Origin of the sequence: Nostoc sp., from assembly GCF_036919495.1 — a bacterium.
In the GTDB taxonomy this organism is placed as follows: domain Bacteria; phylum Cyanobacteriota; class Cyanobacteriia; order Cyanobacteriales; family Nostocaceae; genus Nostoc.
This window is the reverse complement of record NZ_JBALBZ010000050.1, coordinates 57,672-112,464: the sequence shown is the minus strand read 5'-3', so window position 1 is coordinate 112,464 and position 54,793 is coordinate 57,672. Positions and strand designations below refer to the sequence as shown.

Here is a 54,793-nt window from a genome sequence, read left to right as displayed (position 1 = left end):
TTAATTTCAATCCTTCTTGAATTAGTCCCCAGGCTAATGTTGCTAGAAGTACATTGAAAATAAAAACACCAAGTTCATCAATCCGGCTGATAGTTTGATGCCAAAAAGGTACTACGGTAATAAAGGCAAGAAAGGTACTAATGACAGCAGTAGTGAAAATAACTTCGCGGCGCGGAGGGTTATTTCTTTGACGCAGTAGAAACAACCATTGCAATACTGCCAAGCCACTGAGAATCCCCAAATCGATAATCGGCAGAGACTCGAATAAGTTTGTCACATTTGTAGGCTGATTATAACTATAATTTGGAGATTCCCAGACCCAACGAAAAGACAAGATATAAAAGACAATGCCGAAGCTTACCAACGCTAAATTACGGGCCAGAGATTGAAACAACCTGTAATTTATGCTTGGAAACAGCAAGTCATCATAACTCCAGAATAATGCCGGTGGGAGGGCAAAAGCAAAAGATGCCACCCAAGGGGCTATATCAGCATAATTCAGCAGTGGTAGAGGATTAAGGCTGGCTTGTAAGGAACTAGCAAAGACAAAGGCTGCTAGACCAAAAATCCAACGCGAGCGACAGAAGTAGGCTAAGGGTACAAACACCAGCCATGCCAACAAAGGCATGTGCTGCACCACTAGGCGCGACCAAGTTGGATCGCCTGAAGCGTACCACAAGTCTTCTAATCCTGTCCAATAGCCAATTTCCACGAGGATAATTGACAGAATTCCTAAAGAATTTAAGAACAAGCTGAAGGCCATCACTACAACACCCAACCCCCAGGCGAGAAATAGTTGGGAAGCTGAACCAGCAATATTGAACATCTGGGCTATCAGCAGTAAATTTGCACCGAAGATGAAGGCGCTTAAAATTAGCAATCCCTCTCCCAGTAAGCGTTTGCTTTTTTGTGGCTTCTTTCCTTCAGGTGTTATCCAATTGTAAAAACCAGTGATTGCGATCGCAAAAAACAAACTTATCAGCAGAATAAACTTGACTTCTCGCGATCCTCCCTGCCAGTTTCCTGCTACAAAGGTAATTATGCCTAAGCATAAAAGTATGCCGCCTATAGCAATCGCGATCGCTTTATTGCGATCGCGTGTAGCAGCTTCCAGGTTCTTAAATTGATAACGTTCTGCTATTTGCTCATACAGCGAAGAACTAATTAATCCTTCATCCCTCCATAATTGTGCTTCTTTGCGTAATTTTTGCGGAAAACTATCTAAGAACATGACCTTCTCCGGTGCAGTGGGGTAGCTTGGCCATTGCGTTCCCAATGGCGGTCATTATATTTTGAGTATGAAGCCAAAAGCCTTAATTACATTGTTCTTGTGTAACAGTTTTATTTTGATTTTGATACAACGGACTAATTCCTAATTCGTAATTAATAATCTACATGGAAAAACCTTCTAATTTATTACTTAAAGTCTCGCGGCGTTTGTTCACTAATCTAGATGAGCAAGAAAAATTTATTCAGGCTTTAATGAATCCTCAGCCATTTTCATCTAGTATTCTTTGGTGTAAAGAAAAGCCAGAGATTTCGCCTTTTACAGTGGAAACACCAACCTATTGGCAACCACAATTTATAGACCGTTTATGCTGGGGAGAAAAACCCGGTCAGCATCCCTTGCATCAACAAGGATATTTCTATTGTTTAGACTTTTCTTCGGTGTTTGCAGCTACTACTTTGTTAGCTATTCCTGTGCCAGTAAGTTTAGTTTTTGATATGTGTGCCGCACCAGGAGGTAAAAGTATTTTCGCTTGGAAAGCTTTACAACCTGATTTACTTATCAGTAATGAAGTAATTGGCAAACGTCTGGGAATGCTAATTTCTAATTTGAAACGTTGCCAGATTAGCCCTAGTGCAGTAGTTAATAGAGATTCGAGTATATTTGCCGAAATGTTTCCCGACTCTAGCAATCTAGTAATAGTAGATGCTCCTTGTACTGGACAATCTTTACTTGCTAAAGGTGAAAAAGCTCCCGGATGTTTTCATCCAACTGCTATTAATAAGAGCGCAAATCGGCAAAAACGTATTATAGCTAACTCTGCTAAACTTGTTTCACCACAAGGCTATCTTGCTTATATGACCTGCACATATTCACCCGAAGAAAATGAGCAAGTTTGTGAATGGTTTTTGGAACGTTTTCCCCAGTTTCAGGCAATAGAAGTTAGTAATTTAGCCAAATATCAGTCGCATTTAACTACAATGCCTTGTTATCGGATGTTTCCTCAAGATATGTTAGGTGCTGGCGCATTTACAATACTGTTTAAAAATACTAACGAGCATGAAGATGAGGGTAAAGAAGTAGATTTAAATACAATCTCTTCGCTGTATATCTACCAAAATCTGAAAAAGTAAAGTTAGTTAAATTGATAGCAGATATTTTAGCATTAAGCCTTATAGAATATCTAATGTTTTGAATAGTGCTACATTTGTCAATCAGCCATCAGAAGTACACTTTTTACAGGAATTGATTTTATATTTATAAGGTTAGAAACCTAGTACAGCACGGCAGAAATAAGCATATCATTTCAAATGGCACAAAAGCTTGGAATTATGCGTGACTTTTGACTTTTGACTTTTGACTTGTGGTTGTGCGGTGCTACTTCAATAATCAATAACTTTCAATAATTAACTTTTATGGTTAAAGACTTTAACCTTTTCATAACCTAAGGTTAACTAAAATTTATCCGGTATCAGCTCTCGACTTTTTGAAAGAAACATTGTACAAAAAAGCTAGACCGTAAAGGATGCAAATGACATGAGTCGAAAAGTTAGCAAAGTGTTTAAACAGTCTGGGGTGATTCCTTATAGAATCAACAATGGCAAAATTGAAATCTTGCTAATCACAACCCGTAACTTTCAACACTGGGTAATTCCGAAAGGAGATATTCCTAATGGCATGAGTCCGCCTGCTTCAGCAGCCAAAGAGGCGTGGGAAGAAGCAGGGGTGATTGGGCAGGTAGATACTAATGAACTCGGTAGTTACAAATACCGCAAAGGAGGCAAAACTTACCGAGTAAAGATGTATTTGTTACCAGTTGAGATGCTAAGTGAAGATTATCCAGAAGCAAGTAAAAGAAAACGGCAGTGGGTAGAAGCGGCTACAGCTATTAGGTGGGTTAAGTTTAATTCACTTAAACGAATCCTTAAAAGTTTTTTCCAGGTCAAATCTCACTTTTGTGCATTTCGAGATGCTAATCTAGTATAGAAAAATACATGAATTATGTATCAGAATTAAACTTACAATAAAATCTTAGTTTGTACTGACCGATTCATCGCTTACAGTAAGGTTTCTCAGGACTAAAGTCTTTACTACAAATTTGAATTTATTTATGGCTAGCTACTTATTGAAAAACCCTGGAAGCAATTTGAGAGATTTTCAATAAATAGCTATAGTTAAAACAACTGCGTAGGCGTAGCCCGCCGTAGGCATCGCTAATTAAAAAAAGTCAACCTTAAATGTAAAGCATCATCTATGGTTACATTTTTTTAGTGGTGAGTATGGCGCTATTTATTGAGTGTACAATTCGTTCTAAATCCACAATAAAGCTACCCAAGTTTTTATACCGACAATTCCATCAGCTTGTAATCCTTTAGATGTTTGTAAACTAACAATTGCATCCTTAACTGACTGAGAAAAATGCCCATCAATGGCATCAGTATACAATCCAATATCTTTTAATTGCTGTTGTAATTGTTTTACTCTCAGACCAGAATCTTCTAGTTGTAAGGGATTAAATCTATTCAAATCGGCTTGACCACTAACACCAGCTACACCAGATACGTCACCTTCATATTGATGGATTAGGTATTGCCCCTGCCAAGCGCTAGGAATATGTGGAACCTTAACATTATAGTTGGCAATCCATAAGGGATAACTAGCAAAATCAGATGAATTGTTAAGTTCTTCTTCCCAGAAATTGGGGTAAGTATAAATAATTGGTTTGATTGGTTTGTGTGTTTGTTGTAGAAGGGCTTTTTCCACCTCTGCTAACCACTTTTTTGCTGCATTAATTACTTCTTGGCTATTTCCTCCTTTATCAATTACCTCTACATCCAAAACTGGTGGTAAGTCTCCTGGTTCTAATTTTCCCACGGTTTTTAAGAATTCCTTCGCTTGCTCAACCGGGTCTGATGTATGGGAATGAAGAAAATGATAAGCACCCCGAATAATACCAACAGTTTTCATAGTCTGCCAATGATGAGCAAAAGCAGAATCTTTAATGGTAACTCCTTCTGTGGCTTTGACAAAGGCAAAAGTTTTACCAGAGTTTTTTACTGCTGTCCAATCTACTCTGCCGTCTTTCTCGTAAACATCAATTCCTTCCATAGATTTTTTTAACCTTTTTGATTAGTACAATACTGAACTTATCAGAGGCTTTGATTAAATTTATGCTTTTCCTGGGTATTTGAGTAAATTACAGAAATTTACTAGGGTTGAGTGTTAACGGCTCGTACTGGAGTCACTCTAACTTTGCCTGTACAAGGATTGATTTGTTCTGTGAGGGTAAAGTGCTTGTAAGCATTAGGAGGTGTGATTTCAATCTTACTAGACATTGGGCATTGTTCCTCTGTGGAACGAATGTGGTTATATGCTATCTGAAATGAGGCTTGTTTTCCAGGAGTTAGAGTTACTTGTTGTCGAGGTTGCTTACTCGAAAAGTAAGTGGCCTCGGAGCGAAGAATTTTTACCCCCTTCAAAGGCTGATCTTTTTCATCCAGTAGTGCCAATCCTGGATAACCGTAGAGGGTGCAAGGGGATGAGGCGTTATTGGTGAAGGCGTAGGTAAGTGCAACATTGCCAACGCCAGCATCTTGGGAGACTCGGCGCACTGATAATTGGCTAGTTTCACAGCGCGTCGGATTCGTGGCAATAGTGGCTTGAGGCGTAGAATTGTCTGTAGTTTTTTCAGTCGGTGTAGGTGTTGAAGTCAACACAGTTGCCTTCGTTGCTTGCTCAGTGTTTGCCGGTAAGGCTTGCTGCTGTTTTGTAACAGAGGAATAACCGACACAGCCAGTTGTCATTGTAGTTAGGAGCAACAATATACTGCTTTCCACAATTGAAATTCGCATATTTTCTTTTTTTGTAGTGAACTACTTACACTGATGCTTTATATACAGTGTAAGTTTCCAAATTCACATCCCCTGCTTTGGTGAACTCTCCCGTCTCACAGGTTAAGTATTCAACTGAATTCGATATAGGAATCCGATTTGATGTTTGAAAAAATCTAATACTTATATCTTGCACTATTCCCAAAAACCGCCATAGATTAGAAACCTATGGCTAATAGCTAAAGTCCTCTCAAGAGGACTGTACGTTATGCAATGCTTTTGTATCCTACCTATAGTACTATGATTTGATTTCTGAAAAAATCTAAGTAGTAAGTAGGGTGTGTTATGGCGTAGCCTAACGCACCTAACCTTTGGGCGGTGCGTTAGCCTTTGGCGTAACGCACCCTACGTATATTTCAATAATCAAATATGAGTCCTATATATTTAAAAAAAATATAACTGGACACGATATTAGGTCTGTATTCTACTCAATTGAGAAGCGCTATATTATCTGTTGCCTCAATCAAAGCACTACGAATTCCTAGTTCACTCATCGAATGTCCGGCATCAGGAACCACTATAAATTCGGCTTCCGGCCAAGCGCGATGCAATTCCCAAGCTGATATCATTGGGCAGACTACATCATAGCGTCCCTGAACAATTACAGCCGGAATGTGGCGGATACGGTCTACATTTAAGAGTAATTGATCTTCTGTTTCCAAAAATCCCTTATTCATAAAGTAATGGCATTCAATACGTGCGAAAGCTGAAGCAAATTCACTCTCGCCAAATTTTTGCATGAGTTCTGGATCTAAGAACAGTCTACTTGTACTACCTTCCCAAATTGACCAAGCACGCGCTGCTGTTAATTGAATTTCTAAATCTGGATTGGTCAAGCGTTTATAATATGCTGCAATCAGATCATCACGTTCATCTACGGGAATTGGTTTAAGATATTCTTCCCAAGCATCAGGAAAAATATAGCTAGCACCCTCTTGATAGAACCAGCGCAACTCTTTTTGCCTCAGCATGAAGATACCACGCAGAATTAATCCCGCGCAGCGAGAGGGATGGGTTTGACTGTAGGCTAATGATAAAGTGCTACCCCAACTTCCACCGAAGACCACCCACTTTTCTATCCCTAAATATTGGCGCAGTTTTTCGATATCACTGACTAAATCCCAAGTGGTGTTTTCTCGTAATTCTGCATGGGGCGTACTTTGACCACAACCGCGCTGGTCAAACATGACTAACCGCCATTTTTCGGGGTGGAAATATTGCCGATAAAAAGCTGGACATGCACCACCAGGGCCGCCATGCAGCAAAACGATGGGTTGACCTTGGGGGTTCCCTGACTCTTCAAAATAAATGGTATGAAGGTCAGAAACCTGTAAACTACCTTCTAAATAAGGTTGGATCGCTGGGTAAAGTTCTCGCATTTTGGATATTTTATCAGTAATGTTGTCATTGCGATCGCTTGTCAAATCAAATAAACCCGATACCCATGATACAACCTTCTAATGGCCTTCCACCTAGAGTGCGATCGCCTCAGAAGAAGTGGGCAGAAAACTGCAAAAAATGGCAGGTACGCTGATTAACAAGTAAAAAATAAAAAATTCCCCTAATTTTAATTAGGGGATTAGGACTTACACAAAAACTTTTGGAAAACTAAATTACATTAAAAACGCACAACTATCATATATGTCAACTTAAGCTAGAAATAGCTTAAATCATTGAACAGTCAACAGTTATAACTGTTAACTGTTGGCTTCCTCACCCGCCTGGAACTTAAGTTACTTGCGGGACATGACTTTTACGTTTAGAAAGTGAAAGTTGTTCTCAACGTACCGATAATGGCATCATCGTTATTGCTATTTTGACCAGGCGAGGTCAACCAGATGACACCAGGGGTGATTGAAATGTTATCTGACACGCGATACTTATAAAAGCCTTCAAAGTGATAGGGTATATCATTACCAGTACCAGCAAAAACTCCTGGTCGGTTAAAGGAATAGGGTTCTGCACCAGCAAAAATACCTAAAACGTTACCCGGCTTACCGAAGTCAGGTAAGGCTACCCCAAGACCGTAGCTCCAAGCTTCATAATCATCATTTGCACCGAAGCCTCTGACATCATGGTAAGAAACGAAGCCACTAATTGAAAGTTTGTCGCTGGGTCTGAAGGCTGCTTCTATACCATAAGAATTACTGGAAGATGCGTTGACGAGGGTGTTAGCTTGATCAGTACCTACGACGCGGCTAGTGCTAGTCAAACCACCACCGGCATCAAATAAACCACCAGTTCCAGCACCATTATAGCCGTGAACGTAGGTAGCAGCGATCGCCAAGCGATCGCCAACACTAAAGTTCAACTGTCCCAGAGCTGCATAGTTACCTTCAAGCAAACCTTGATTTGCGCCAGGATTATTAGCATTTGACGCTAAGTAGCCTATAGTCAGTGAACTTGGTTTCAAAACATTGCCACCGCTACCAAAGGGTAAAGTCAATGCTGCACCTGCACCACCACCAATGCGATAGATGGGACTTTCAGAAGCAAAGGTAGATAAAGCCCCATTCCCACCATCGTAGTCCTCAAAGTAAGGGTTGTTAGTGGCTACATAATCGCTATGAATACCTCCGGCGGCCGCCAAGTAAACTTGGGCTGGGCCGATGGGTACGTAATACGCGAGCCAGTCTATATTGACATTGTTATTGGTGCTTCCACCGTTGAGTTGAAATGTTTGTGTACCTTCAGAAGTATTGAGAACCCCATTAGCGTTATCCCTTACTGAAAACGCTTGTGCATTACCGGCTGCAAGACGGGTGTGTAAAACGTCTTTACCAGTGAAGCTGGTTTGCAAGTCTAAACGTACCCTATCTTGGAAGACAGTATTGTTTGCATTGCCAGTATTACCGCCAAACACATCAGTAGCGACAAAAATAGCTTCACCCACCAATTTTGTAGTAGTGGAAAACTGATTTGCTTCCAGTTCAGCAGTCCGTGCTTCTACAGCATCTACTCGACCACGCAGAGTTGCTAGTTCTGTCGAGAATTCCTCTTGCAAACGTTGCAGGGTTGCTAAATCCTGTTTTGTCACCAAATCAGCCGTTGCTGTCGCAATCAGTTCATTAACCCGATCTAAACAAGCATTCAAACCTGCGGCAAATTCATAACGGGTTAGTGCCCGGTTGCCACGGTAAGTGCTATTGGGGTATCCAGCAATACAACCGTAGCGTTCAACTAGGGATTGTAAAGCTTGGAATGCCCAGTCAGTCGGCTGTACATCAGAAAACTGAGAAACTGATGTGACTTGAGACAGTGAATTCTGGTTCTTGCCTTCACTGCTGTAGCGGTTAACTTCTTCTAAAACCCTATTATCATCAGTCTTTGCCTGGGCAAACAATTGCTGATTTTTTGATTGCCCTGTTTGGATGAATATTGAAGCACTAGAAACTATTGGTGCTTCTGCCTGAGCAACTTTTGCCTTTATACCTTCAGAAGAGGCTGGTACTTTAGTAGCCATAGCCTTAGCGGAAACCAACACCGTCACTCCCAAAACTACTGGGCTTAGTACCAGAGTTTTCCACAATAGATGATGAGACATTTTTTTATTTTCCTTTCCCAAAAAAGGCCCGAAATGACTGGCTTCAAGAAAAAGAGAACAAGCAGTTATTCTACTTGTTGGAAATCTTATCAGATTGCAGTAAGTTTAAGACATACCTGACAAAATTATTACGCTTAAAAAATCTTAACTTATCCCACAGATTGAAGCAGTGGGGAAATCTAGTCAGCCCCAACTTTAGGAGACGCTGTGTTTCGACTCCGCTCAACATAAATTCGCGTTCGGGGAAGTCACGCATTCATGCATTCAAAAATTTACCAAGCCCATAAATAAATTTAGTTGCTCTGTACCTTTTTATTTCTAGTCAAGAAGTCATTAGTACGTTTTTCACGGTTTTTGTTCTTTTAGGTACTAATGACTGAGTTTATGCTTAAATTTGGTTCAAATTCGTGCCATTTCTGGATTTTAGCTTCTTGTTTTTGACTCTGATTTGTGGTAAATCTTTCTTATCTTTGTAAAAGTAACAGATTTCAACTAGAGTTGGCCATATTTCTAGAGAACCGTGAAATTGGCTAATCACATCATCGATAATTCTGGAAACGTTTTGCTGAAAAAAGTCGGGTTCAAACCCATAAAATACTCTTGATAAGTTCTCAGCAAACAATTGGAGTGACAGCTTGCGTTCTTCATTCTGGGTAGACATTGAGGCTTTGACTACCTGCCTGTGGATAGCAGAGATTTTTTCTAGGATTTCCTCAGAGTCTTGCAACGTGACTTCGCCAGAGTAATCAAACTTGATTCCCAAGTCATCAAGATGATAAACACTGCTTTTAATCTTCTTTTTCAGCAGGCTGCATATTTCCTCATTAAAGAGTTCACTGGCCAGAGGATTACGCATGTAGTTATTTCTAATATGATTCTGCACAGCATCAACGTGTGCAGCCACAATCCCCTCTTGCTGTATCCAAATTCTGTAGATATAATCTTCAAATCTCAGTCGAGTTGGAAAAAATGGTGGTAAACCTAGTTGATTATCATATCCAGCAACTCCACAATCCATTCTCCAGTTTTTGTTAGTAATAACAGGTCGAAAGTTGGTAAGAATATAAAAATCATTTAGGTCATTTGGACTTATTTGATTTTCATCATTGAGATACATGTGAATAAAATCAAGTGTATCGATATCATTAGTTCCGGTGCGAAAAGTCTGGGCAATCTTGACGATTGCATTATTCAATACTCTCCCCTGTTGTAATAAAAGGCTGTTTTCTCGAAAGTAACCCTTGGTTGTATTAGTTTCTAAATCCATTGCTGTATCAAGAACCAATTCTCCAGCCTCGAAGTTTTCTGGTACATGGCTGGCTTTTTGACCGAGAACATCACTAAAAGCGGTGAGTAAGTCAAAAGATTTATGGACGTAGCCGCCTTGTTGATTGGATTTGATCAGTTTACCTCGACATATTTCATCGCCTGATAAAGATTCTGGGCTAGTTTCTATTAATGCATCTGGTCGCATATCGTCATCTGCACTAACCATTAAATGTCCAAGAGTATACATCAGCGTGAAGTTGCGGTTTCCGCCATAACTAGGTCTAAATAAGTTTTTTACTAGTGATTCTAGCTTGCGATCGCGCAGTCTTTCGTTTAAAAATGTTATAAATTGCTCTTTCTGTTGTGGCCCGACATAATATACATCATTGACTGTCTTAGTCTGCTCTAAAAGTGGGTAATATTTCTCGTGGTTGGCAATGCTAGAATCATCAAATACGATAATTTTTAAAGCATGACCATTTGCCCAAAAATTCTCATCATACTTTTCGATGGTCTGTGCTACATCTCTCAATCGATGAGTCGGAATAACAAATATCGTCTCTTTTTGTTTCATAAAATTTATTTAGGTCTTTCAAATGAAGTTTAAAAAGTTCAAACTCAAAATCAATGCATCGATTTTGTTACTGTTTCATCATTCAAACAAATTACACCAATAGCTACTTCAGGGTATAAAAATCTATTTAGGCTTGTAGTCAGAGCAATTGAGTGCTTCTTTAGTTAGAGCAGCAGAAGGTTGTACTGCACACTTTAGATAATGGTTGTTGTTAAAAAATTGGCAATTTTTACAGGGATGTTGGTCTAGATGTTTTATGCTTACTATTTCGTCTTTATCTTGTGCCGCCTTTTGTACCGCTTTGGAGACGTATGAAACGAGAAAAACGAAAGTTCCCCAAACAATTATGAAAGAAATGTGAGCCAAAAAGACTGCTAGAAAAGATATATCCTCGTCGTGTGGTTTTATGTCACGATCTGTTGCATTCGGCAGTTTAGCTTCAATGAGAGTGGATTGATTAACACTCTTTTGGACGGATACATAAATTCGTAAAAGCTCCGAAGTATCCATATTGAACACCTTTTTTAGTAAAACTCAGATTCAGCAAATGTCATCTAAATTAAACATTTTTAGATGCTAGTCTTATGGATTGAAATACCAAATAGATTTGGTTTTAAAACTTTTTTGTTTTTTCATACACAACATTTTTTAACTCTAATGTTATTGTGCAATAAATTAAACAAAATATATATATATGAAAAATATATTTTTCATATATACAAATTGTTTAGGTAAAAAACATATAGTTATCTACTCGCTAAATTCCTATATATTTAGAGATATATATTTGATATATATAGTGGCTCCCTAACCTATACATTTTTATTTTTTTAGGCAAAATCTATGCAGTATTTTAACGGTTACTACTGGTCTGAGGTGCATTAAAATCCTTAATTGACAAGCTTATCAGCTTCATACATGTATCTCATTTGACAGAGAAATGCTATATATTCCACCCAATTGATAAGAAATTTTGTATCGCTCTACTTGATTATAATAATCATTATCATAACAAAACGTTATTAAAAATAATTCTGAAGACACATATTTAACCCGCAGCCTTAAGGTACATTTAATCTATTGTTAACCTTTAACTTGATGTAGCTATTGGCTAATTGGGTAAATGACTAAAAACATCAGTAATCGTGAAAAATTAAATATTTTTGCTAAAATATCTCCTAATTTAATCTCTACACCACAAAGCAACGAAGTTAATCAGAGTACAAGTAAAGCGATCGCACAGCCTTCAGGTGCCTTGCAAATAGTTCATGTAACTACCGGGCGCGTGCGACTCCGTACCACTGACAGTAGTCTTAACTCGATCCTAGACAATATAGCCCAAGATTTACGCTCTATAGAAGGAGTGAGGGAAGTTGCCGTGAATGAGCAAACTGGTAGTTTGGTAGTTAATTTTGATGAAGATAAGCTATCATTACCGCAAATTTTGGCGCTAAAATCCGATCTTAAGATTCAACAGCCGCAGGATTCGTCTGATTCACCAAGCAAGACAGATCCTTTTGCAGCTTGGAAATCGCCTTCATTTTGGAAAGAGCAAGGTATTTCCTTAATTCCGATGATGACAGGCTTGGCGGTAACAGGAGGGTTAGGAATTCATGGCTGGGTATCGATTCCAGTTTATATGATTGCGGCGGATGCAACCCGTGGTGTAATTGGTTATCTTGGCTCTCAAGTTCCGACATCAGAAAAAAACGAAGGTAATTACACAAATTCGGCGATAAAAAGCGACATATCCGAATCTACTATCCAACAAGAAAATAGCAAGGTGGTAGCACCTGGAAAGATTGACTACAGCGTAGTTCATGAAATTCCCGGACGTATTCGGTTGAATGTGCCAAAAATTACTGAAGATCGAGCTTATGGACGGCGGCTTGAAAGAATAGTGAAAACCGATGCTGAAGTTACCAGCGTGCGTGTAAATTTTGGTGCAGCATCCATCGCGATCGCTTATCAGTCTCGTGATATTCCATTATCTTATTGGGTGAGTCTGATGGAATTAGCGTTGGAGACAAACCCACCAACACTAGGGATCGCAACGGCTAACCAACCCCTAGAAGAAGTAAGTCAGACTCCTGAAATTACAGACGCAACAACGACAAATCATATTACTCAGGTTGCTCAGACGGCTGAAATTACAGACGCAACAACGGCAAATCATATTACTCCAGAGTTATCCAGTTTGTGGACTAACCTAAAATCGCCTGCGATGTCTGTCTCCTTAGGGTTTATGGCGAACTTACCTTTATAAACGTAATATTGCGCCTTATCACTCTAACTTTGAAAGTCGTTGGCTCACAAACTTAGCTTACCTACAGCGATAAGTTAGCCAACGAGTCCAGAAGATCGCAAATAACCAAACTTTTGATAGCTAATCAATCTCGCCGGATTGGTGGCTAATTTGCTCTCTTTACCCCAGCAAAAAGCCTGATTTTCATTGAAGTGTACCAATGTATTGGATTAAAGAAAAGTAATGGCAAAAGTAGCACTGGAACTACCATCACCCCCAAAATCTCAATTCACTGTGTTGGAAGGAAATGGAAAAGTTTCTTTAATTGACACTAACGATCACTCTCAAGGAGAGTTACCCAACGTTACCTACAGCGTTGTTCATACAACTCCGGGAAGAGTACGGTTTCGTTTACCTCGCTTACGGTGTGATGCAGATTATGCCAAGCGTCTGGAAGTGTTATTAACAGCAGATGTGCTGGTGAAGAATGTCCGTGTCAAGCCTGCGGCAATGTCAGTTGCAGTTACTTATAAATCTGATAAAGTTTCTGATGCGAAGATGCGATCGCACCTTCACGATTTGATTCAGGCTGCAAGTGAAGTAGTAGTTCTGAAAAACTCTACATCTTTATCGGAAACGGAAAAAGAGGCATCTTGGCCAGGTTTACAACTTTCTGCCGTTGCGACTACTTTAGCAGTCTTGGGGGGGCCGTTAGGATTACCGATCCCGCCTTTGATAGTGGTGCTTCCCATCGCCATTGCTACATTACCCGTCGTCCAACGAGCATGGGAAGGTATTAGGGTAGAGCGAAAATTGAATATTGACTTTTTGGATCTGATGGCGATCGCTATTACTACCTTCCAAGGGCAATTTCTCACACCATCGCTGATGCTCGGTTTAATTGAAGTGGGCGAAAATATCCGCGATCGCACGGCTCGTTCTTCTGCTCAACAAACTCTAGATTTACTTAGTTCTCTAGGACAATTTGTCTGGGTGGAACGCAATGGCGACAAGCAACAAATTCCCATTCAAGATGTGCAGCGTGGCGATACAGTGATTGTTTACCCTGGCGAACAAGTGCCGGTTGATGGTAGCATTTTGCGAGGTAAAGCCCTGCTAGATGAGCAGAAGTTAACTGGCGAGTCGATGCCGGTGTTGAAGAAAAAGGGACAGCCAGTTTTCGCTTCAACCCTGGTACGAGAAGGACGAATTTATATTCTTGCAGAATGGATAGGCAATGATACCCGCGCCGGACAAAGCATTAAGTTAATGCAAGAAGCACCTGTCCACGATACCCGGATGGAGAATTATGCCACGAAATTTGCTCAAAAAGCAGTTGTGCCAACTTTATTACTTGGTGGGGCAGTATTTGCCGCAACCCGCAACCCTTCACGGGCAGCCAGCGTTTTAACTCTAGACTTTGCTACAGGTATACGAGTATCAGTCCCCACAACAGTTTTAGCAGCCTTAACTTATGCTGCACGACGGGGTATTCTCATCCGTAGCGGACGGGCGTTAGAACAATTAGCAGAAGTTGATACCATAGTTTTTGATAAAACGGGGACACTGACTAAGGGAGAAGTCGATGTTGTCAGTGTGGAAAGTCTCAATCCAGCAACCTCAAGATTACGGGTGTTGGAATTGGCAGCCGCCGCCGAACAACGTTTAACTCATCCAGTAGCAGAAGCAATTGTTCGCTATGCCCAAGCAGAGCAAGTGGAAATTTTGCCGCGTAGTAAGTGGGATTATCAACTAGGTTTGGGCGTGCAAGCTCAGATTGATGGAGAGACAGTTTACGTTGGGAGCGATCGCTTTTTGCGTACCAGTGGCGTTGACATGGAAGCGTTAAATGGTCAGCAAAAATCTCCAAATTCAGCGATTTATGTAGCCAGCAACGGTCAACTTCAAGGTATTATTAAATATAGTGACCTTCTTCGTCCCGAAAGCCGGGAAGTCATCACAGCACTTTCGACAGTCGAAGGTGTAGAAATTCACATGTTAACCGGCGATAATCAGCGAACTGCTACTGCTGTTGCTGCGGAACTCGGTATTTTGCCAACGCATACTCACGCCGAAGCTTTTCCAGAAGAAAAGGCAACAGTTGTGCGCCAACTGCACGAACAAGGTAAAACAGTTGCATTTGTAGGCGATGGGATCAACGATTCGCCAGCTTTAGCCTACGCTGATGTTTCCGTATCCTTTGCCAACAGTTCTGAGATAGCCCGCGAGACAGCAGACTTAGTGTTGATGCAGAATGACTTGCATGGTTTATTAGAAGCGATCGCGATCGCTCGTCAAGCCAAGCAATTGATTCGGCAAAACACAGCACTTGTTGCCTTTCCTAATTTAGCAGCAATGGCGATCGCTGTTTTCTTTGGTCTTAACCCCTTAGCTGCAACAGTAGTCAACAATGGCTCAACCGTAGTTGCCGGAGTCAACGGTTTGCGTCCAATTCTGAAAAATCGTCAACATAAAGCTCTACCATCGGCAAGATGATCCAACTATGCCGCCAAGAGTATCTTAAAAAGCTTTCCGAGGTTTCTTAATTAATAGGAGAAAATTGAACATGGCACCTAAAATTAGTGATTTTGTTGAAGATGCAGGCGCTCCCGGTATTATAGCCGGAATTGGTGCAGTCCTCTTAGCACCTGTTTTATTGCCCATAGTCGCTGGAGTTGGTAAACCCTTAGTCAAATCAGTCATCAAAGGCGGAATTGGTCTTTATGAAAGAAGCAAAGGAACCATTGCAGAAATGGGAGAAACCTGGGAAGACATGGTAGCCGAAGCCAGAGCAGAACTTGCTGAAGAAAAAGAAACCCCCGTATTTGAAGCGTCTGCCACCAATGCGGATAATGTCGCCGATAATGGTGTGTAATTTCATCTGCCCATTAGCAAGTTATAATTCTTTGCCATAGGCGACTCCAATTCCCCTAATAAAAGAACCCCTCCCCGCTTTTCGGGAGGGGAGACAAAGCACAGCTTTAGCGGGGTGCGGTTCTCCGGGTTTAATAAGTAATCAAGCGGACATAATATAATTTATGTTTTAGAAGTCCCTAGTGCAAGATAGTGCAAAAACTCTCTCGCTCCTCTTATTCCTCTGTGTTCTCTGCGCCCTCTGCGGTTCGTTTTCCATTAATTTTCCACTCATATCCTGTAAATAACAAACACACAACAAAAAATCCACTATCACACAAGTAAAAAAGGTGGTTGCATGTTGACAAATGGTTATAGCACCTACAATAAAATGCCGGAAATTCTAGACAAACCCACTTTCAAAACATCACCAAAACCGATATCCACAAAAGTTGTAAGTTCGACTCCCGGAAGATTGCGCTTAAGAGTGGCTCATTCCCATCGTCAACCAGAAAAGATGCAACGCATCGCCAATACTTTGTCAGCAAATTCTCACATTAATCAAGTTAAGACAAATGTCCATCATGGCAGTATTGTGATCAATCACGATGGTAAAGATGGCAGTCTAGAAAACGTGCTAGCAACACTTAAAGATTTAGGAATAATTTTTGCCGATGTTTCCGAGGGTAACACCGAGGCAGCAGCAGGAGTATCATCTGCGGTTGTTGACTTAAACCAACGCGTCAAACAGTCAACGCATGGTGCTTTTGATTTGCGAATTCTTTTCCCTGTGGGATTAGCTAGTCTTTCGCTGCGACAATTACTTAATAAAGGGTTGCAGTTAGAAATTATTCCTTGGTATGTTTTAGCATGGTATGCTTTTGATAGTTTTATTAAGTTGCACGGAACTAGCCAAAAACAATCATCAAACGAGTAACTAAAAAGCTTAATTAATCTGCCAAATTTTAATAGTTTTATCAGAACTACCACTAGCAACAAATTGACCATTCCGGCTAATAGCAATAGAGTTTACTGCCCCTGAGTGTTCTGTGATAGTTTGCAGTAATTCTCCCGTCCGCAAATGCCAAATTTTGATGGTTTTGTCTGCACTACCGCTAAAGATAATTTCTCCATCAGGACTAACAGCTAAGGATCTTACCTCTTCTAAATGTCCAGTCAACGTGTATAGGACTTTACCTGTAGCTAGATGCCAAATTTTGATAGTTTTGTCTGTGCTACCGCTAAAGAGAATTTCTCCATCAGGACTAATGATTACTGATTTCACCCCACCTGAATGCCCGTTGAAGGTGCGTAATGGATCGCCGGTGCATGGATTCCACAGCCTAATTTTGTTATCAGAACTACCACTAGCGAGGATTGTACCATCAGGGCTGATAGCAGCAGCATGAACTGGGGATGAATGCCAAAGGGTGCAAATGCGTTGGCATAGCCCGCTGTAGGTATCGCCTTTATGCAAATTCCAAATTTTGATTTTATTGCTACCACTGGCAAGAATTTGTCCATCAGGACTGATGGCGATGCAGTTAACTGGTTTTTGATGTCCTAACAGAGTGTGAATTAGTTTGCCAGAATTGAGATTCCATACTTTGACATTACTTTTGGGATGTTGGGAACTACCAACAGCGAGATAATATCCATCAGGGCTAATTGCAACAGAAGAAATTTCGCCTAAATCTTCTGTGAGGGTGCGAATAAGTTTGCCACTTTTAAGATTCCATACTTTGATGGTTTTATCTGCACACCCGGTAACTAAACTCTCAGAATCAGGAGTAATCACGACAGATGTCACTTTTTCTGAATGTCCAGTTAGGGTGTGGCTGAGAACGATATGTTGTAGTGTTAATTGGTGTTTGAGGTTGGCGACGCAATTTAAAATTTCCTCAACATCAGCAAGACTCTGAGTATCACCCACCGCGACAAAATATTCTCTTAACTTTTTGACATATTCCTCATCTTTGACGCTGACGGCTGATTGCATTGCCTGAAGCGGGTTAGTAGAATCCTGTAGTGATATTTGGCGTAGTTGTAACCATGTAGTCACAGAATAATCAAGCTGTTCATTTGCCCAAGAGCGTAGTTTACCGCCGTAGGCATCGCTTAAATGAGATAAACTCTGGGCTAATTGCAAAGCCAATTCTGGAATCCAGTAACAGCGCTCATTTTCTAGAGCTTGGTAAACTTGCTTGTAACCAGAGGCAATAACTTCTATTGATTGTAAATCAAAAGTATCTGACAGCAAACTCGGCAGCAACTCTGGTAATAGCGGAGGTACACCATGATTAACCAGGTGGTAAACATCCGCTACCCAACCTGCAACCAAACAGTGATAAGTAATCAAAACCTGGCAGAGGTTTTCAAAGTCTTGACGGTTGACTTGATATTGTAAAGATAACTTACTAATATCAATTCCTTTCTCATTCCATTTTTCTACCTTTTCTAAAATTGCCAAATTAACAACATTTTCTTTTCCAATGTGATTAATTTCCTCGCTTTTTTCTCCCAATGCCAGGAGTTCATCTCTAATCTTTTTCCATTCTAAGGCTCGTCTTTTAGCAGACTCTTCCAAAATTTCTCGATAAGGTAAACGAGCAATTGTTTTATAATAATAATTACCTTGTCCCAAACCCCAGTAAGCAATCCGGAAATTTAAATAATCGCCATCATTTTCTGACTCTAAAATCAAAATAGGCTCTGTTTTCAACATTCCAAACAGAGCCTTAATACTTGATTCACTGTGAAAACGCTTACTATCCCAAGCTCCTGCCAATAATTCTGTTGGTCTAACTTGACTGTTTAGAGAGTAATGCTTGTTGAGAAAATCTCGTAATCCTTCAGCCAACATTAACTCAAATTGGGAAGTTTTTTCATCTTTATTATCGTTAAATTGGTCAAAATGTACTTGAGGAGGAGCGATAAAAATTTTTAGTGGAGTGCGCCCATAATTGGTGTGATCTAAAATCTGTGAAGGATATAATCTTAAAGGCCAACTATCAAGAATTTTATTGACTTCTGGTAACTTGAGCGCAGTTTCTCGCTCTTGAGCGGCTATTCTTAATTGCGTTTGGTGATTCTCGGCTAGCAATTGCTGTTGGAAAATTCTTTCTTGTTCAAAGTCTTCAGCATAACTGCTTTTTTTATTGGAAGGATTTAGAACTTTGAGTATTTCGGGAATTACTTCAATCGGTTCATATTTACTCAGAGCTAAATCTTTACTTCTCTTTTGTACTAGCTCTGCAACAACAGGTGCAAACTCTAGTACCAGTTGAATTAGTAAGTTTAACCCTTGCTGCATAAACAAATACCTAGAAATTAAATAAAATAAATAAGCAAGGCTTGCATGAAATTAGGGCAATACTGCCATCAGGTAAATTCATACATACTCTTGATTTTACTACTTGAGAATATAGTAACTCAACTGTAAATCATGAAAATGCTTACATGTCAATAAGTCTATGTAATGAAATACTTGTAAATAAAAATGATAGTTATATAAGAAGGGAGGAGAAAGAGCATTTATCACCAAGGCAGAGGGCAAGAGGCAGCAGGGCTTTAAGCATAAAGCCGAACCTCGGATTTAGCGGCTTTAATTAAGTACGATGCTGAATCCCTAAATATATTGGTAAGTGCCTTTTTCCTTTTGGCTTCTTTAACGTTTATCGTCTTGATTATTCCATTATTATTAGTGAACCACAGTGTTAAAGAAACTTAATCAACCTGATAGCAACGACAGCTAGATTCACTACTGAGATAGATTTATAAACTCAAAAAAATATGTATGACTAAAGTAAAGTCAATGCAACTCAATAAAACGCTCTCTTAGAACATCAATAGATAAGTTTATAAGCCTGCTTGCATTTTTTGTTTTTTGGAATTAAAAAATAGTACTATGACTTCTATAAAACGGTCTAACTCTCACAAAGCTGCTAGCCTTAACCTACGTTTACCACCAAAAAAGGCAGCTAAAAATGTAGCTAATAAAACAGCGCCATCCCAAAAGATATTCTATAGCATTGTCCATACAATTCCTGGGCGAATTCGTTTTCGTATTCCTCTGCTAGCTAGAGATACTGAGTATGCTAATCAACTCAAATTAGCAATAGAATCTGATACTAGAGTTACAAATGTCCGTATTAACCTGAAAGCTGTATCTATCGTCATCAATTATAAAGTAGGTGTAATTTCAGATAACCAAATGCGCGAGCATCTGGTCAACCTGATTCAAACTGCCCAAAATATAGTTGTGGCAAAAGAGGTAATGGCAAAATCAATCGTGGGGGCTATTTTTGATGCTCTAATCAACCTAATTGATAGTACACGCAAGATCAACCAAGCACGTAATGTTATTGTATATCGAAGGGTTAGAATAGATGTTTGGGAACGGATACTTTCTACCTCAAGAAGCATAATTAAGAGGCTAAAATATGCTAGCGAACCTGAACTTGTGTAGTTACTAATACAGTAGCTATTAAAATGATTCCTGGTTAATAGTAAGTAGCCCCGAAATTACTGGGATTTCTCATAAGCCATGAAGATATCTCTTCTTGAAGTCGTGTGTCAAGCTAACAATGCTTGTATTAAATAACGAACCGCAGAGGCACAGAGAACACAGAGAGAAAGAGAGAAAGAGAGAAAGATTCTAAAACTTGGTTTACTAAACATTGTTGACTTAATAGACTACTAGCCTTCAGTCCAAGCATTTTATTATCAATAACAAATGGGTAATCCTCACTTTGATCAACTTCCTAATCAAAACCATTGGATTCAAGCAATACATACTGCTGTTAAAGGAAGAGTTAGATATAAAGTAAATGGACTTTATCATTCAGAAGCTCTTAAAAAATATCTTGAATCAAGATTATTAGAAGAGGAAATAATCTCACGAGCTAGTGCTAATAGTTACACAGGGAATGTTCTTGTTATTTTCCATCCAGATAAAAGTTTAAACGCGATCGCTCTCCTTATTCAAGACATCCTCTTAGATTATCGGCAAAAAAGCAGTAAACCACTTGCTTCTGTCGCAGTCACTAAAGAAAATACTGCTTTCGTTGGGGGTAATAAGCGAAACATATCTGATTCAGCCCTACTGCCTCAAATATCTAAGCAGCGACAATTAAACCAAACAGGTAGTCAACTTATTCCGGTATTGGGGGCTGTTGGCGTTCTTGTATGTGCCACCGGACTGTTGTACGTATATAATCTTGACGAAGCCATTTTGCTCTTGATCGAGAGGTTGCATACACCACTGCGCGATCGCATCATGCTTGGTATCACTTTTATGGGCGATCCAGTAATAATACTGCTATCTTCTTTGGGGTTGGCGATTAGTCCGTTATTTTATAATCGTCGCCGAGAAGCAACTATCTTGGGCATCGCTGGAGTTGGTGCAACCTTGCTAAATTGTTTAATGAAATTATTATTTGGTAGAGCGCGTCCAGCACTGTGGAAGCATATTATTAAAGTAGGTCAACACAGTTTTCCCAGTGGTCATGCAATGGTTTCAATAGTGATTTACGGTTTTACCGGCTATATTCTGGCAAAGCAGTTTCCTGAATGGCGCTTTTGGATTTATGGTTTGACTATTATTTTAATTGCTGCGATCGGTTTCAGTCGGCTTTATCTTGGTGTACATTGGCTAACTGATGTGACAGCTGGCTACGGGGCAGGTTTAGTGTGGTTGATTGCCTGTATTATTAGCTTGGAATTGCAGCAAAAATATCGCTCACTGCAAGCAGCCTAATCTGTAGATTCTTCCTCGGCGATAATGGCGGATAAGTCCGGTTTTCAAAACTAAACCGATATATCGCTACCAATTCCCAACTTATTTTTACTATCCTCTAACTTTTTCCAGAGTGCTTCTATTTGACTAAAAGCTATTTCTGGAGATAGTTTTCCAGCAGTTTCTAAACTAGTGATGTAGCCAATTTTTTGAGCAAATTCTTGGAGGTTGGCATTAAATACTAAGTTGTTTGGCTGAAATTTACCGTGGTAGCGATCGCGGGGATAAAGAAAGCTATTTTTATCATCATAATTCGACTGTACCATTAATTTACTCCTAGTAAAAAACCTGATTAGCTATTAGGTAATTGATTACATCGGACTGAAATAATCCCATTTGGTAATACTGTTTCGCAGAGATTGACAGAATTAAGACCTTGGATATCGTTGTTTTTTGAAGATTTGATCAGATTTGCATGACTAAGATTGGCATTTCTTAAATTAGTTCCTTCTAGATGGGATGCTTCTAAATTTGCCTTTTGTAAATTAGCATCAGTTAGCAATGTATTCTTGAGATTGGCTCCTGTTAGATCGGCTCCTTGCAGATTTGCGTCCCGAATATCTGCCCACTCTAAATTTGCATACCGGAGATTAGCATTTTTGAGATTAGCTCCCTGAAGATTTGCCGATCGCAAGTCAATTTTTTGTAAGTTTGCCCCTGAGAAATTCACTCTCGATAAATTACAGCCAAAACATTTTCTTGTTTCTTGAAGCTGTTGAATCACATGTTGTTGAAGCAAATCATTACCTTGGCTAAACAATGAGGGAGTAAGGAAAAATGGTATCGGAATCAGCAGTCTTAAAAAGGGATTCATAAGTCTATAAGTGAGAAATAAAAGATTATCAAAGTAATGTAAAGTTGCTATTTTCTTATGGCGATTTGGAAGGCTTCGGCAACAGGCCCTAGAACCAAAACAGGAAAAAATGTCAATGCTCCCAGAATCAAAATGGTGGCAGCAGTCACACTAATAAATAGTTGGGTATCTGTATTTAGGGTTGCGCTTGAAGCAGGTATAGGTTGCTTGCACGACAGGCTATCTGCTAGCAGCAACAAAGCAATGATCGGAATAAACCGTCCCATCCACAGGGTAAATGCTGTTGTCAGGTTCCACCACAAGGCAGTTGGGGCGGGTTGGGTGTCTGCCAAACCTTCAAAACCGGAACCGTTACCCGCCGCCGCCGATGCATACTCATAAATCACCTGTGTAAAACCATGAAATCCAGGATTACTCATACCTGCAAGTTGTTCGGGAAAAGCTAGGGTAATAGCACTGGGCAGCAAAATCAATAGCGGGTGGATCAGAATAATTACACTTGCCAGGGTAATTTCCCGTTTCTCGATTTTTCGTCCCAAAAACTCTGGCGTTCGTCCCACGATTAAGCCAGTCAGGAACACTGCCAAAAACATGTACACTACCAAAGAAGCTGCCCCAGTGCCCATCGCTCCCCAAATCACTTGCAAAAACAGGTTGAGCAAAGCACAAAATCCACCCGATGGCATCAGCGAGTCGAACATGCCGTTAGCAGAACCAGTCATGGTTGCTGTTGTGGTAATGGCAAATAGCGCAGTTTCCGCCCAGCCCAACCGGACTTCTTTCCCCTCCAAATTGGGCTGCTGACTACCCAACAGGAGATTCACGGCGGGATTGCCCTGATACTCCCCGACGGCAGTTATGCCAATTAAGACTACAAAAATGGCAAACACCATCCAGAACAGGAGGCGAGTCTGTTTTAAGTTACCGATAAAGATACCAAAAGTGTGCAGTAATGCTGTAGGAATCAGTAACATTGACACCACTTGCAGCAAATTCGTGCCACCATTGGGATTTTCAAAAGGATGAGCAGAGTTGCCACCAAAGAAGGCTCCACCGTTCTCACCCAACGTTTTGATGCTTTCAAAGTGGGCAATAGGGCCACGAGCGATCGCTTGAGTTGCCCCCTCTAAGGTAGTAAAATTTATAGGCCCGGCAAGGGTTTCGGGTACACCACTCAGCATTAATAATACCGTACTGACAATAGCCAAGGGTAATAATACTCGCGTCATTGAGCGAGTCAAATCCACATAAAAGTTGCCCAAAGGTCTACCTGTTAAGCCGCGAATAAAGGCAATTCCCACCGCTAATCCGGTAGCAGGCGCAACAAACATTAAGAAGCCCAAAGCTGTTATCTGGCTCAGATAGGACATTGTGGTTTCTGGCAGATAATGTTGCAAATCAGCAGCAACTAAGAAAGAAATGGTGGTGTGTAATGCTGTGTCCCAAGTGGGCATTCCTAAATTGGTGGGATTCAACGGTAGCAAACTCTGAAACATCAGCAGTAGTAGCGCTAAAACTGCCATTGCTGTATTGCTGAGTAAGATAGCGATCGCATATTCTCTACCGGTCATGCTCTTTTGCGGTTTAATACCTATAAGGAGATAAATTAAGCGCTCCAATGGGTTCATCACTGGATCGAGCCAGGTTTTGTGCATGAAAAAGACTTCAGCTAAGTAGTGTCCTAGTATTGGTACTGACACCACAATTAAGAATAAAGTGAGGAAAATTTGCACAAAACCTTGGATCATAGGAAGCATAAAATAAAGCGATCGCCGATAAACTCAACTATTTAGGGCTGTAGTCAGAGCAATTTAGTGCTTGTATCGTTAGAGCAATTGTAGGATGTACTGCACACTTTAGAAAATAGTTATTGTTAAAAAATTGGCAGTTTTCACAGGGATGTTGCTGTAAATGTTTGATAGTTACTATTTCGTCTTTATCTTGTGCCGTATTTTCTGGAGGATCTTCTATTGCTTTGCAGACAGATGAAACGATAAAAACGACAAGTCCCCAAACAATCATAAAGGAAATATGAGCCAAAAACACTGCTACAAAAGGAATGTCTCCTTCATGTGGTTTTGTGTCATGTCTAATAATATGTGGAATTAAAACTTGTTGGTGCATGTGAGTCATCTGAATTAACAGATCGGCTGGCTATTGGTCTAGCTTCTAATAAGCAACTGTTGAGCGAATAGTAAACAGAATGAATTTTCTTGAGAGTGACTTTGAGAGCCGGAACCATTATCGGATGGGTTGCTATTGCTAAAATGTAGTCTCCAGCAAAAATACTAGGATTATCTGTTGCTGAAATGACTTGACTTTCTCTTAAAATTCCTAAAAAAACGCATTGATCGGGTAATTTAATTTCAGTTAAATGAATACCGCAATAAACGCTATTTGCTTCGATTAAAACACCAAATAGGCTTGGTTCTAAAACTTTTTTGCTTTTTAACACACAACATTTTATTAACTCTAATAATATTGTGCAATATTTTACAGATAAAATAAAATTTTCTTAGATATATTTTGCAGATATATATAATGTATCAAGTAGATAAAACATGTGTTTATTAATTAGTTATACAGATATATATTTAAAGATATAGATTTGATATAGCATTCCTATTTGATTCGTGAATAAATAAGAAAATGAACCGCAAAGTATTGGCTTTGGGCGCAAAGGGAAGAAAGAAAAAAGAGATATATAATTTTCACAAATGATTTAGGACTGCTATATACCCCTATTTAATCAATCGTGAAAATCTCTCTTTATTCTCTCTGTGTTCTCTGCGCCTCTGCGGTTAGTTATAAAAAATTATTTTTCACAAATTAGATAGGATTGCTATCACATACGGTTCGGTTAAGATCCCCCCGCCTGCGGCGACCCCCTTAAAAAGGGGGGTTGGGGGGATCTTCGCAGGGTAAACAAGCTAACCGAACCGTATTGACCCTACTTAATTATTTCTAAATAACAAAATTCCCGACTTATTTAATAAATCGGGAATCTAAGTATTTCGATTTTCAGAAATCATTAAGAATTAATTCTGAATCAGAGGCGTAGCAATAATTAGGAACATCCCTTTTTCGCTATTTCCTATGCCTTTATTCTTTAATTTGATCCAGAGCTAAATTCAGCTTCAACACATTAACTCCAGGTTCACCAAAGATGCCGATAAAGCGACCATCGGTATTTTGAGCAATCAAAGTTTCCAACTGGTTCGGCTGAACTCCTCGCGCCTTGGCTACTCGCTTAATTTGCGCGATCGCAGCTTCGGGAGTAATGTGAGGATCAAGGCTAGAACCAGAGGTGTAGACTAAATCGCCAGTCGGCTGCACACCTGCTGTTTTCAGACGAGTGAAATCACCTTCAACCTTTTTGCTGGGATCTGGATCATCTTTACCTTTGATGCGTTCCATTAATGCGGGATTACTAGGAGCCAAGTTACTAGCACCAGAAACCCCAGTTTTCAATACTCCCCCATCATCTTTTTTGGGATCGGCTGTGCTGTAGCTAGTAGAACTTGGACGACTGTTAAAATAGCGATCGCTAGTAAAAGGTTGACCAATTAAAGCAGAACCGACGACTTGACCTGTGCTATTTTTCAGTAGACTACCGTTTGCTTGAAACGGAAATACAATCTGCCCAATGGCAATCATCGCAAAAGGATAAATAATCGCTCCAATAACCCAAAGTACCAGGGTAGAACGAACAGCTCTACCGGCTTCGCGTGCAAAACTCATTAGAATTTCTCCGGTACAAACATTACAAAAAATAGATAAATAGAAAGCCCTAATGTCACAATTCCTAACAGCCCCAATCCCCAAGATTGACTGCGGGAAAGTTCTTCACCAGTAGCTGCATAGACTAGAGGTGCAACCACTAAGTTGAAACACATCGCCAGGAATAAATACAGTGGCAGCTTTTGTCTACGCCATTGACACCAGATTTCAGTTATTTCTTCTAATACTTGGGATGCAACAATAGTGCGTCGGATCTGAACAGGTTTCATAGTAAATTAAGACAACGGTAAGATAATATCTATCAGTTTGATGGCAATAAAGGGAGCAACGATGCCGCCAAGACCAAAGATCAAGATGTTGCGACGTAGCAGTTGATCTGCTGTTAAAGGTAAAAACTTTACCCCTCTAAGTGCCAGTGGAATTAGTGCCGGAATAATCAAGGCATTGTAAATCAGCGCCGAGACGATCGCAGATTGGGCACTCTTTAATCCCATAATATTAAGTGCGCCGATTCCAGCAGCTGCGAAGATAGTCGGGATGATCGCAAAATACTTGGCAATATCGTTAGCAATGGAGAATGTTGTCAAGGCTCCACGAGTAATTAGCAACTGTTTACCTATGGTTACTAAGTCAATTAGCTTCGTGGGATCGGAGTCTAAGTCCACCATGTTAGCAGCTTCTTTGGCAGCTTGCGTTCCAGAGTTCATTGCCACACCCACGTTTGCTTGAGCTAAGGCAGGTGCATCATTAGTACCATCCCCAGTCATTGCCACCAGTTTACCCTGAGATTGTTCAGAGCGAATCACCTCAATTTTGTCTTCTGGAGTCGCTTCGGCAATGAAATCATCCACCCCAGCTTCCTCAGCAATCACCGAAGCAGTAATCCGATTGTCACCTGTAAGCATGATCGTGCGAACACCCATGCGACGGAGTTGGTCAAATCGTTCCCGCAAACCAGGTTTCACAATATCTTTGAGGTAGATGACACCATAAATTTTGTCATCTTGGCAGACAGCTAAGGGTGTACCGCCTAACCGGGAAACTCGCTCATAAGCTGCGTCTACATCATCAGGAACGTTGCCGCCACGAGAACGGACAAATCCCTTAATCGCCTCTACCGCTCCCTTGCGAATTTGTTTGCCATCGGGTAGATTCGTACCACTCATCCGGGTTTTGGCGGAAAATTCCACTCCTTCGGCTTTGTCAAGATTGAAGCCTACCGCAGCCTGAAACTTTTCTGCTAAAAGTACAATTGACTTGCCTTCTGGCGTTTCATCAAACAAGCTAGCAGCTAGGGAGACTTGCGCCACATCTTCTAGTGAGTGATTATCCAGAGGAATAAACTCATCAGCCATCCGATTACCCAAGGTAATCGTGCCTGTCTTATCTAGCACCAAGGTGTTGATGTCACCACAAGCTTCTACGGCTCGACCAGAAGTAGCAATGACGTTAAATTGGGCAACTCTATCCATCCCAGCAATCCCGATCGCACTGAGCAAACCACCGATAGTTGTAGGAATTAAAGCTACCAGTAGCGAGATGAGGATAGCAACGCTAGCACCCGCCCGTAAACTGTTTCCCGCCTCAACCCCAAAGGCCGTGCTGATAAAGCTGGCGATGTAGGCGACAAATGGGGGCATAGTTGCCACCACAATCAGGAATACTTGTGTTAACACTGCCAACAATACCGTCAAAGCAATCTCGTTGGGAGTCTTGCTGCGTTCTGCCCCTTCTACCAGGGCAATCATGCGATCGATAAAGCCTTGTCCAGGATCAGCACTAATGCGAATTGTCAATTCATCGGAGAGTAGGCGTGTACCTCCTGTTACCGAACTAGCAATATCTGTACCTGGTTGCTTCAGTACAGGCGCAGATTCTCCAGTAATTGCAGACTCATCCACCGAGCCGATGCCTTTAATTACATCTCCATCGGAGGGAATCATGTTGTTTGCAACCACTTTTACCAAATCGCCCCGTCGCAGTTCCGTAGAATTGACTTGTTGTATAGAACCATCAGGGAGGATTTTGTTAGCGATCGTATCCGATCGCGTTGATCGCAATGAATCAGCCTGTGCTTTGCCACGTCCTTCAGCTACAGCTTCAGCAAAGTTGGCAAAAACGAGTGTAAAAAAGAGAATGAAGGTAATCAACCCGTTTAATAAGCGTTGTTGATTAATATCCGCCTGAATCGTGCCAAATAAATTTGGGTTAAGGCTAACAAGAAAGGTGACAATTGTCCCCACCCAAACAACAAACATAACTGGGTTTTTGACAGTAATTCGCGGATCGAGCTTGATAAATGACTCACGAATTGCTCTCTGGTAAAGCCCCCGCATATCTGTTTTAGGGGTGTGCTTGCGCGAGTCACGAGTTCCAGATCCAATACGGGGGGAGGGAGAATCAGTAGTAGTGGGCATACATTAAATTTTGGGAATGGGAACTGGGGAATGGGGCATTGGAAGATAAGGTGGATGAATCCAGTTCCGAGGTGGATGAATCCAGTTCCGAGGTGGATGAACGGAGTTCTGAGATAGATGAACGGAGTTCCGAGGTGGATGAACGGAGTTCTGAGGTGGATGAACGGAGTTCTGAGATGGATGAATCCAGTTCCGAGGTGGATGAACGGAGTTCTGAGATGGATGAATCCAGTTCCGAGGTGGATGAATCCAGTTCCGAGGTGGATGAATCCAGTTCCGAGGTGGATGAATCCAGTTCCGAGGTGGATGAATCCAGTTCCGAGGTGGATGAACGGAGTTCTGAGGTGGATGAATCCAGTTCCGAGGTGGATGAATGGAGTATCTAATTTTTCTTGTCTCCTTATCCCCTTTGTCCCTTCATTCCCCACTCCCTACTCCCTAGCCGATGCCTTTGGCGATAAAGAAAGCTTCACCAATGGGGCCTAATGCAAGTACTGGGAAGAATGTAAGTGCGCCCAGGATTAAAATCACGCCTGCGGTAACGCCTGTAAATAGTCCGGTATCGGTTCGCAATGTACCAGTCGTGTAAGGAACAGCTTGCTTACGAGACATACTATCTGCCAAAAACAGCAAACCGATGATTGGAATATAGCGTCCAGCAATTAAACTGAAGCAGGTACTTAAGTTCCACCACAAAGCAGTTGCAGTGGTTTTTGTACCTGTAGCGATCGCCAAAGGAGACGGTTGTGAATCTCCCAAACCTTCAAACCCAGAACCGTTGTTAGCAGCAGCCGAGGCATATTCGTAGATAACTTGAGCAAAGCCGTGGAAACCTGGATTACTAATTCCTGATAGTTGATCGGGAAATGCCAAGGCGATACCTGCGGGAATCATAATTGCGATCGGGTGAACCAGCAAAATCAAGAAACTAGCAAGTACAACCTCGCGCTTCTCAATCTTGCGTCCCAAAAATTCTGGTGTGCGTCCTACCATCAACCCTGTAGCAAACACAGCCAGAATCAGATAAGCAAACAAATAAGCGGTTCCTGTTCCCTGTCCACCCCAAATAATTTGCAGGAACATATTAGAAAGGGTAATAAAACCGCCGTTGGGCATAAAGGAGTCGTGTAAACTATTGACTGCGCCGCACATAGTACCAGTTGTACTCGTTGCAAATAGCGCAGATTCTGCCCAACCAAACCGGACTTCTTTACCCTCTAAATTCACTTGCTGACTACCTAGCAGTGAATTCACAGCCGGATTGCCGTTGTATTCACCAATGGCAGTGACGATGACAAATACTAAATAGATAACGCCTACCATGCCATAGACTAACCAAGCTTGCTTAGTGTTGTTCGCAAACAACCCATAAGTGTAGATTAGGGCAGTAGGAATCGAAAGCATCGCCACGATTTGAATTAAGTTAGTAAATCCGCTCGGATTTTCATAGGGGTGTGCTGAGTTGATAGCGAAAAAGCCGCCGCCGTTTTCCCCTAATTGCTTGATAATTTCAAAATGGGCAACAGGGCCACGAGCGATCGCCTGACTAATATTCGGATTTTCCAAAGTAGGGAATACAACTGCACCCCCCAGAGTTTCGGGAACGCCAGCAGCCATCAAGACAATGCCGCCCACAATACAAATAGGCAGCAAAATTCGGGTAATCGAGCGAATTAGGTCTACATAAAAGTTGCCTAACGATCTACCAGTCAATCCCCGAATAAAAGCAATTCCTACCGCCAAACCAGTCGCAGCAGAGGTGAACATGTGATAACCAAGTCCCCACACTTGGCTGCCATAGCTCATGTAGGTTTCACCAGAATAGTGCTGCTGGTTGGTATTAGTAATAAAAGAAATAGTAGTATGCAGCACTGTATCCCAAGTTGGGGCATTTATCGCCGTAGGGTTGAGGGGCAACCATCCCTGATTCATGATGATAAAGAAAATCAGCAACCCCATTACTACGTTGCTATACAGGATTGCCCGGCCATACTGCCAGCCCGTCATATTTTCTTTGTTTTTAACACCAACCAAGGCATAAAGCAATCGCTCAACCGGATTCAAAATTGGGTCGAGAAAAGTACTTTCTTCTAGGTATACATGCGCCATATAGCGCCCAAAAAATGGAGTAATCGCTACTACAATTAGTAACGTCAATGCAATTTGAATCCATCCTTCTAACATTGGATTAATCGAACTCCGACATAAATAAATTTAAGATGAATATCAGATGTTTTTTGCTATGATTTAGAGCAAATAATGAATTAATTTGACATGGTTATTAGCTAACTATCAACTATCGTTTTCTCAATCAATCATCGAGCTTTTTGTTAGAGAAAACAAGGTATAAATTAATATTTAAACTAGCTTATACAAGGAATATATTTTTTGATATATATTAAGTGTTAGAGCGTTTATCTCGATATATATCTGCAAATATAGAAAGACAGCTAAATCCTAAACAAAACAGCTATTTGCCCTCAAACAGGAGCATCCCCCTTTGGCGAATAGCCTAGCCGATTTTTCAAGTCATGTAGAAAAGTTAACACGAAACTTAACCCTCTAGTACAGCACGGCGGAAATAAACCACTCATTCCAAATCAATGAAACTCTTACGCTGTATACCTGTTTTACTTTAGTTATTCGTTGAAGAAGAATTCAGAAGCCACCTTATTAGCTCTCGTAGCTCTCCATAAATAATATTTAAATACTGAAATTACTTCCTAGTTTAATAACAGGCTACTATAGCAATCCTAAATCATTCGTGAAAAGTTATATCCCCGACAACTTTTACGAAGTCGGGGAACTGGACACCGGGAATTTTCACAAATTAGATAGGATAGAGTCAGGAGTCTAATTCATTACTCATAACTGATTTTGGCGACAAATTCCAAATGCGGAAGTGTAGGCGTGTAAGAAAGTTCTGCCGCCAACAGGGCCGATTTCCCCGCCACAGAAAAAGCCGCCTACAGGAATATCGCTGACGTACCGCCGAAATAGTTCAGAATCGAAATTGGGTTTACCATAGAGTCCTTCACCTCGCCCCAGACAGGCAAACATCAAAGCAGCTACAGCAGAGGGTTCAGAATCTCGTTGGTGTTGATAACTTTGGAGGAGTAATTCTAGGTCTTCAGCAGAGGCTTGGGCATCGCGGAGGTGGAATTGCAGCCTTTGTCCTGGACGAACGCGATCGCCAATTGCGATCGCCCCAGCTGTTGGATCGACCCCAAGAATACCACGAATTAAAAAGTCTCCCTGTTGCAAAGCCAGCTTAAATTCATCCATTGCCACACCAACAAACAGAGAGTGCTGTGCTAAAATGCGTTCGTGTTCGCTGAGACTGGCAATCAAATCTCGCAATACCACTAGCGGCACTTGCTCATCTAACTCTAAGATGATGTTGCGATCGGCTTTTGTCACTTGCAATGGTTTGCCAATCGGTCGGCATCCTTGGGCTACAATCGTTTCCAAAACAATATTGCCAGTCAAAGCGATACCAACAGTCCCCTCACGATACAAGCTTTGGCATTTCCCACCTTCAGTATCGTTACAAAAAAGGGCAACACGACCACCCATACCTCCACCACTAGCTTGTCCCCCCACAATCACCGATCCTGGATAAGCAAAATCCAACCCCTGCAATAAATCGTTGATTCCAGAAGCGAAAGAACTAGACAGCAAAATGAACTGGGGTGTCGGTGATGCTGGCACACCGATCAAATCAACCCAAGCATCTGGTGAACTGTCTAAATCAGGTAATTCTTCAGCAACAACATGAAATACTTGAACCTTCACCCCTGGAAGGTGTGCTAAAGTCAAGCTAATAGCTGGTTCAGCTTCGAGTTCTTGGATTTCTCCGTTAACTGTCGTTCCAATCACACCTCCACCACTACAGCCAATTAGCACAGGCACAGAAAGTTTCTCAGCTAACAAGGGTAACAGTCGGGAATACTCACTCGTAAAAGCAGACGAAATGAATACCAGTCCTAGATCCGCAGGTGCTGTTAACAATGAGACAGCTTGTTCCACCACATCTGTAACAGCTGCTTCCAAAGAATGACGGGTTGATAGGGCGTTTGCCCACTGCATTTGGTCTGCCATGAGTTTTGTAGCTTCTTTCTCTTTTTGGGCTAGTAGGTTTTGATTTTTGATTTTGGGAAGAATTGCATCCGACAAAAATTAGTGCCAGCCTTTTGTCTCCTCCATCCCAAGAAGCTGGGGTTGTCATTCCTTAATAGATGCATCTGAATCTATTGTATGATTGTTTATCTATGGTACTGATTCCACAAAATCTTAAAAAATAAAGATGAATGCATTATAGATGCGGCAGTTTACTGTATTGGTTATAAATCAATAGGTTAAAGTACTAAGTTATGAGATGAATGGTTAGAATGGTTAGTAATCAAGCTAAAATCTGCCATTTCTGAATTTTTTCTATACTAGTATTAACAACACACAACGAGACTAAAGCAATGACCAACATCCAAGAAACAGCAAAGAGCGATATTCAAGAGAAAATCCAAGAAGAAGTAGAGCAAGCCCGTACTGTCTGTGACATTAGTGGTAGCAACTCACCAGAGTGTGCTGCTGCTTGGGATGCAGTAGAAGAATTGCAAGCCGAAGCTTCCCACAAGCGCCAAAGCAAGCCCAAAAATTCTCTAGAACAGTATTGTGATGACAACCCAGATGCAATTGAATGCCGAGTTTACGACGACTAAAAATTTAGACAAGTGAATTTTTTGTTCGTTTGGTAAACAAGCAACCAGAATTTACTTACTCAAATCTTGCACTCTCACCTCACTCCCGCCTAAAATCTTACTCCCCGTGTTTCATCATTTACCCCAACAGGTAAATAATTGCTGAAATATTTGGTGTTAAGGATGTATTAGGGTTAGCATTTGAGAGTTTTTTTATCTTAAAAAGGAAACTTTTACACCCAAAAAAATTGGGGTTTTGTCCGAGAGGGCCGAGTGTATAGTCAGTGGGTGGGTTTTAGAACTCTTCCTCACGCTACTTGCAAATAAGTGCAAAATCTGAAACGAGGGTCTTTGAGTTGCTTGTTTTTTACCAAATAGAGAGATTAAGGAAAGTGAATTAAACAATTTACTATTTAATACCTTTTCCAAAAATCTTTGCAACAAATAAATTGACTGTAGGGGCGTACATTTGTATGCCCCTACAAATGTATTTACAGTATAAATTTCGTGAAATAGTATAAGTTGGGTAGCCACTTGCTTGCACAAAGAAGTTAGAGCGCAGTCTTGAGGCTAGACTTTGTGCTTTGATTAAACTGTTATGTAATTATAGATAGACTATTAGTTAGCTAATAGCTTACAGCCAGGGCTATTTCATTCTATCTAGCCCGCCTCAGAATGAATTCTGAGTCTAATAGCAAAACTCGTCTAAAGACGACTGAGAAAAGGTTATAGTCTCTTTTAACGGACTTTAGCTAAAAGCCAAAGAACTTTATTTCTGGGCAGTTTATGTCTAGAACTAAATAGCCCTAGCTTACAGGTTTGTCAGTTATGGATACTTGTTCTTGGTTAAAAATGTTTTATTTATCCTTTGAGAAAAACTATGGATTATAACGTTTGGTTTCGCCCTTTCGTCTGGATGGATTACCGACTGGCAGTATTATTCCTGGTAGTTATTCCGCTAGTTCTTCTGATTTGGGCATTTGTGCAAAAAGCGGAAGGCATACAACGCTTATTGGCTATATACTGGCGAGTATCAAGCCTGGTAGCAATCACGATTTATTTAATGATTGCTCAGTATCCAGTTAGCTTTATCTCTGGGTTGATAGCTCAGATTTTGATCCCGATTTCGCTGTGGTTCTGGGTGGATATCAACGATGAAATTGAGTTTCAAACCAGTGGCTCTTTGAAATTGATTTTTACCTCTTGGCGCTGGGCTACAACTGTTTATTGTATTTTGGGTACACTAGCCTTTATCCCTTTTTTGAGTTGTGCTTTTTCTGGTAGTGCGCTGAAGACTTCCCATTGTCGCGTTTGGTTTGAGGCTCCGTTGCTATTCAAAGAATATTTCCATGCTAATAGCAAGGCTGAGTTTTTAGGTTTTCTCGGCATAACTTGTTTAGTAATTTATGTGCTTTACTTAAGCTACTTTGTTCTGATTAAGTTAGGCAAGCAGGGACGCTCGGCTACACCACAGTAAGCGTCGTTGCACTACCATACCCCTATTCTTAAAAAAATGGATTCCATTGGCAAGCGACTGGAACAATACACCGCTAAACGTCCCCAAGAAGTTCTAATTGTAAGGGTGGAAATTGCTGATGAGGAAGATACAATTGCTATTTTCAAAGGCTTTTCCAGTTCTTTGATGCGCCCTACAGCATTTGATGCAGATGTACCAGTTCTGCCAGATGGGGCAAACATCATCAACATTGACCGAGTAGCCAGTCCTTATAATCCTGAAGCACCCCGTTATATTCAACAAGGAATTTCTTGGTCAGCTATGGAAGCTCTATTATTAGAAGTGGGAATTTAACTATTTAATTGGGCAGTTATAGTTATTCTTCGGTTGGGTGATTAAACTTAAGTAGAATCAAGCGTTAGCACGGAAAACTCAACTGTAGTCATTTTTGTTGATGTCGATGACACTCTTGTTCGCTCGGTTGGAACGAAATGAATTCCAATACCCAGTGTCATTAAAGTAGTTCGAGAGTTAAAGGCGCAAGGAGCAGTACTGTACTGCTGGAGCAGTGGAGGCAGTGATTATGCTCGTGCTTCAGCAAAGGAGTTTGGACTAGAGGATTGCTTCGCTGGTTATCTCCCAAAGCCAGATGCAATGATTAATGATCAACCATTTCCGGCTTGGCGAAGCTTACGCCATGTATATCCATTGCAGGCTGACAGTTTGCTCAGTGAGTAGAATTCTAGACGACTGTCATAGAGCGATCGCCCAGTTTGATAAGATGGTTGGCATAGTTGGAGCTTGAACGCAGCCGAACAACTGCGCTGCAATTCGTTCTCGCTATGTTCGTCGATTCGGCGGACGCACAAAAAGAGCCGCATGATCACCGGAATCGTCAACGCAGATTTTGAACCTCAGATATGATTTGTTTAGCCACTCGAAGGGAGCATGAAGATTATGAACAAAACGCCTTTTGAAGAGTCATACAATTCAGATGACGAGCTTCTAGCTGAGTACCACTTTGATTATAAAAAGGCGAAGCCCAACCGCTTTGCCGCTCAAAGTAGAAGAAAGCAACTGCTAAAAGTTGTGGTTCTAGATGAAGATGTAGCTCAAGTTTTTACAACACCAGAATCAGTCAATAAGGTGCTAAGGGCAATAATTGAGTCAATGCCATAAGTTACAGACGGCGACACAGCCTAACAACCCCAATGCAGCCGACGGATGAAAGCCTCTGGTGCTGAGTTCAAGCTTGCTTACATCCCCTGAACAGGAACGTTACCCTAAAGGAAGTAAGCTACAGTTGATGTCTAAATTGCCATCTGAAACTGTCTTTATTTTTGAAGAATTATTTTGACTTTTAAATTTAAAAAATGTCCCGTTCTGGATACACACTACCAGTATTTGCCTGTGCTGCTGCTGTTGCAGCTTTACATTGGTTACGCGATCGCCAACCCCTAACTTTAGCATCTGTAGATTTGATTGAACCCGCTCAAATCGCAGAAATCCCCATTGAACAGGTAGCAGGATTATCTGAGAATACAGCTTTAGCGATCGCTCGCAGCGATCCTGGTGATAATCTTGATTTAACCAAAAATACACCGATTTGGGCGCTGGTGGAATGGAGAGAAGCAGGTGAGGCTGTAATTATTAAAGGTGGGGAAGGAATTGGCAAACAGGCGAATGCTGATGACAAGCCAGCTATTTATGCTTATGCTCAAAGGCTTTTAAAAGAAAACTTGCAACGAATGCTAGCACCGGGAGAAAAAATCACGGTGACGATTATTTTACCCGAAGGGCGATCGCTTGCTGTTCGCACTTCAAATTCTGCTTTTGGTGTGGTTGAAGGACTTTCCCTTTTAGGCACAACCGGCATTTCTCAACCCTTAAGTACACCAGATCAGCTTGCAGTTTTTCGGGCTGAGTTACAAAATAAAGCCAGTCGTTTTGAGAGTTTAGTATTCTGTATCGGGGAAAATGGCCTAGATTTGGCGCGTAAACTAGGGATTAATCCTGAACAATTGGTCAAAACTGCTAACTGGCTTGGCCCAATGTTAGTAGAAGCTGATGTGCTAGGCGTGAAAGAAATCTTATTATTTGGCTATCACGGTAAGCTGATGAAACTGGCTGGAGGGATTTTTCACACTCATCACTACTTGGCTGATGGACGGCGAGAAATTTTAGCAGCCCATTGTGCGATCGCAGGTTTAAAATCACCAGATATCCAAGCTGTGTTTAACAGTGCAACCGCCGAAGCCGCACTAACATACCTAAAATCGCTAGATGCATCAACTGGTAGTGATTGGGTAAATCAAGTTTACAGTGCGATCGCAGAAACTATCGATGTTCGTTCTCAAGAATACATCCAAAACCACAAGGAAAGCAGCACAAGAGTAACAATCTGTGGCTCTATCCTCTTTGATCGCGATCGCAAAATTATCGTGAAGAGTAAAACTGCTGGTCTGTTGATGGAAAAATTATGTTAATTTATTATGAATAATCGTAAACAATTCAAATAAATAATCTTCTAAGTAACCACTCTAGGGTAAATTTATCGTTTTAATACCATTTCCGACTCAGGAACATCCACAAACTCACATAACCTTGCGTTTGTAAAGGCTCTCTATACCATTATCAGCCTACCCAGGCTGAATAATAGCATCACCATAGACCACAAAGCATCTACCCTTAACAGACATAACACTCCCGTCATGAATACAGCGGTGATACCAACAGAACAAGCACCCCAAACATTAGAAAATTTTGGGAGACTTGATCGCCAATTGATTGTAATTCTGGATTTCGGCTCTCAATATTCTGAGTTGATTGCCCGTCGCATCCGCGAGACTCAAGTATACTCTGAAGTTTTATCCTATCGCACTACTTCCGAACATTTGCGCCAACTCAATCCTAAGGGAATCATCCTCTCAGGTGGCCCAAGTTCGGTTTATGGTGATAACGCTCCCCATTGTGACCCAGAAATCTGGAATTTGGGAATACCCGTTTTGGGTGTTTGCTATGGGATGCAGCTGATGGTAAACCAACTCGGTGGGGAAGTCGCAAAGGCTGACCGAGGTGAGTACGGCAAAGCCTCATTATATATTGATGATCCCACAGATTTGCTCACTAATGTTGAAGATGGCACCACCATGTGGATGAGTCATGGAGACTCAGTTACCCAAATGCCGTCAGGGTTTGAATTGCTGGCACATACAGAAAATACTCCTTGTGCTGCGATCGCCGATCACGAAAAGAAACTTTACGGCGTTCAGTTCCATCCAGAGGTAGTGCATTCTATTGGCGGTCTAGCATTAATCCGTAATTTTGTCTATCATATCTGCGATTGCGAACCTACTTGGACAACAGCAGCTTTTGTCGAAGAGGCAATTCGGGAAATTCGCGCCAGAGTTGGTGACAAGCGGGTGCTGTTGGCGCTGTCTGGTGGGGTGGATTCTTCTACCTTAGCCTTCTTGTTGTATAAAGCCATTGGCGATCAACTGACTTGCGTATTTATCGATCAAGGCTTTATGCGAAAGTATGAGCCAGAGCGATTGGTAAAGCTGTTCCAAGAGCAGTTTCACATTCCTGTAGAGTATGTAAATGCTCGCGATCGCTTTTTAGCTAGAGTTGCTGATATCACAGATCCTGAAGAAAAACGCCGCCGCATCGGACACGAATTTATTGCTGTATTTGAAGAAACATCCAAGCGCCTCGGTCACTTTGATTATCTAGCCCAAGGGACTCTTTATCCAGATGTGATCGAATCTGCTGACACCAACGTTGATCCCCAAACTGGTGAGCGGGTAGCGGTGAAAATTAAGAGTCATCACAATGTTGGCGGTTTACCCAAAGACCTAAGATTTAAATTGGTGGAACCACTGCGGAAACTATTTAAAGATGAAGTCCGCAAAGTTGGGCGTTCCATTGGTTTACCAGAAGAAATTGTCCAACGGCAACCTTTTCCTGGGCCTGGTTTGGCAATTCGCATATTGGGGGAAGTCACATCTGAGCGGTTAAATATTTTGCGCGATGCAGATTTGATTGTCCGGCAAGAAATTAACCAACGCGGTATGTATCATGATTTCTGGCAAGCATTTGCTGTATTGCTGCCAATTCGTAGTGTTGGCGTTATGGGGGATCAACGCACTTACGCTTACCCAATTGTTTTGCGGATTGTTACCAGTGAAGATGGCATGACTGCTGATTGGGCAAGAGTCCCTTACGATGTGCTGGAAGTGATTTCCACTCGGATTGTGAATGAGGTGAAAGGGGTGAATCGGGTGGTTTATGACATCACCTCTAAGCCGCCTGGAACCATTGAATGGGAGTAAGGGACTTCCAACTAAAAAAATATCCCATCCCTGCGGGACGCTACGCGTAGCAAGCTCCCCAAAGGGGTACGCTTTGGCGTGCTGGCGTTGCAGGGGAGGAAGAATCTAACGATCATCTTCGCTCCCAAAATTGAATAATTTAATTTCTAGAAATCCCTAACCAAGTTTTGAGTTGACTTAGTTCAGAAACTGATGAGCGAATTTGATATTTTAAATTTTGGATAATGGATTGAAAGATTCAAAACTCCAAATTTAAAAAAGTCTGTTCACTCAGCGTCTGCACCAAGAGCAAGCAAATTTATTCGTGGTTTAGTTCTACGAAAATCCCAACCTTTTATAGGACTACTATTTGATTTTTCAAAAGATACGTAGTAGGGTGTCAAGGCTAAAATGATGCATTAAGTGTAGGTTGGTTTGAGCAATGTTAAACCCAACATTCATCGGGGTGTTGGATTTTATTCTTCGCTGCGCGACGCTGACGCGAACGACCTAACCTGCAAAATTTATTGCACAACATTTAGCCTTGACATGCTAAATAGGGTGTGTAGCTGCGAAAGTACGACACCAAATCCTTATAAATGGTGCGTTACGGATTTAATTTTAATGCACTCTATAGTACGTAATTTTGTTCAAAAATAAAATAGGAATTTTATAACAATAAAACAGTCAGTAATTAACAAGATTATTCTTTAACTCCAATTATTGATAAAAGTTAATTAAGAAATTAAACACCAACATAATTTTATCCCGTCAATAATTAACCATCTATTTGATGTTGGCTGGACGAATTAAGTTATTTTCTAGGAAAATAGACGCGATCGCAGTAAAATTACCAATGGTGTGGTTACTAAGAAAAAACAAGCATCTCATTAGAAATAACTTTTATGCGATCAACATTAATGGAGATGTTATGGAACCTACTCTGCCCCTTGCTGGCTTAAACATCCTCGTAGTTGATGATGATGACGATAGCCGCTTTTATATTACTACCGTGTTGGAAGCTGATGGAGCCACCGTCATGGCAGTTGCATCGGCAGAGGTAGCATTGAAAGTATTACCTGAGTTGCAACCAGAAGTTTTAATTTGTGATATTGCTATGCCTGGTGAAGATGGCTACACTCTCATCCGCAAGATCCGGGCGCTGAAGTCTGATATTTGGGAAAAACTCCCGGCTATAGCTTTAACTGCCTATGGCGATAGCGAGTATCGTAGCCGTGCGCTGGAAGCGGGCTTTCAGACTCATGTGGCAAAACCCGTTGATCCAGGAGAACTAGTTGCGATCGTTGCTGATTTGGTTGCTTCTTATAAGAGTTAATGCAAAGATGCAGTGATTTGTCGGTGGTAATTTGTTATTTCTCTAATCTCTCTCATCTCCGCTCATATTCTTTATCACTCTATATTGATATTGTGCTTCTATTGTGCTTCAGGAAGATGTAGGGTGTTTTTTGTAAAAATAAACGATCGCATAAAAGAATGCATCCAGTCAATAGCCAGGAATTTGGCACGATCGCATTTGTTAATTTTGAGCAAAGCCGGAGACGTTTCAGTTAGCTGCAAAAAAGTCGGAGTTAAGGCTTCCTTATATCTGAAACAAGGCGTGATTTTAAATTGCTTAGATTACTTCGCTCCAGTTTCAAAGCTAATTTGCTCAGATTTATAGGCTGGTGGCTCGACGTGAATTAAAATCCTAACTGGACGGAACCGTTCTTCTAATCGGCTTTCTACTTCTTCGGTGATGTGGTGAGCGGTTTTTACGTCTGGTGCATCTACTATTAAATGCATTTCGATAAAGACTTGACGACCAAGAACACCGCGAGAAGCAATATCATGACAGTTAATTACACCTGGAACAGAAGTAGCGATCGCATGAATTGCTTCTGGTGCGATCGCCATTTGATCGACAAGCCAAGGCAAATTTTCTTTTAAAACTGACCAGCCACTCCAAAATACCAACAAGGCGACAGGAAAAGCTAACACCAAATCCATCCATTGATAACCTAGCCAAACTCCGATCAAGCCGCCAATTACAGAGATTGTCACCCAAATATCGCTCATGGTATGTGTAGCGTCAGCTATGAGAATTGAGCTACCTACCCGCCTACCCACACTACGTTCGTAAAACGCCACAAAAATATTCACGCCCAGCACAATTAGTAATAACCACAACTCAGGTGGCGATATTTTCACAGGTTCACCACCACCTTTGAGAATTCGCTCGATTGCTCCTTGCAGAATTTCAAAACACGCTATTCCTAAAAACGAGGCAATTCCTAAAGCTCCCACAGCTTCAAACTTGCTGTGTCCATAGGGATGCTCGCGATCGGGTTGTGGAGAAGAAAATTTACTTGCAATTAATCCTAAAACGTTATTAGCGCTATCTGTCACACTATGCAAGGCATCAGCTAGCAAACTCAACGAACCAGTCCAGTAACCCACAAGTGCTTTCAATCCCATTACAAACAGGTTGAGTAGTAGGGTAATAATTAAAACCTTTCGCACTTCGGCGCGGTTATCGTAAATCATAGATAATTTATCACATCAAGTTCTATAACTTCTAATGTAAAACTTAAAACATAAATACAGACTAATCAAATGTATCAAAGTCTTACGCAGTAAAACTTAAGTCTCTCTATAGGCTCTATGTTTTATACTATTTTGTTGAGATTATTTATAACTAACAACAGCTACAAGCTTTATATGTATTAATAATACCTCTACAGATAACAGCAGATTTTTAGCATTAATTCTAAAAATATTTTAATTAAATTTGTTATTCATACATCCAGTTGGGTCAGACCGAATTGTATTTAAAGAGATGATGATAACCATCAGTAAGCTGTACTTACTCAGGAAAATTGATGAGTCTAATGAGTTTAATTTACTACCTTTAACCAATAGCGAAAAAGTGTCGAATCCTAATTATTTTCTATATCCCCTGTTCCCTGCTCCTTTGCCTCTTGTACAATCCCCCAATTTCTCTCAAGAGTCACTCAGCATTTCTTTCCCTCGCTAAACAGCAATTAACAAGCCAGAGGCATGGGTGAACATTTGATACTCTTCCGAGTTTGAGTAAGAACTTGAGCAATATAATTTCAATGGTCAATTTTCTTCAGACGACAAGTTTCAATCACGAATACTATGAGTACCAAAAAACTTACAGATAAGGTGGCATTGGTAACTGGCGGCTCACGCGGTCTGGGGGCGGCGATCGCTAAACGTCTGGCGGACGATGGTGCAACTGTCGCCCTCACCTACACTAGCTCCCCACAAAAAGCCGACGAGGTAGTGCTTGCCATCGAAGCGGCAGGTGGACGAGCCTTGGCTTTTCACGCCGACAGTGCCAATGTGGAAGCTGTGAAAAACGCTGTCGCTGAGACTGTGAAAGTCTTTGGTCGTCTCGATATCCTTGTAAACAATGCGGGGGTCGCCGCTTTCGCCCCGATTGACCAGTTCTCACTGGATGATTTTGACCGACTCATCGCGGTTAACGTCAAGGGTGTGTTTGTTGCAACTCAAGAAGCTGTCCGCCATATCGGCGAGGGTGGACGGATCATCATGATCGGCAGTGTTAACAGCGACATTATGCCTATTGCTGGTGGCTCTGTCTACGCTTTGACCAAGGGTGCGATCGCTAGCTTCACGCGCGGTCTTGCCCGCGACCTTGGCCCTCGTGGCATCACGGTGAACAATATCCAACCCGGCCCGATTGACACCGACATGAACCCGGCGGACGGTACTTTTGCCGACAGGATGAAAAGCATCACCGCCCTCCAGCGTTACGGACGAAGCGAAGAAGTCGCCGACATGGTTTCTTATCTCGCCAGTGCGGAAGCGAGTTTCGTCACCGGTGCGAACCTGAAAATTGATGGCGGCTTCGCAGCCTGATTCGCCAACCAAAGCAAAGCCAAGAAAAGTCCGATTATGCAAATCTGTCTGACGACGATGCCTGCGCCAAGGCTAGGGTGCATCCTCGAAAAAATGGGGTTCGCCACCGTCGCTCTCGGCGGCTTCGTCTCTTTTTCCGGTAATATTAGTACTTATCAAGAAGTTTTAATAAAAAATGTCTTCAATTCCTCTAACCTTGAACCTAGTTGAAGGTTCTGTCTCCTTCAGTTTTTCACCCCAAGCAGCACGAGAATTAAAAGCAGCAACAGATCAATTGATGGAGCGTCTGAAAGCTGTAGCCGCTAAACCCACTCCTGGCGGTGGTAAAGTAACTCCCCAGCCTCCTCTGGAATATCGTTATACAGGTGAAGTATTTTTAGAAATTTTCTGTAATCCTAATATCTGGCCAACACCCTTCGCAGCCAAAGTTTTGCTGACTGTCCGCAACGTCAACATCCGCTTGACTACTGAAGCTGAACTTACTCGTATCATTGAAGACATTAATAATTACTTAGAGCAAGTAGGATAATAGTTCATGTGATTTTTCTGTACTTTTCGAGATTAAAAAAAATACTATACAAATTTTGGATTTTGCGAAAATTGAGCTAGTTGCTTGTGGAGTTTCTCTATATTGTCGCAACTGGTGACGACATTTAGCCGGACGTTAGCCAACTTTTCAAGACGGATTCTGGCTTTGAATAGCAAGCAGACTATCACTTACTTTAGGGAAGCGATGCAATGAATTGCAAGTCCAAAGCGAAGTTCCTACATTTACCTATTAGATAAATATAGGAACGTCACAGAATCTACTTACTAGACTCAAGCTATAGCACCAGATATACACAAGAAATGGTTCTGATGCCTTCTTTAACTTGAAAAGTTGTATAAATTCAGACTCCAATGCTTTTAGGTTAATGAAAAACGCAAGATTCTATATGGGGCAATGCTCATCAAAAACCAGAGATTATCCCCCAGATTGGGCGTTGAATAGTTGATGGTGATATCCACACATCGAAAATGAAACCCCAATCCCAAAATTGAAATCAAACATTGATTAGTCGTTATCCCACTGTTCACGACCAATTAGGTCGCCAATGCGATCGCGTAACAAAAAGTCACATTTCTCCAATTCACATTCAACACAAACCCACTCTCTCGCTGGAATGTATTGGCAGAGGGTATATATTGGCTGTTGTCGGCTAATCATTCCCTTTTGCACCAGTCGGCGTGCTTCGTCTTGAATCAGATCGAGAGAGTAGTAATTGATAGAAGGCACCGTATTCACACTCATGTTTTTTACTCACAAATTAACACTTACGATAGTGTTCCCGTTAATAATTAGGAACAAACATTACAGAAATTAGACTTGTGGCTAGGATTTTGTAGTTTGCTATACGGAACTATTTTTATTTTGACGCTAGATATCCTGAAATTATCTCAAGAAATGTTAAGAAAGTCAACGAATCCTGACATTTGTCGAAAATCCGCTTTACAAAAAAAGTTCCGAGTAGTTAACTTTACCTGCTATGGCGGCTGTATAGTTTTTATGCAACAAGTCTGAAAGTCTTGCCATTACTGTATTTAAGCAAGATTTAGCGGTTTCCAGAGGTTCAGGGCGCATAGGTGTAGCCCGCCGTAGGCATCGCTTACATATCAAATAATCACCTTAAAGCCGGATTTAGACTGCTGGTATTTATCTAAGGGTAAACAACATAAAAATATTTGTCAGATACTAGGGTATAAAGTGTTGCAAAACATAACGGCTAAAGTAACCTAAGAAGGCTTTTACCCTAGCATCTGTTAACAATTTCTTAAATAGAACCGTAATTATTTGGTTAATTTCAGCACTAATATTACACAGTTTTCTTAGGATAAACATCTGTAAAAGGGTGGACTAAAAGACTTTCAGTTGAAGGGGGCAGGGGAGGAAAGAGAGTTATTATTCAGTAATTCTTCTCTCAAGAACAGCTTCTCTTCTCCCTTTGCTTCAATAAACTACCTCAACCAAGAAGAAATTCCTTAACTAAAAGGTATTGGGGGTAGAGCGAAAGAGGAATAGTAGAGTAGAGACGGAAGCCAAGGCAAGCAAAAAACGTATATATGCAACTACCGATCCCTGAAATAGATTATGGTCATATTAAAACAGACGCGATTTGGTCACGTCTGTAAATTGTTTGGCGGATTTGCTGAGATTAATTGTTCTGAAGTTACATTGTTATTTCAGTTACTCATTCATCTGATGATTCATCATCTCGATCGATGCTGTCTTCTACTGCTACGAGATTTTCTGGGGGACGCTGATGGTTAAGTTGGTTTAGTAGTGCCAGTACTTTATTACCACGTTCTATGGAGCGATCTTCAAGAAACAACACCTCTGGTGTACGACGTAGCCGTACTCGCGCCCCAAGTTCACTGCGGACGTAACCTGTGGCTGACTTTAACCCTGCCATTGTTTCTGCTTTAGCTTCATCTGTACCATAGATACTGACATAGATTTTGGCGTGTTGGAGATCGCCAGAAACATCAACATCAGTAACACTTACCATTCCTGTACCCACACGGTCATCCTTGATGCCGTTGAGCAGCATTTGGCTAACTTCCCGTTTGATCAATTCAGCAACGCGGGAAACCCGGCGATTTGTAGCCATAAAAATTTCGCCTCCTTACAGAGGTTGTACAACAAAAATACATGCAAATTAAGTAGACAGTACTTAGCGCAAGCAATGCCAAAAGAAACCGTCTGTGGGACACAGCCCTGATATAGCGCTAGTCTAGATTGTACTCAAGCCTAGCATTGCTCGTAGGGTGAGAGTAAGGAAGACTAGGCTGCTCACAAACAAACCCAAGATAGCAATCAAGGTAACTGGGCGCTTCAACAATGGCACTAATGGCGCAAAGGTGTTAATAAACAGTCCTAAGACGATAGTAATTAAGTACCGGGGGTAGCGAAAGACGTTATCCCAAAATCCGTCAAACATCTGAATGTCAACTGCCTTGTTATATACTTACGTTTGTTTTGATATGCTTTATCTACTCAATTGTAATCTATGCGGCTGGAAAATTAGCCAGCTAATATAAAATATACTTCGTCGGTTATATTGGCTTTATTTAGTCACGATTATTTTCAGTTAAATCGCAAGTAAATGGTAATTCAAATCCCCAAGGAAACTAGCCCGCGTCCATTTTTGAAGTGGGCAGGGGGTAAAAGTAGGTTGATACAGCAATATATTCCTTATTTTCCCAAAAGTTATAAAAATTACTATGAGCCATTTTTAGGTGGTGGTGCTGTTTTTTTCTATCTCCAACCAAGTACAGCATTTTTAACTGATATTAATGCCGAATTAATTAATACTTATTGTTGTGTTAGAGATCATGTTGAGGAATTAATTTCTATATTGAAAGAGCATAAAATCCGACATGATAAAGATTATTACTATAGTATCCGAAACCACTCTGGTGGTACTGATATAGAAAAAGCTGCTCGGATAATTTATCTTAATAAAACTTGTTTTAATGGTCTTTATCGAGTTAATTCACAGGGTAAATTTAATGTGCCATTAGGCAGATATGACAATCCCAATATTTGTTCTGAGGTTTTACTAAAAGCAGCCTCAGAAGCACTTTCTACATCTAAAATTAAACAAACAGATTTTGTTGATGTGCTAAATTATGCCACAAGCAGTGATGATTTTATTTATTTTGATCCACCATACTATCCTGTAAGTGAAACTAGCTATTTTACAGCTTACAGTAGCTATCGGTTTGCTGAAGATCAGCAAGTTCAACTCAAAGATGTATTTGAAAAATTAGCTGGGCGTGGAGTTAAAGTGATGCTATCTAATTCAGATTGTGAATTTATTCGCAACCTTTACAGCAGTTTCCATATTCACACTATATCAGCATCTAGGGCAATTAATTCTAATGCCAAAAAGCGCGGAAAAATTACAGAATTACTAGTAACTTCGTATTAAAGATTATTGTTAGACCAGGCAATGAATGAACTTAAATTATGAACATAGAGAAGATTTTGATTTAAAACAACTTGTTTCCCTAACCACGACACAGCTTGCGGTTTCATACCTCCACCGTCAATTAATACAACTGCTTGTGCAGGATAGCAATTTTGAATATTCAAGTTAAGGTAAGGAAGTTTTTCATCGACTGAACCGCTAGTTTGCTGCCATTTACACTCAATAATTAGCCCGGAAGAAACGGATGCAGCACCAATAATATAAAAGTCTACATATATATAGCTCCCATAAATTCCTGCTCCGATATAAACCTGCCTTGCATATCGTTTGGGTATAGTATTCAAGCTTAAAAGACATCCAAGGCGCTGTTTTTTTGGTAAATCAAAGCCCACTTGGACATATCCATGACCCAGTAAAATCCCTTCTACAGCTTTTTCCAAGACATTGCCAGAAGTAACTGCTCTTGCGCCTTGAGTCATCTTTATCCTGATTATTTTCAAAAGGTTTCCTGATTTTAGGATTCCCTGGAAGCAACAGTAAATGCTAGGTTATATAAATTTTTGATTTTTGACGCACAAGGCTAGATTTTTTAGGTATGAAGTAAGAAAAATTTGGTATTTTTGTACTAAATAAATACAAGTGTATTAATAATTTGGATAAGTAACGAGTTACTAATTCAGATAATAGTTAAAATAATAGATTTTTTGTATCGACTCAAAAAGCAACTATTGCAAGCGACTACGCCATTTTTCTGGGTCTTGGGAACAGTGGAAAACAGCGTAGATAATAATCTCTTGTTCATTAAACTCGTAAAAAACGACGTAAGGAAAACGCCTGACTGTAGCGCGGCGATAGGTTTCATGAAAATCTGGTATGTGCTGGGGTGACGCCGAATTAAATTCAGGCAGGCATCAATACATCGTAGGAACTCAGCGCATAACCCAAATTCGCGCCCCTTGTACCAGTTATAAGCTTCAATAATGTCTAGTTCTGTGCCTATAAGGAGTTAAGTTTCTAGCCATGCCGTTGAGAGATTCTGGCTTTTACATCTTCCCAACTGCTGCCAATGGCTGGGTTTTGTTGATATTCGGCTTTGCGACGGGCTAACTCTTGTTTCTGCCAATCTAAAACTGGAAGCGCTGCTGCTGTAGCGGCAATTTCATTCCATAAATCTTCTACCAGTTGAAGTTTTTCTGCTCTCGAAAGACTAGAGAGTTCGGGAAATACTGGGTTTATGGCCTTCTATGATTTTATTCACCTTCATTATTACACCCTGAAACCGCCATATCTATAACAACATTTCTAATAACTGGAATTTAGCTTGGATGAATTTTAGTTATTTCGTTTTGACTTCAACCTGTCTGTGCCTCAGTATGACCGTTGCGAATAGACCATGCTAGTTCTAAAAGTTGAGTCCAGCGTTTTTGTAACTGTTTGGGGGTGCATTTGATGGTTTTAGCGATCGCAACGTCATTTTCCCGTGCAGTTTTTAACTGTAATATTTGCTGTTGCTGTTCTGTGAGTTGATTCACAAAGATTTCCCACTGTTGGGAAGATAAACCCAATTTTTGCTCTAAACCCGCACCTAACCATTGATGTACCAATTGCCAATGGTGTTGTTTAGCAAACTTTTCTACGTGATATTTAAACCGTTGTTGGAGATAATCGCGCTGACGGCTGGTTAAACCGAGAATTTGGTCAATTTCTGGGGCTGAGAGGTCTTGAAGTTTCAAGCTGAGGTAGTTCATACAATCAGATTGGCCTTGAGAGTCCAGGTATTTCATCAATTCAGTGATGACGCGATCGCGTTCTGACTCTTCTGATGGATCGAAATTAGTTTGGGCGATCATTTGCGATCGCAGCTGCTGCACCGCCGAGTTACGCTGGTAAGATTCCGCTTCTTCACCCTTAGCAGACTCTACCGCCATTTCAATATCCACGGTAGTTTCTTGCGGCTGACGACGAGCAAAGCCTTGGGCCCGCAAGATAATCAATTGCTGATTTGCACCACCAGGTAAATTGATCCGGCGTTTGGCATACTGCTCTGTAAATGCCATATATTCAGCTAATTGCAGCTGAGTACGCGGCGTATGATCGTTAGGTAGTTCGTTTTCTCTGCGGAAAGCTTTGATAGCTTCGATATAAAATGCTTGTAAAAAATCTTCAATCAGACTGTAACGAGCCTCAAAACCCAACTCAGAGCCGGATATAGTTACATGACGGTAAACCATAGCACCCAAATTGCTATGTAATTCCACCCGTCCTTGTTTTGAGCCTAGTTGGTAGTAACGTAAGCACTTGTGCATCCGATGCCTTCCCAACGTAATCTGCCAGGATTTGATTTCCCCAGATGTTTGGATACGGGAGCTTTTATCGCAAATGCGTTCTACTTCTACGGCTATGCGGTTTGCTAAAGCTTCTACGCACTTGGGTGCTGCTTTCACTTGTGCTTGCATTTCCTGACACAGCAATTCAATCAAGGTTTCGCTGCTGCTGTCTGAAAATTCTTCAGTCGAAAGGTTGTTATCAAAAATGGGTGTAGAGTTTGGTAGATTAATGACGTTAGATTTCATGACTTTTTCAGGGGGTAGTATTGCACCGTAATTACAACGCAGACACAGCAATCAAGGCTAGCCTTGGCTGAAGAATCTTTAGGCATTCATCCATCAAGGCTTGCCGCATGTAATGCTCACATCTAAAGCTCATATATAAAACTGTAGGAAATACGAGAGAGTTACAGTTATGCCAATGTGTCGGTTTTTTCACAAGTTACCACATTGACGCTGGGACAAAAGTACCCGCCATTTTCTCAAAGTTACCAAATCCCTTGTTGTACCAACTGTTGCCACCATCCTGTTATTGCATCTGTGTCCATCGTAGACATCGCCTTAAAATATGACAATTTAAAAACTGGAGTCGCTTTTATCACAATTTCCGAAACGGAGAGGTGCGCCTGTGAAGTGTAATTTTTATACCCATGCTGCTGCTGCTTCCCAACCTAAACCCCTCCGTATAATTGCTGCTTCGTCTCCGGTCATATCCAAGATGGTAGATACTTCATAAGTAGGTTCTTCGCCAGTGTCTACAATTATGTCTACCAACTTATCTAAACGATCAAATAGCTCTACCCGCGACTGAACAGTTTCTGGATCTATCCGAATCATGCCATTATCTGCTTCATCTGGTGGCAGATGTGCTGAAGTTGAAATAATCGGATTGCCCAAGGCTGCCAGCAACTCCAAACACACTGTATGGTTTGGTACTCTAATTCCAGTACTTTTCCGCTTGGGACTTTGCACCAATCGCGGTACTAATTTAGTCGCTGGGAGCAAAAACGTGTATGGCCCTGGAATCAGGCGTTTCATAATCCGATAGGCTGTGTCACTTACGAAGGCATAAGTTGCCACATTTGAAAGCGAGGGACATAAAAATGTCAGTGGTTTATCATTTGCTAGCTGTTTAATTTGCCGCACTCGTTCTACCGCCGACTTGGCATTCAAATCACAACCGATCGCATAGACTGTATCAGTAGGATAAAGCATGACTGCGCCACTAGAAAGCGCCGACTTTATTTCCTCTATTCGGCGAACTTGAGGATTATCCGGATGAACTGGGAAAATTTTTGCCATAACTCGGGGAGTGGGGAGATGAGGGAGCAGGGGGAGCAGGGGGAGCAGAGGAGAATATATTAACCAATGCCCAATGACTAATGACTAATGACTAATGACTAATTTATTATGAATAAAATTGCTTATCTTCAATGTCCGACAGGAATTTCTGGTGATATGTGCCTGGGTGCTTTGGTGAGTTTGGGTGTTCCTGTAGACTATTTAATTGAAAAACTGAATGGGTTGGGTATTGAACAGGAATATCAGTTAAGAGCGGAATTTGTCCAACGGAATGGTCAGCAGGCGACTAAAGTCCATGTGGATTTAGTACACGATCGCCACCACCACCATCACCACAACCACGAACACAATCACGATCGCACACGCCACCTGCCAGAAATAGAGCGGATGATTCTCAAAGCTCAGTTGCCATCACGGGCAGAAGCTTGGAGTTTGGCGGTATTCCGACAGTTAGCAGTCGCAGAAGGGGCGGTGCATGGCATTTCTCCCGAAAAAGTTCATTTTCATGAGGTGGGTGCTGTAGATGCGATCGTAGATATTGTGGGTACTTGCTTGGGGTTAGATTGGTTGGGGATTGAGAGTAATGAGGAAGGATTGCCCTTACTTTACTGCTCGGCGTTCCCGACTGGTGGCGGCACTGTTCGGGCTGCACATGGTCAGATGGCAGTACCAGTACCAGCAGTATTAAAGTTGTGGGAAATGCGGGGTTGTCCAGTTTATAGTAATGGGATTGACAGAGAACTGGTGACACCAACAGGAGCTGCGATCGCTACTACTTTGGCAAGAGATTTTGGTTCACCACCTGCGATCGCTATCAAGCAAATAGGATTGGGAGCAGGAACCATAAATTTACCCATTCCCAATATTTTACGTCTTTGGGTGGGTGAAAGCGCAAGTTTACAGTCAAATTTCAGTGATTATGAAACTACTAGCTCAAATTTGGAAACCATCTCGCTACTAGAAACCCAAATTGATGATTTAAATCCACAAGCGATCGGCTATGTGTTTGAGGCGTTGTTTGCAGCTGGTGCGGTAGATGTTTTTACCCAAGCGATTGGTATGAAAAAGTCCCGTCCGGGGATTTTGTTGACTGTAATTTGTCATCCAGAAAATTTACTCAGTTGTGAAACGGTTATATTCCGCGAAACCACTACTTTGGGTATTCGGCGAACAACTCAGCAACGCGCCATTTTACAACGGGAAATTCAACAAGTGGAAATTGAATATGGGAAAGTGCGTGTCAAAGTAGCATGGAAAGGGCAATCACCAGAAAAAGTTATTGCAAATGTGCAGCCAGAATATGAAGATTGTGCAGACTTAGCCCGAAAACATGATATTCCCTGGCGCGAAATTCAACGTCTGGCGCTACAGCGTTGGTATTTAGTCAATGGCTGATACAAATTCTTCTCCCCCTGCTTCAAGAGCCTGCCTCAACCAAGAAATTTTTTAACCGCGTATTGCACGCTTACCCGATATCCCGCCCAGAACTTAAGTTCTGGGCTGATAGCTAAAGTCCACTCAAGTGGACTGAAATTTTCCCTTTTACATTAGGGCTTACGCAGACTCTACGAATTTTTCTCTTCTCTACGAGAGGCTGGGCGTTGGCGGAAGCCGACGCACCAGAAGGCGGTTCGATAAATTAAGCTTTTTAGCAATTGTTGCGTAAATCCTGTAGATGAAAATTTTTTATTTAGTCCTCTTGAGAGGACTTTAGCTATTAGCCTTGGAATTTATTCCGAGGCGGGAATCGTAACGAAGCCCAAGATAAAAAAATGTTGGCAATGACAAGTCTAAAGCCTTCGCCTTTCCTCGCACATCAATCAAACTAAAAGTGTTTCGGCTTTACAAGCGTGTCTTCAATTTTTATACTTTGAGCGATGAAAAACTTTATCCCCAATCTATATTGGAATATTCAGGAGCCATAAAATTCATATTTTAATAGTCATTGTCAGCCACACAAATGCCTTTACATTTAATACCGTTCGTAGCGGTGCGCTGACAATGAGGACATAGAACTTTTTCATTTTCTGTTTCTTGATTTGTCTTTAAACTAGTGCTTGCCTGTAATTTTTCTTTTTCGGTGTCGATTTCTAGAGTCATAGTTAAAAGCTGTTTAATTACTTAGAACTTTTATCAAATATTGTGTCAATGTAAACGCATCTACACCCAATTCAGTACGCTCCTGGGCAGCTATTATACCTGCTTGCGAATGCCACCATGCAGCAGTTGCCACAATATCTTCTACGGGAATCTGTTTAGTTGCTGCTTGCGCCAACAATCCACCCAGTAGCCCAGTTAACACGTCACCGCTACCGCCACGGGCTAAGGCGGGTGTGCTTTCAGGAATAATCCAAACAGCACCTTGAGGGTTTGCGATCGCAGTTCTCGCCCCTTTCAACAATACTATCGCCTGACTTTGCGCTGCTGCTTCTTGTACTGCTTGCACCCTGTCATGTTTGGCATCGGGGACATCAGGAAACAATCGTTGAAATTCGCCAGTGTGGGGTGTGAGTACGGTTACACCAAGACGTTTTTTTAATGTGGCGATCGCTCCCATTTGTGCCAAGATATTTAAACCATCGGCATCGAGAATTAGAGGGCGATCGCTTTCTATGACTTCTTGGACAATGGGAGTGGCATCTCGTGTTAAACCAGGGCCACAAGCGATCGCATTAAAGGAACTCAGATCGGTTTTTTCTGGTAATTGTAACTGTGCAATTGCTCCAGTTTCCGTCTCTGGACAACCGACAATTAGCGCTTCTGGCAAATGTGACACCAAAAGAGATTTCAGCGATTCGGGTACGGCAATGGAAAGCATCCCTACACCACTAGCCCTAGCACCCAAACCAGTTAAAATTGCTCCACCTGCATAGCGCCGTGAACCACAAATCAACAATAAATGTCCTTCTTTATATTTGTGGGTGACTGGTGGACGAGGTAGGGGTAGAGTAGCAAGTGCCGTTGCTGGTGTAATACGTTTAATCCTGAGTGTATCTTTTAGAACAGCTTCCACATCAGCTAAAGGAATATCGAAATCGATTAACTCAGCTTTGCCAAGATATTCCAGCGCCTGATCTTGAAAGAAAGCTAGTTTCCATAAACCTAAGCAAAAAGTGTGAGTAGCACGAATGGCAGTTCCTAATACTTCGCCTGTATCAGTGTGTAAACCTGAAGGTAAATCGATACTATAAATCGGCACAGACAATTCATTTAACTGATTAATTGCAGAGGCGATGGGATCGATGAGGTTTCTTTCTAAACCAAATCCAAACAAGCCATCAATCAACAAATCAGAATCTGGCAGTTGCTCAATTGTTTGATAAATTGGAATGCCCAAACTCTGAGCATACTGCAAGTGCTGCGAAGTTAATTCTTTAAGCTTAGAGAAAGGAGAATAAATCCAAACTTCATACCCGCGAAAGTATAATTCACGGGCTACTACTAAAGCATCCCCACCATTATGACCCGGCCCGACAAGAATTCCAACACGAGATCCCCCCGCCTGTGGCGATCCTCTTAAAAACGGTGTGTTTGAAAGAATGTAGCCCCCCTTTTTAAGGGGGGTTGGGGGGATCTCTTGAATGCGACGGGCAATTAATCCCGCCACCTTTTCCATCAAAGCTACTACAGGCATTCCTGCTGCAAAGATCCGATCTTCAATATCGCGCATCTGCACAGCAGTCACTACCACTTGCGAGATTTTTTCTTGCCTGTTCTGCATCAGTCCTAATTCCTGTTAGCCGTAGCGGGGCGTTTAGTGCGTGCTGAGTTATGAGTTTTAGGGTAACTGAAACTTTAGCAGATTTCATACAAAATGAACTACCTGCTTAATGCTGACATCGCTGGAATCTTTGTGTTACAACTTGGCAGACAATTTAATCATGCGTTGGAGTGGGTGAATCAGATTTTGGGAATAATCCTCATAGTGTTTGAAAGCATCGTTTTTGTTAGGTTTCACGCTATGAGAACGCGATTTGGAAAAAACAATATTTTTGGCTATTTATCTATTGCATTTTGTTGCATTTTGTGGATTATTTTGGCATTAATTCCAGTCCACGCAACTTCCACAGGTTCTATTGATACTTTGCGACAACAGCAACAACAAATGAACCAGCAGCGTCAGAGTGTGGTTAACGATCGCGATCGCTTAACAAATCTCCAACAAGAGGCCCAAAAACACCTCACTGGTTTAAAACAAAATCTGCAAACTACAGATAGCTATATTCAAGAGAGCGAATCACGCTTACAACTCGCCACCCAACGCCTCCAGCAGTTGGAAACTGATTTAGATGTAGCAGAACGTTCATATCAGGAGCGGCAAATAGCAACAGTAGCACGATTGCGTTATCTCCAGCGATCGCCTGCATCTGTCGGATGGGCAGTTTTGCTCGAAAGTGAAAATATCAGCGACTTTTTCAGCCGTCGTCATCAGTTGAAGTTAATGTATCAGGC

The 54,793-nt window shown here is 41.3% G+C and carries 51 protein-coding genes (1 of these 51 running past the window's edge); 21 read left to right on the top strand and 30 right to left on the bottom strand.

From position 1 onward, the window contains the following. The coding region (locus tag V7K25_RS07115) for a DUF2157 domain-containing protein (RefSeq protein ID WP_335156400.1) at nucleotides 1-1,231 on the bottom strand (1,231 nt) is incomplete at its 3' end. A 164-nt stretch (nucleotides 1,232-1,395) separates the two neighbouring features. Here V7K25_RS07115 and V7K25_RS07110 point away from each other — a divergent pair. After that, nucleotides 1,396-2,361, top strand: a complete 966-nt coding sequence (locus V7K25_RS07110) for an RsmB/NOP family class I SAM-dependent RNA methyltransferase (protein ID WP_335156398.1) — start codon at nucleotides 1,396-1,398, stop codon at nucleotides 2,359-2,361. Between the two features lie 403 nt (nucleotides 2,362-2,764). Next, nucleotides 2,765-3,214, top strand: a complete 450-nt coding sequence (locus V7K25_RS07105; protein WP_335156396.1) for an NUDIX hydrolase — start codon at nucleotides 2,765-2,767, stop codon at nucleotides 3,212-3,214. 324 nt (nucleotides 3,215-3,538) lie between these two features. Here V7K25_RS07105 and V7K25_RS07100 read toward each other — a convergent pair whose 3' ends face one another. The 6 genes from V7K25_RS07100 to V7K25_RS07075 form a co-directional block, all read right to left on the bottom strand. Beyond that, entirely contained in the window at nucleotides 3,539-4,336 is a 798-nt protein-coding gene (locus V7K25_RS07100) for a GH25 family lysozyme (protein ID WP_335156394.1), read from the bottom strand. A gap of 101 nt (nucleotides 4,337-4,437) precedes the next feature. Continuing rightward, the gene (locus V7K25_RS07095) at nucleotides 4,438-5,079 is read right to left on the bottom strand and encodes a DUF4232 domain-containing protein (protein WP_335156392.1); all 642 of its coding nucleotides are present in this window, start codon (nucleotides 5,077-5,079) and stop codon (nucleotides 4,438-4,440) included. A 467-nt stretch (nucleotides 5,080-5,546) separates the two neighbouring features. Beyond that, nucleotides 5,547-6,497 (bottom strand): prolyl aminopeptidase, encoded by a 951-nt coding sequence (gene pip / locus V7K25_RS07090; RefSeq protein WP_335156411.1) that lies wholly within the window; start codon nucleotides 6,495-6,497, stop codon nucleotides 5,547-5,549. Between the two features lie 380 nt (nucleotides 6,498-6,877). Next, a complete protein-coding gene (locus tag V7K25_RS07085; protein WP_335156390.1) occupies nucleotides 6,878-8,662 on the bottom strand; it encodes an iron uptake porin in 1,785 nt (594 codons plus the stop codon). A 388-nt stretch (nucleotides 8,663-9,050) separates the two neighbouring features. After that, nucleotides 9,051-10,505 (bottom strand): hypothetical protein, encoded by a 1,455-nt coding sequence (locus V7K25_RS07080; protein ID WP_335156388.1) that lies wholly within the window; start codon nucleotides 10,503-10,505, stop codon nucleotides 9,051-9,053. 123 nt (nucleotides 10,506-10,628) lie between these two features. Beyond that, nucleotides 10,629-11,015, bottom strand: coding sequence for a hypothetical protein (locus tag V7K25_RS07075; protein ID WP_335156386.1), 387 nt, complete (start codon nucleotides 11,013-11,015; stop codon nucleotides 10,629-10,631). Nucleotides 11,016-11,628: 613 nt separating this feature from the next. Here V7K25_RS07075 and V7K25_RS07070 point away from each other — a divergent pair. The 4 genes from V7K25_RS07070 (at nucleotide 11,629) to V7K25_RS07055 (ending at nucleotide 16,540) form a co-directional block, all read left to right on the top strand. Beyond that, nucleotides 11,629-12,771, top strand: a complete 1,143-nt coding sequence (locus tag V7K25_RS07070) for an HMA2 domain-containing protein (protein WP_335156371.1) — start codon at nucleotides 11,629-11,631, stop codon at nucleotides 12,769-12,771. 222 nt (nucleotides 12,772-12,993) lie between these two features. Further along, nucleotides 12,994-15,246: a heavy metal translocating P-type ATPase gene (locus V7K25_RS07065; RefSeq protein ID WP_335156369.1), complete on the top strand. Its 2,253-nt coding sequence runs from the start codon at nucleotides 12,994-12,996 to the stop codon at nucleotides 15,244-15,246. Between the two features lie 70 nt (nucleotides 15,247-15,316). Further along, nucleotides 15,317-15,625: a DUF5132 domain-containing protein gene (locus tag V7K25_RS07060; RefSeq protein ID WP_335156367.1), complete on the top strand. Its 309-nt coding sequence runs from the start codon at nucleotides 15,317-15,319 to the stop codon at nucleotides 15,623-15,625. A 336-nt stretch (nucleotides 15,626-15,961) separates the two neighbouring features. Continuing rightward, nucleotides 15,962-16,540, top strand: a complete 579-nt coding sequence (locus V7K25_RS07055; RefSeq protein WP_335156365.1) for an HMA2 domain-containing protein — start codon at nucleotides 15,962-15,964, stop codon at nucleotides 16,538-16,540. A gap of 9 nt (nucleotides 16,541-16,549) precedes the next feature. Here the strand turns inward: V7K25_RS07055 and V7K25_RS07050 are convergent, their stop codons facing one another. Continuing rightward, a complete protein-coding gene (locus V7K25_RS07050) occupies nucleotides 16,550-18,916 on the bottom strand; it encodes a WD40 repeat domain-containing protein (protein ID WP_335156363.1) in 2,367 nt (788 codons plus the stop codon). Between the two features lie 594 nt (nucleotides 18,917-19,510). Here V7K25_RS07050 and V7K25_RS07045 point away from each other — a divergent pair. Beyond that, on the top strand, nucleotides 19,511-20,071 hold the full coding sequence (locus V7K25_RS07045) for an HMA2 domain-containing protein (protein WP_335156361.1): 561 nt from the start codon (nucleotides 19,511-19,513) through the stop codon (nucleotides 20,069-20,071). Between the two features lie 267 nt (nucleotides 20,072-20,338). Beyond that, complete coding sequence (locus V7K25_RS07040) at nucleotides 20,339-21,361, top strand: phosphatase PAP2 family protein (protein WP_335156359.1); 1,023 nt, start codon at nucleotides 20,339-20,341, stop codon at nucleotides 21,359-21,361. Between the two features lie 50 nt (nucleotides 21,362-21,411). Here the strand turns inward: V7K25_RS07040 and V7K25_RS07035 are convergent, their stop codons facing one another. From V7K25_RS07035 to kdpB, 8 genes are all read right to left on the bottom strand, one after another. Then, nucleotides 21,412-21,666, bottom strand: a complete 255-nt coding sequence (locus V7K25_RS07035) for a DUF7219 family protein (RefSeq protein WP_335156357.1) — start codon at nucleotides 21,664-21,666, stop codon at nucleotides 21,412-21,414. A gap of 26 nt (nucleotides 21,667-21,692) precedes the next feature. Then, nucleotides 21,693-22,214, bottom strand: a complete 522-nt coding sequence (locus V7K25_RS07030) for a pentapeptide repeat-containing protein (RefSeq protein WP_335156355.1) — start codon at nucleotides 22,212-22,214, stop codon at nucleotides 21,693-21,695. Nucleotides 22,215-22,261: 47 nt separating this feature from the next. Further along, on the bottom strand, nucleotides 22,262-23,962 hold the full coding sequence (gene kdpA, locus V7K25_RS07025) for a potassium-transporting ATPase subunit KdpA (protein ID WP_335156409.1): 1,701 nt from the start codon (nucleotides 23,960-23,962) through the stop codon (nucleotides 22,262-22,264). 37 nt (nucleotides 23,963-23,999) lie between these two features. After that, the gene (locus V7K25_RS07020) at nucleotides 24,000-24,338 is read right to left on the bottom strand and encodes a hypothetical protein (RefSeq protein ID WP_335156353.1); all 339 of its coding nucleotides are present in this window, start codon (nucleotides 24,336-24,338) and stop codon (nucleotides 24,000-24,002) included. Next, entirely contained in the window at nucleotides 24,304-24,669 is a 366-nt protein-coding gene (locus V7K25_RS07015) for a TrkA C-terminal domain-containing protein (RefSeq protein WP_335156351.1), read from the bottom strand. Before V7K25_RS07015 ends, V7K25_RS07020 begins: the two co-directional genes overlap by 35 nt. Before the next feature lie 647 nt (nucleotides 24,670-25,316). Next, nucleotides 25,317-25,955, bottom strand: coding sequence for a K(+)-transporting ATPase subunit C (gene kdpC, locus V7K25_RS07010; protein WP_335156349.1), 639 nt, complete (start codon nucleotides 25,953-25,955; stop codon nucleotides 25,317-25,319). Then, nucleotides 25,955-26,224: a potassium-transporting ATPase subunit F gene (locus tag V7K25_RS07005; protein ID WP_335156347.1), complete on the bottom strand. Its 270-nt coding sequence runs from the start codon at nucleotides 26,222-26,224 to the stop codon at nucleotides 25,955-25,957. Before V7K25_RS07005 ends, kdpC begins: the two co-directional genes overlap by 1 nt. A 6-nt stretch (nucleotides 26,225-26,230) precedes the next feature. After that, nucleotides 26,231-28,372, bottom strand: coding sequence for a potassium-transporting ATPase subunit KdpB (gene kdpB / locus V7K25_RS07000; protein ID WP_335156345.1), 2,142 nt, complete (start codon nucleotides 28,370-28,372; stop codon nucleotides 26,231-26,233). Nucleotides 28,373-28,410: 38 nt separating this feature from the next. On the opposite strand from kdpB, the gene V7K25_RS06995 reads away from it, so the two are divergent. Beyond that, nucleotides 28,411-28,758: a hypothetical protein gene (locus V7K25_RS06995; RefSeq protein WP_335156343.1), complete on the top strand. Its 348-nt coding sequence runs from the start codon at nucleotides 28,411-28,413 to the stop codon at nucleotides 28,756-28,758. A 52-nt stretch (nucleotides 28,759-28,810) separates the two neighbouring features. Here the strand turns inward: V7K25_RS06995 and kdpA (V7K25_RS06990) are convergent, their stop codons facing one another. Together kdpA (V7K25_RS06990) and V7K25_RS06985 are read right to left on the bottom strand one after the other, a co-directional pair. After that, nucleotides 28,811-30,556 carry a potassium-transporting ATPase subunit KdpA gene (kdpA, locus tag V7K25_RS06990; RefSeq protein ID WP_335156341.1) on the bottom strand — a complete coding sequence of 582 codons (1,746 nt, stop codon included), beginning with the start codon at nucleotides 30,554-30,556 and terminating at the stop codon, nucleotides 28,811-28,813. 681 nt (nucleotides 30,557-31,237) lie between these two features. Continuing rightward, complete coding sequence (locus V7K25_RS06985) at nucleotides 31,238-32,473, bottom strand: FIST signal transduction protein (protein WP_335156407.1); 1,236 nt, start codon at nucleotides 32,471-32,473, stop codon at nucleotides 31,238-31,240. Nucleotides 32,474-32,844: 371 nt separating this feature from the next. Between V7K25_RS06985 and V7K25_RS06980 the strand changes: the two genes are divergently transcribed. The 3 genes from V7K25_RS06980 (at nucleotide 32,845) to V7K25_RS06970 (ending at nucleotide 34,879) form a co-directional block, all read left to right on the top strand. Then, nucleotides 32,845-33,090, top strand: a complete 246-nt coding sequence (locus V7K25_RS06980) for a Calvin cycle protein CP12 (RefSeq protein ID WP_335156339.1) — start codon at nucleotides 32,845-32,847, stop codon at nucleotides 33,088-33,090. Between the two features lie 859 nt (nucleotides 33,091-33,949). Further along, nucleotides 33,950-34,546 (top strand): DUF3177 family protein, encoded by a 597-nt coding sequence (locus V7K25_RS06975; RefSeq protein WP_335156337.1) that lies wholly within the window; start codon nucleotides 33,950-33,952, stop codon nucleotides 34,544-34,546. Nucleotides 34,547-34,582: 36 nt separating this feature from the next. Further along, the gene (locus V7K25_RS06970) at nucleotides 34,583-34,879 is read left to right on the top strand and encodes a DUF7734 family protein (protein ID WP_335156335.1); all 297 of its coding nucleotides are present in this window, start codon (nucleotides 34,583-34,585) and stop codon (nucleotides 34,877-34,879) included. A gap of 311 nt (nucleotides 34,880-35,190) precedes the next feature. Here V7K25_RS06970 and V7K25_RS06965 read toward each other — a convergent pair whose 3' ends face one another. Continuing rightward, complete coding sequence (locus tag V7K25_RS06965; protein ID WP_335156333.1) at nucleotides 35,191-35,406, bottom strand: hypothetical protein; 216 nt, start codon at nucleotides 35,404-35,406, stop codon at nucleotides 35,191-35,193. A gap of 76 nt (nucleotides 35,407-35,482) precedes the next feature. On the opposite strand from V7K25_RS06965, the gene V7K25_RS06960 reads away from it, so the two are divergent. The 4 genes from V7K25_RS06960 (at nucleotide 35,483) to V7K25_RS06945 (ending at nucleotide 40,171) form a co-directional block, all read left to right on the top strand. After that, entirely contained in the window at nucleotides 35,483-35,704 is a 222-nt protein-coding gene (locus tag V7K25_RS06960; RefSeq protein WP_335156331.1) for a hypothetical protein, read from the top strand. A 194-nt stretch (nucleotides 35,705-35,898) separates the two neighbouring features. After that, nucleotides 35,899-37,011: a cobalt-precorrin-5B (C(1))-methyltransferase CbiD gene (gene cbiD, locus V7K25_RS06955; RefSeq protein WP_335156329.1), complete on the top strand. Its 1,113-nt coding sequence runs from the start codon at nucleotides 35,899-35,901 to the stop codon at nucleotides 37,009-37,011. A 225-nt stretch (nucleotides 37,012-37,236) separates the two neighbouring features. Then, a complete protein-coding gene (gene guaA, locus V7K25_RS06950; protein WP_335156327.1) occupies nucleotides 37,237-38,856 on the top strand; it encodes a glutamine-hydrolyzing GMP synthase in 1,620 nt (539 codons plus the stop codon). A gap of 910 nt (nucleotides 38,857-39,766) precedes the next feature. Next, nucleotides 39,767-40,171: a response regulator gene (locus V7K25_RS06945; protein WP_335156405.1), complete on the top strand. Its 405-nt coding sequence runs from the start codon at nucleotides 39,767-39,769 to the stop codon at nucleotides 40,169-40,171. A gap of 302 nt (nucleotides 40,172-40,473) precedes the next feature. On the opposite strand, the gene V7K25_RS06940 is transcribed toward V7K25_RS06945, so the two are convergent. Then, nucleotides 40,474-41,379 (bottom strand): cation diffusion facilitator family transporter, encoded by a 906-nt coding sequence (locus V7K25_RS06940; RefSeq protein ID WP_335156325.1) that lies wholly within the window; start codon nucleotides 41,377-41,379, stop codon nucleotides 40,474-40,476. A 615-nt stretch (nucleotides 41,380-41,994) separates the two neighbouring features. On the opposite strand from V7K25_RS06940, the gene V7K25_RS06935 reads away from it, so the two are divergent. Together V7K25_RS06935 and V7K25_RS06930 are read left to right on the top strand one after the other, a co-directional pair. Further along, a complete protein-coding gene (locus tag V7K25_RS06935; protein ID WP_335156323.1) occupies nucleotides 41,995-42,741 on the top strand; it encodes a 3-oxoacyl-ACP reductase family protein in 747 nt (248 codons plus the stop codon). Nucleotides 42,742-42,916: 175 nt separating this feature from the next. Continuing rightward, nucleotides 42,917-43,270, top strand: coding sequence for a hypothetical protein (locus V7K25_RS06930; protein WP_335156321.1), 354 nt, complete (start codon nucleotides 42,917-42,919; stop codon nucleotides 43,268-43,270). 525 nt (nucleotides 43,271-43,795) lie between these two features. Here the strand turns inward: V7K25_RS06930 and V7K25_RS06925 are convergent. The 3 genes from V7K25_RS06925 to V7K25_RS06915 all read right to left on the bottom strand — a co-directional run bounded on the left by V7K25_RS06925 (nucleotide 43,796) and on the right by V7K25_RS06915 (nucleotide 45,719). Continuing rightward, a complete protein-coding gene (locus V7K25_RS06925; protein ID WP_012407481.1) occupies nucleotides 43,796-44,032 on the bottom strand; it encodes a DUF4327 family protein in 237 nt (78 codons plus the stop codon). Nucleotides 44,033-44,969: 937 nt separating this feature from the next. Then, complete coding sequence (rbfA, locus tag V7K25_RS06920) at nucleotides 44,970-45,389, bottom strand: 30S ribosome-binding factor RbfA (protein WP_335156319.1); 420 nt, start codon at nucleotides 45,387-45,389, stop codon at nucleotides 44,970-44,972. 123 nt (nucleotides 45,390-45,512) lie between these two features. Further along, nucleotides 45,513-45,719, bottom strand: a complete 207-nt coding sequence (locus tag V7K25_RS06915; RefSeq protein WP_100901538.1) for a DUF751 family protein — start codon at nucleotides 45,717-45,719, stop codon at nucleotides 45,513-45,515. Between the two features lie 165 nt (nucleotides 45,720-45,884). Here V7K25_RS06915 and V7K25_RS06910 point away from each other — a divergent pair, with 165 nt between their 5' ends. Then, nucleotides 45,885-46,712 carry a DNA adenine methylase gene (locus tag V7K25_RS06910; RefSeq protein ID WP_335156317.1) on the top strand — a complete coding sequence of 276 codons (828 nt, stop codon included), beginning with the start codon at nucleotides 45,885-45,887 and terminating at the stop codon, nucleotides 46,710-46,712. On the opposite strand, the gene V7K25_RS06905 is transcribed toward V7K25_RS06910, so the two are convergent. From V7K25_RS06905 to V7K25_RS06890, 5 genes are all read right to left on the bottom strand, one after another. After that, a complete protein-coding gene (locus V7K25_RS06905; RefSeq protein WP_335156315.1) occupies nucleotides 46,709-47,191 on the bottom strand; it encodes a PD-(D/E)XK nuclease superfamily protein in 483 nt (160 codons plus the stop codon). The two genes, V7K25_RS06910 and V7K25_RS06905, sit on opposite strands and share 4 nt — an antisense overlap. A 246-nt stretch (nucleotides 47,192-47,437) precedes the next feature. Beyond that, a complete protein-coding gene (locus tag V7K25_RS31555; RefSeq protein WP_442948069.1) occupies nucleotides 47,438-47,587 on the bottom strand; it encodes a type II toxin-antitoxin system RelE/ParE family toxin in 150 nt (49 codons plus the stop codon). A 139-nt stretch (nucleotides 47,588-47,726) separates the two neighbouring features. Continuing rightward, complete coding sequence (locus tag V7K25_RS06900) at nucleotides 47,727-47,948, bottom strand: addiction module protein (RefSeq protein ID WP_335156404.1); 222 nt, start codon at nucleotides 47,946-47,948, stop codon at nucleotides 47,727-47,729. 116 nt (nucleotides 47,949-48,064) lie between these two features. Continuing rightward, the gene (locus tag V7K25_RS06895; protein ID WP_335156313.1) at nucleotides 48,065-49,285 is read right to left on the bottom strand and encodes a HetZ-related protein; all 1,221 of its coding nucleotides are present in this window, start codon (nucleotides 49,283-49,285) and stop codon (nucleotides 48,065-48,067) included. 396 nt (nucleotides 49,286-49,681) lie between these two features. After that, nucleotides 49,682-50,341: an L-threonylcarbamoyladenylate synthase gene (locus V7K25_RS06890; RefSeq protein ID WP_100901534.1), complete on the bottom strand. Its 660-nt coding sequence runs from the start codon at nucleotides 50,339-50,341 to the stop codon at nucleotides 49,682-49,684. Between the two features lie 108 nt (nucleotides 50,342-50,449). Here V7K25_RS06890 and larC point away from each other — a divergent pair, with 108 nt between their 5' ends. Then, on the top strand, nucleotides 50,450-51,736 hold the full coding sequence (gene larC / locus V7K25_RS06885; RefSeq protein ID WP_335156310.1) for a nickel pincer cofactor biosynthesis protein LarC: 1,287 nt from the start codon (nucleotides 50,450-50,452) through the stop codon (nucleotides 51,734-51,736). A 540-nt stretch (nucleotides 51,737-52,276) separates the two neighbouring features. On the opposite strand, the gene V7K25_RS06880 is transcribed toward larC, so the two are convergent. Both V7K25_RS06880 and V7K25_RS06875 read right to left on the bottom strand, forming a co-directional pair. Further along, a complete protein-coding gene (locus V7K25_RS06880; protein WP_335156308.1) occupies nucleotides 52,277-52,441 on the bottom strand; it encodes a hypothetical protein in 165 nt (54 codons plus the stop codon). A gap of 13 nt (nucleotides 52,442-52,454) precedes the next feature. Further along, nucleotides 52,455-54,062, bottom strand: coding sequence for an NAD(P)H-hydrate dehydratase (locus tag V7K25_RS06875; protein ID WP_335156306.1), 1,608 nt, complete (start codon nucleotides 54,060-54,062; stop codon nucleotides 52,455-52,457). A gap of 240 nt (nucleotides 54,063-54,302) precedes the next feature. Between V7K25_RS06875 and V7K25_RS06870 the strand changes: the two genes are divergently transcribed. Then, a protein-coding gene (locus V7K25_RS06870) for a murein hydrolase activator EnvC family protein (RefSeq protein WP_335156402.1) crosses the window boundary here: on the top strand, nucleotides 54,303-54,793 show its 5' end (the start). The gene runs 712 nt beyond the window's last position; the window shows 491 of its 1,203 coding nt (coding positions 1-491); the start codon lies at nucleotides 54,303-54,305; the stop codon falls past the right edge of the window.

What these genes read in the sequence shown, in the direction of transcription:
- V7K25_RS07005 (WP_335156347.1), bottom strand. Translation starts at nt 26,224, where the DNA reads ATGAAACCTGTTCAGATCCGACGCACTATTGTTGCATCCCAAGTATTA.
- V7K25_RS06985 (WP_335156407.1), bottom strand. Translation starts at nt 32,473, where the DNA reads ATGGCAGACCAAATGCAGTGGGCAAACGCCCTATCAACCCGTCATTCT.
- V7K25_RS07045 (WP_335156361.1), top strand. Translation starts at nt 19,511, where the DNA reads ATGACTTCTATAAAACGGTCTAACTCTCACAAAGCTGCTAGCCTTAAC.
- V7K25_RS06890 (WP_100901534.1), bottom strand. Translation starts at nt 50,341, where the DNA reads ATGGCAAAAATTTTCCCAGTTCATCCGGATAATCCTCAAGTTCGCCGA.
- V7K25_RS06910 (WP_335156317.1), top strand. Translation starts at nt 45,885, where the DNA reads ATGGTAATTCAAATCCCCAAGGAAACTAGCCCGCGTCCATTTTTGAAG.
- V7K25_RS06970 (WP_335156335.1), top strand. Translation starts at nt 34,583, where the DNA reads ATGGATTCCATTGGCAAGCGACTGGAACAATACACCGCTAAACGTCCC.
- cbiD (WP_335156329.1), top strand. Translation starts at nt 35,899, where the DNA reads ATGTCCCGTTCTGGATACACACTACCAGTATTTGCCTGTGCTGCTGCT.
- larC (WP_335156310.1), top strand. Translation starts at nt 50,450, where the DNA reads ATGAATAAAATTGCTTATCTTCAATGTCCGACAGGAATTTCTGGTGAT.
- V7K25_RS07055 (WP_335156365.1), top strand. Translation starts at nt 15,962, where the DNA reads ATGTTGACAAATGGTTATAGCACCTACAATAAAATGCCGGAAATTCTA.
- kdpA (WP_335156341.1), bottom strand. Translation starts at nt 30,556, where the DNA reads ATGTTAGAAGGATGGATTCAAATTGCATTGACGTTACTAATTGTAGTA.
- V7K25_RS07020 (WP_335156353.1), bottom strand. Translation starts at nt 24,338, where the DNA reads ATGCACCAACAAGTTTTAATTCCACATATTATTAGACATGACACAAAA.
- V7K25_RS07065 (WP_335156369.1), top strand. Translation starts at nt 12,994, where the DNA reads ATGGCAAAAGTAGCACTGGAACTACCATCACCCCCAAAATCTCAATTC.
- rbfA (WP_335156319.1), bottom strand. Translation starts at nt 45,389, where the DNA reads ATGGCTACAAATCGCCGGGTTTCCCGCGTTGCTGAATTGATCAAACGG.
- V7K25_RS07105 (WP_335156396.1), top strand. Translation starts at nt 2,765, where the DNA reads ATGAGTCGAAAAGTTAGCAAAGTGTTTAAACAGTCTGGGGTGATTCCT.
- guaA (WP_335156327.1), top strand. Translation starts at nt 37,237, where the DNA reads ATGAATACAGCGGTGATACCAACAGAACAAGCACCCCAAACATTAGAA.
- V7K25_RS06980 (WP_335156339.1), top strand. Translation starts at nt 32,845, where the DNA reads ATGACCAACATCCAAGAAACAGCAAAGAGCGATATTCAAGAGAAAATC.
- V7K25_RS06875 (WP_335156306.1), bottom strand. Translation starts at nt 54,062, where the DNA reads ATGCAGAACAGGCAAGAAAAAATCTCGCAAGTGGTAGTGACTGCTGTG.
- V7K25_RS06945 (WP_335156405.1), top strand. Translation starts at nt 39,767, where the DNA reads ATGGAACCTACTCTGCCCCTTGCTGGCTTAAACATCCTCGTAGTTGAT.
- V7K25_RS06975 (WP_335156337.1), top strand. Translation starts at nt 33,950, where the DNA reads ATGGATTATAACGTTTGGTTTCGCCCTTTCGTCTGGATGGATTACCGA.
- V7K25_RS06915 (WP_100901538.1), bottom strand. Translation starts at nt 45,719, where the DNA reads ATGTTTGACGGATTTTGGGATAACGTCTTTCGCTACCCCCGGTACTTA.
- V7K25_RS06880 (WP_335156308.1), bottom strand. Translation starts at nt 52,441, where the DNA reads ATGACTCTAGAAATCGACACCGAAAAAGAAAAATTACAGGCAAGCACT.
- V7K25_RS07110 (WP_335156398.1), top strand. Translation starts at nt 1,396, where the DNA reads ATGGAAAAACCTTCTAATTTATTACTTAAAGTCTCGCGGCGTTTGTTC.
- V7K25_RS07100 (WP_335156394.1), bottom strand. Translation starts at nt 4,336, where the DNA reads ATGGAAGGAATTGATGTTTACGAGAAAGACGGCAGAGTAGATTGGACA.
- V7K25_RS07080 (WP_335156388.1), bottom strand. Translation starts at nt 10,505, where the DNA reads ATGAAACAAAAAGAGACGATATTTGTTATTCCGACTCATCGATTGAGA.
- pip (WP_335156411.1), bottom strand. Translation starts at nt 6,497, where the DNA reads ATGCGAGAACTTTACCCAGCGATCCAACCTTATTTAGAAGGTAGTTTA.
- V7K25_RS06965 (WP_335156333.1), bottom strand. Translation starts at nt 35,406, where the DNA reads ATGCGGCTCTTTTTGTGCGTCCGCCGAATCGACGAACATAGCGAGAAC.
- kdpB (WP_335156345.1), bottom strand. Translation starts at nt 28,372, where the DNA reads ATGCCCACTACTACTGATTCTCCCTCCCCCCGTATTGGATCTGGAACT.
- V7K25_RS07040 (WP_335156359.1), top strand. Translation starts at nt 20,339, where the DNA reads ATGGGTAATCCTCACTTTGATCAACTTCCTAATCAAAACCATTGGATT.
- kdpA (WP_335156409.1), bottom strand. Translation starts at nt 23,962, where the DNA reads ATGATCCAAGGTTTTGTGCAAATTTTCCTCACTTTATTCTTAATTGTG.
- V7K25_RS07075 (WP_335156386.1), bottom strand. Translation starts at nt 11,015, where the DNA reads ATGGATACTTCGGAGCTTTTACGAATTTATGTATCCGTCCAAAAGAGT.
- V7K25_RS06940 (WP_335156325.1), bottom strand. Translation starts at nt 41,379, where the DNA reads ATGATTTACGATAACCGCGCCGAAGTGCGAAAGGTTTTAATTATTACC.
- V7K25_RS06925 (WP_012407481.1), bottom strand. Translation starts at nt 44,032, where the DNA reads ATGAGTGTGAATACGGTGCCTTCTATCAATTACTACTCTCTCGATCTG.
- V7K25_RS06905 (WP_335156315.1), bottom strand. Translation starts at nt 47,191, where the DNA reads ATGACTCAAGGCGCAAGAGCAGTTACTTCTGGCAATGTCTTGGAAAAA.
- V7K25_RS06960 (WP_335156331.1), top strand. Translation starts at nt 35,483, where the DNA reads ATGAACAAAACGCCTTTTGAAGAGTCATACAATTCAGATGACGAGCTT.
- V7K25_RS07070 (WP_335156371.1), top strand. Translation starts at nt 11,629, where the DNA reads ATGACTAAAAACATCAGTAATCGTGAAAAATTAAATATTTTTGCTAAA.
- V7K25_RS07060 (WP_335156367.1), top strand. Translation starts at nt 15,317, where the DNA reads ATGGCACCTAAAATTAGTGATTTTGTTGAAGATGCAGGCGCTCCCGGT.
- V7K25_RS07085 (WP_335156390.1), bottom strand. Translation starts at nt 8,662, where the DNA reads ATGTCTCATCATCTATTGTGGAAAACTCTGGTACTAAGCCCAGTAGTT.
- V7K25_RS07030 (WP_335156355.1), bottom strand. Translation starts at nt 22,214, where the DNA reads ATGAATCCCTTTTTAAGACTGCTGATTCCGATACCATTTTTCCTTACT.
- V7K25_RS07050 (WP_335156363.1), bottom strand. Translation starts at nt 18,916, where the DNA reads ATGCAGCAAGGGTTAAACTTACTAATTCAACTGGTACTAGAGTTTGCA.
- V7K25_RS07095 (WP_335156392.1), bottom strand. Translation starts at nt 5,079, where the DNA reads ATGCGAATTTCAATTGTGGAAAGCAGTATATTGTTGCTCCTAACTACA.
- V7K25_RS06895 (WP_335156313.1), bottom strand. Translation starts at nt 49,285, where the DNA reads ATGAAATCTAACGTCATTAATCTACCAAACTCTACACCCATTTTTGAT.
- V7K25_RS06930 (WP_335156321.1), top strand. Translation starts at nt 42,917, where the DNA reads ATGTCTTCAATTCCTCTAACCTTGAACCTAGTTGAAGGTTCTGTCTCC.
- V7K25_RS07035 (WP_335156357.1), bottom strand. Translation starts at nt 21,666, where the DNA reads ATGGTACAGTCGAATTATGATGATAAAAATAGCTTTCTTTATCCCCGC.
- V7K25_RS06935 (WP_335156323.1), top strand. Translation starts at nt 41,995, where the DNA reads ATGAGTACCAAAAAACTTACAGATAAGGTGGCATTGGTAACTGGCGGC.
- kdpC (WP_335156349.1), bottom strand. Translation starts at nt 25,955, where the DNA reads ATGAGTTTTGCACGCGAAGCCGGTAGAGCTGTTCGTTCTACCCTGGTA.